Annotated in this window: 52 protein-coding genes and 3 pseudogenes (1 of these 55 running past the window's edge); 37 read left to right on the top strand and 18 right to left on the bottom strand. The window is 70.8% G+C overall.

Features of this window, described 5'->3' with window-relative positions:
* From ACNPQM_RS13225 to ACNPQM_RS13215, 3 genes are all read right to left on the bottom strand, one after another.
* Positions 1-201, bottom strand: partial view of a DsbA family protein gene (locus tag ACNPQM_RS13225; RefSeq protein WP_418084126.1) — the 5' portion only. The gene continues 615 nt to the left of window position 1, outside the view; the window shows 201 of its 816 coding nt (coding positions 1-201); the start codon lies at positions 199-201; the stop codon falls past the left edge of the window.
* Between the two features lie 45 nt (positions 202-246).
* Entirely contained in the window at positions 247-978 is a 732-nt protein-coding gene (locus tag ACNPQM_RS13220) for a hypothetical protein (protein ID WP_358858012.1), read from the bottom strand.
* Positions 979-1042: 64 nt separating this feature from the next.
* Entirely contained in the window at positions 1043-2368 is a 1326-nt protein-coding gene (locus ACNPQM_RS13215; RefSeq protein WP_418084125.1) for a DUF2252 domain-containing protein, read from the bottom strand.
* 169 nt (positions 2369-2537) lie between these two features.
* Here ACNPQM_RS13215 and dnaE point away from each other — a divergent pair, with 169 nt between their 5' ends.
* A complete protein-coding gene (gene dnaE, locus ACNPQM_RS13210) occupies positions 2538-6074 on the top strand; it encodes a DNA polymerase III subunit alpha (protein WP_418084123.1) in 3537 nt (1178 codons plus the stop codon).
* An 85-nt stretch (positions 6075-6159) separates the two neighbouring features.
* Here dnaE and ACNPQM_RS13205 read toward each other — a convergent pair whose 3' ends face one another.
* Positions 6160-6339, bottom strand: a complete 180-nt coding sequence (locus ACNPQM_RS13205; protein ID WP_358858009.1) for a hypothetical protein — start codon at positions 6337-6339, stop codon at positions 6160-6162.
* A 223-nt stretch (positions 6340-6562) separates the two neighbouring features.
* On the opposite strand from ACNPQM_RS13205, the gene ACNPQM_RS13200 reads away from it, so the two are divergent.
* The 4 genes from ACNPQM_RS13200 (at position 6563) to ACNPQM_RS13185 (ending at position 10585) form a co-directional block, all read left to right on the top strand.
* Positions 6563-7828 (top strand): NYN domain-containing protein, encoded by a 1266-nt coding sequence (locus tag ACNPQM_RS13200; protein WP_358858008.1) that lies wholly within the window; start codon positions 6563-6565, stop codon positions 7826-7828.
* Positions 7829-7922: 94 nt separating this feature from the next.
* Positions 7923-8897: an ABC transporter ATP-binding protein gene (locus ACNPQM_RS13195; RefSeq protein ID WP_366137630.1), complete on the top strand. Its 975-nt coding sequence runs from the start codon at positions 7923-7925 to the stop codon at positions 8895-8897.
* A gap of 166 nt (positions 8898-9063) precedes the next feature.
* On the top strand, positions 9064-9810 hold the full coding sequence (locus ACNPQM_RS13190) for an ABC transporter permease (RefSeq protein WP_418084150.1): 747 nt from the start codon (positions 9064-9066) through the stop codon (positions 9808-9810).
* Between the two features lie 34 nt (positions 9811-9844).
* Positions 9845-10585: an ABC transporter permease gene (locus ACNPQM_RS13185; protein ID WP_418084122.1), complete on the top strand. Its 741-nt coding sequence runs from the start codon at positions 9845-9847 to the stop codon at positions 10583-10585.
* Positions 10586-10895: 310 nt separating this feature from the next.
* Here the strand turns inward: ACNPQM_RS13185 and ybaK are convergent, their stop codons facing one another.
* The 4 genes from ybaK to ACNPQM_RS13165 all read right to left on the bottom strand — a co-directional run bounded on the left by ybaK (position 10896) and on the right by ACNPQM_RS13165 (position 15046).
* Entirely contained in the window at positions 10896-11402 is a 507-nt protein-coding gene (gene ybaK, locus ACNPQM_RS13180; RefSeq protein WP_418084121.1) for a Cys-tRNA(Pro) deacylase, read from the bottom strand.
* 17 nt (positions 11403-11419) lie between these two features.
* Positions 11420-12169: an LON peptidase substrate-binding domain-containing protein gene (locus ACNPQM_RS13175; RefSeq protein WP_358858004.1), complete on the bottom strand. Its 750-nt coding sequence runs from the start codon at positions 12167-12169 to the stop codon at positions 11420-11422.
* Between the two features lie 5 nt (positions 12170-12174).
* Positions 12175-13212 (bottom strand): hypothetical protein, encoded by a 1038-nt coding sequence (locus ACNPQM_RS13170; RefSeq protein WP_418084119.1) that lies wholly within the window; start codon positions 13210-13212, stop codon positions 12175-12177.
* Between the two features lie 232 nt (positions 13213-13444).
* Positions 13445-15046: an oxidoreductase gene (locus ACNPQM_RS13165; RefSeq protein WP_358858002.1), complete on the bottom strand. Its 1602-nt coding sequence runs from the start codon at positions 15044-15046 to the stop codon at positions 13445-13447.
* Between the two features lie 158 nt (positions 15047-15204).
* Here ACNPQM_RS13165 and hisD point away from each other — a divergent pair, with 158 nt between their 5' ends.
* From hisD to ACNPQM_RS13115, 10 genes are all read left to right on the top strand, one after another.
* Complete coding sequence (hisD, locus tag ACNPQM_RS13160; RefSeq protein WP_358858001.1) at positions 15205-16554, top strand: histidinol dehydrogenase; 1350 nt, start codon at positions 15205-15207, stop codon at positions 16552-16554.
* Complete coding sequence (locus ACNPQM_RS13155) at positions 16551-17672, top strand: histidinol-phosphate transaminase (RefSeq protein ID WP_418084118.1); 1122 nt, start codon at positions 16551-16553, stop codon at positions 17670-17672. Before hisD ends, ACNPQM_RS13155 begins: the two co-directional genes overlap by 4 nt.
* A complete protein-coding gene (gene hisB / locus ACNPQM_RS13150; protein ID WP_358857999.1) occupies positions 17669-18265 on the top strand; it encodes an imidazoleglycerol-phosphate dehydratase HisB in 597 nt (198 codons plus the stop codon). The genes ACNPQM_RS13155 and hisB overlap by 4 nt, the downstream gene beginning before the upstream one ends.
* Positions 18262-18429, top strand: coding sequence for a hypothetical protein (locus tag ACNPQM_RS13145; protein WP_358857998.1), 168 nt, complete (start codon positions 18262-18264; stop codon positions 18427-18429). Before hisB ends, ACNPQM_RS13145 begins: the two co-directional genes overlap by 4 nt.
* An 11-nt stretch (positions 18430-18440) precedes the next feature.
* On the top strand, positions 18441-19082 hold the full coding sequence (gene hisH / locus ACNPQM_RS13140; RefSeq protein ID WP_358857997.1) for an imidazole glycerol phosphate synthase subunit HisH: 642 nt from the start codon (positions 18441-18443) through the stop codon (positions 19080-19082).
* Complete coding sequence (priA, locus tag ACNPQM_RS13135) at positions 19082-19810, top strand: bifunctional 1-(5-phosphoribosyl)-5-((5-phosphoribosylamino)methylideneamino)imidazole-4-carboxamide isomerase/phosphoribosylanthranilate isomerase PriA (protein ID WP_037699035.1); 729 nt, start codon at positions 19082-19084, stop codon at positions 19808-19810. Before hisH ends, priA begins: the two co-directional genes overlap by 1 nt.
* On the top strand, positions 19807-20205 hold the full coding sequence (locus ACNPQM_RS13130; RefSeq protein ID WP_358857995.1) for a RidA family protein: 399 nt from the start codon (positions 19807-19809) through the stop codon (positions 20203-20205). Before priA ends, ACNPQM_RS13130 begins: the two co-directional genes overlap by 4 nt.
* The gene (hisF, locus tag ACNPQM_RS13125) at positions 20202-20957 is read left to right on the top strand and encodes an imidazole glycerol phosphate synthase subunit HisF (protein ID WP_358857994.1); all 756 of its coding nucleotides are present in this window, start codon (positions 20202-20204) and stop codon (positions 20955-20957) included. Before ACNPQM_RS13130 ends, hisF begins: the two co-directional genes overlap by 4 nt.
* A gap of 162 nt (positions 20958-21119) precedes the next feature.
* A complete protein-coding gene (locus tag ACNPQM_RS13120; RefSeq protein ID WP_358857993.1) occupies positions 21120-21707 on the top strand; it encodes an ArsR/SmtB family transcription factor in 588 nt (195 codons plus the stop codon).
* A gap of 26 nt (positions 21708-21733) precedes the next feature.
* Positions 21734-22984, top strand: a complete 1251-nt coding sequence (locus ACNPQM_RS13115) for an MFS transporter (RefSeq protein WP_418084117.1) — start codon at positions 21734-21736, stop codon at positions 22982-22984.
* Positions 22985-22999: 15 nt separating this feature from the next.
* On the opposite strand, the gene ACNPQM_RS13110 is transcribed toward ACNPQM_RS13115, so the two are convergent.
* The gene (locus ACNPQM_RS13110) at positions 23000-23632 is read right to left on the bottom strand and encodes a TIGR03085 family metal-binding protein (RefSeq protein ID WP_358857991.1); all 633 of its coding nucleotides are present in this window, start codon (positions 23630-23632) and stop codon (positions 23000-23002) included.
* Positions 23633-23716: 84 nt separating this feature from the next.
* Between ACNPQM_RS13110 and hisI the strand changes: the two genes are divergently transcribed.
* The 11 genes from hisI to lgt all read left to right on the top strand — a co-directional run bounded on the left by hisI (position 23717) and on the right by lgt (position 32744).
* Positions 23717-24100: a phosphoribosyl-AMP cyclohydrolase gene (gene hisI / locus ACNPQM_RS13105; protein WP_418084115.1), complete on the top strand. Its 384-nt coding sequence runs from the start codon at positions 23717-23719 to the stop codon at positions 24098-24100.
* Positions 24101-24111: 11 nt separating this feature from the next.
* Positions 24112-25599: an anthranilate synthase component I gene (locus ACNPQM_RS13100; protein ID WP_358857989.1), complete on the top strand. Its 1488-nt coding sequence runs from the start codon at positions 24112-24114 to the stop codon at positions 25597-25599.
* Positions 25600-25669: 70 nt separating this feature from the next.
* Positions 25670-26323, top strand: coding sequence for a TIGR02234 family membrane protein (locus ACNPQM_RS13095; RefSeq protein WP_418084114.1), 654 nt, complete (start codon positions 25670-25672; stop codon positions 26321-26323).
* Positions 26324-26501: 178 nt separating this feature from the next.
* The gene (locus tag ACNPQM_RS13090) at positions 26502-26753 is read left to right on the top strand and encodes an HGxxPAAW family protein (RefSeq protein ID WP_358857987.1); all 252 of its coding nucleotides are present in this window, start codon (positions 26502-26504) and stop codon (positions 26751-26753) included.
* A 75-nt stretch (positions 26754-26828) separates the two neighbouring features.
* On the top strand, positions 26829-27344 hold the full coding sequence (locus tag ACNPQM_RS13085; RefSeq protein ID WP_418084113.1) for a DUF2752 domain-containing protein: 516 nt from the start codon (positions 26829-26831) through the stop codon (positions 27342-27344).
* A 115-nt stretch (positions 27345-27459) separates the two neighbouring features.
* A complete protein-coding gene (gene trpC, locus ACNPQM_RS13080) occupies positions 27460-28269 on the top strand; it encodes an indole-3-glycerol phosphate synthase TrpC (RefSeq protein ID WP_358857986.1) in 810 nt (269 codons plus the stop codon).
* 8 nt (positions 28270-28277) lie between these two features.
* Positions 28278-28496: a tryptophan biosynthesis modulator TrpM gene (gene trpM, locus ACNPQM_RS13075; RefSeq protein ID WP_358857985.1), complete on the top strand. Its 219-nt coding sequence runs from the start codon at positions 28278-28280 to the stop codon at positions 28494-28496.
* A gap of 134 nt (positions 28497-28630) precedes the next feature.
* Positions 28631-29917, top strand: a complete 1287-nt coding sequence (gene trpB, locus ACNPQM_RS13070; RefSeq protein ID WP_358857984.1) for a tryptophan synthase subunit beta — start codon at positions 28631-28633, stop codon at positions 29915-29917.
* Positions 29914-30726: a tryptophan synthase subunit alpha gene (gene trpA, locus ACNPQM_RS13065; RefSeq protein ID WP_358857983.1), complete on the top strand. Its 813-nt coding sequence runs from the start codon at positions 29914-29916 to the stop codon at positions 30724-30726. The genes trpB and trpA overlap by 4 nt, the downstream gene beginning before the upstream one ends.
* Positions 30727-30802: 76 nt before the next feature.
* Positions 30803-31630 carry a thioredoxin domain-containing protein gene (locus tag ACNPQM_RS13060; protein ID WP_418084112.1) on the top strand — a complete coding sequence of 276 codons (828 nt, stop codon included), beginning with the start codon at positions 30803-30805 and terminating at the stop codon, positions 31628-31630.
* Between the two features lie 121 nt (positions 31631-31751).
* The gene (gene lgt, locus ACNPQM_RS13055; protein WP_418084111.1) at positions 31752-32744 is read left to right on the top strand and encodes a prolipoprotein diacylglyceryl transferase; all 993 of its coding nucleotides are present in this window, start codon (positions 31752-31754) and stop codon (positions 32742-32744) included.
* Between the two features lie 125 nt (positions 32745-32869).
* Here lgt and ACNPQM_RS13050 read toward each other — a convergent pair whose 3' ends face one another.
* The 7 genes from ACNPQM_RS13050 to ACNPQM_RS13020 are packed head-to-tail and all read right to left on the bottom strand — an operon-like array spanning position 32870 to position 40749.
* Positions 32870-33676 (bottom strand): HpcH/HpaI aldolase/citrate lyase family protein, encoded by an 807-nt coding sequence (locus ACNPQM_RS13050; protein WP_358858068.1) that lies wholly within the window; start codon positions 33674-33676, stop codon positions 32870-32872.
* Positions 33677-33687: 11 nt separating this feature from the next.
* Positions 33688-34887, bottom strand: a complete 1200-nt coding sequence (locus tag ACNPQM_RS13045; RefSeq protein WP_358857980.1) for a CaiB/BaiF CoA transferase family protein — start codon at positions 34885-34887, stop codon at positions 33688-33690.
* Positions 34884-35768 carry a ribokinase gene (gene rbsK, locus ACNPQM_RS13040; protein WP_418084109.1) on the bottom strand — a complete coding sequence of 295 codons (885 nt, stop codon included), beginning with the start codon at positions 35766-35768 and terminating at the stop codon, positions 34884-34886. The genes ACNPQM_RS13045 and rbsK overlap by 4 nt, the downstream gene beginning before the upstream one ends.
* A complete protein-coding gene (locus ACNPQM_RS13035) occupies positions 35765-37141 on the bottom strand; it encodes an ADP-ribosylglycohydrolase family protein (protein ID WP_418084108.1) in 1377 nt (458 codons plus the stop codon). The genes rbsK and ACNPQM_RS13035 overlap by 4 nt, the downstream gene beginning before the upstream one ends.
* Positions 37138-38331, bottom strand: a complete 1194-nt coding sequence (locus ACNPQM_RS13030; RefSeq protein ID WP_418084107.1) for an ADP-ribosylglycohydrolase family protein — start codon at positions 38329-38331, stop codon at positions 37138-37140. The genes ACNPQM_RS13035 and ACNPQM_RS13030 overlap by 4 nt, the downstream gene beginning before the upstream one ends.
* Positions 38267-39532, bottom strand: coding sequence for an ADP-ribosylglycohydrolase family protein (locus ACNPQM_RS13025; protein WP_418084106.1), 1266 nt, complete (start codon positions 39530-39532; stop codon positions 38267-38269). Before ACNPQM_RS13025 ends, ACNPQM_RS13030 begins: the two co-directional genes overlap by 65 nt.
* On the bottom strand, positions 39529-40749 hold the full coding sequence (locus ACNPQM_RS13020) for an ADP-ribosylglycohydrolase family protein (RefSeq protein ID WP_418084148.1): 1221 nt from the start codon (positions 40747-40749) through the stop codon (positions 39529-39531). The genes ACNPQM_RS13025 and ACNPQM_RS13020 overlap by 4 nt, the downstream gene beginning before the upstream one ends.
* A gap of 261 nt (positions 40750-41010) precedes the next feature.
* Between ACNPQM_RS13020 and ACNPQM_RS13015 the strand changes: the two genes are divergently transcribed.
* From ACNPQM_RS13015 to ACNPQM_RS13005, 3 genes are all read left to right on the top strand, one after another.
* Positions 41011-41745, top strand: a complete 735-nt coding sequence (locus ACNPQM_RS13015; RefSeq protein WP_358857975.1) for a VIT1/CCC1 transporter family protein — start codon at positions 41011-41013, stop codon at positions 41743-41745.
* 709 nt (positions 41746-42454) lie between these two features.
* Positions 42455-47041 carry a glutamate synthase large subunit gene (gene gltB, locus ACNPQM_RS13010; RefSeq protein WP_418084105.1) on the top strand — a complete coding sequence of 1529 codons (4587 nt, stop codon included), beginning with the start codon at positions 42455-42457 and terminating at the stop codon, positions 47039-47041.
* Positions 47034-48494, top strand: a complete 1461-nt coding sequence (locus tag ACNPQM_RS13005) for a glutamate synthase subunit beta (RefSeq protein WP_418084103.1) — start codon at positions 47034-47036, stop codon at positions 48492-48494. The genes gltB and ACNPQM_RS13005 overlap by 8 nt, the downstream gene beginning before the upstream one ends.
* Positions 48495-48650: 156 nt before the next feature.
* Here the strand turns inward: ACNPQM_RS13005 and ACNPQM_RS13000 are convergent, their stop codons facing one another.
* Entirely contained in the window at positions 48651-49586 is a 936-nt protein-coding gene (locus ACNPQM_RS13000) for a rhomboid family intramembrane serine protease (protein WP_358857972.1), read from the bottom strand.
* 192 nt (positions 49587-49778) lie between these two features.
* Between ACNPQM_RS13000 and ACNPQM_RS12995 the strand changes: the two genes are divergently transcribed.
* From ACNPQM_RS12995 to ACNPQM_RS12985, 3 genes and pseudogenes are all read left to right on the top strand, one after another.
* Positions 49779-50498: a vWA domain-containing protein gene (locus tag ACNPQM_RS12995; protein ID WP_418084102.1), complete on the top strand. Its 720-nt coding sequence runs from the start codon at positions 49779-49781 to the stop codon at positions 50496-50498.
* Positions 50495-51055, top strand: a pseudogene (locus ACNPQM_RS12990) (HutD family protein); the annotation flags it as partial. The gene ACNPQM_RS12995 and the pseudogene ACNPQM_RS12990, both read left to right, overlap by 4 nt.
* A gap of 128 nt (positions 51056-51183) precedes the next feature.
* Positions 51184-51687 (top strand): pyridoxamine 5'-phosphate oxidase family protein, encoded by a 504-nt coding sequence (locus ACNPQM_RS12985; RefSeq protein WP_418084101.1) that lies wholly within the window; start codon positions 51184-51186, stop codon positions 51685-51687.
* Between the two features lie 208 nt (positions 51688-51895).
* Here ACNPQM_RS12985 and ACNPQM_RS12980 read toward each other — a convergent pair.
* Positions 51896-52063, bottom strand: a pseudogene (locus ACNPQM_RS12980) (acyl-CoA dehydrogenase family protein); the annotation flags it as partial.
* A gap of 91 nt (positions 52064-52154) precedes the next feature.
* Here ACNPQM_RS12980 and ACNPQM_RS12975 point away from each other — a divergent pair.
* The 5 genes and pseudogenes from ACNPQM_RS12975 to ACNPQM_RS12955 all read left to right on the top strand — a co-directional run.
* Positions 52155-52346 (top strand): annotated as a pseudogene (locus ACNPQM_RS12975) (SDR family oxidoreductase); the annotation flags it as partial.
* Between the two features lie 54 nt (positions 52347-52400).
* Positions 52401-53012: a TetR/AcrR family transcriptional regulator gene (locus ACNPQM_RS12970; protein WP_418084099.1), complete on the top strand. Its 612-nt coding sequence runs from the start codon at positions 52401-52403 to the stop codon at positions 53010-53012.
* 34 nt (positions 53013-53046) lie between these two features.
* Entirely contained in the window at positions 53047-54204 is a 1158-nt protein-coding gene (locus ACNPQM_RS12965; RefSeq protein ID WP_418084098.1) for an acetyl-CoA C-acetyltransferase, read from the top strand.
* Between the two features lie 249 nt (positions 54205-54453).
* On the top strand, positions 54454-54657 hold the full coding sequence (locus ACNPQM_RS12960; protein WP_003969786.1) for a cold-shock protein: 204 nt from the start codon (positions 54454-54456) through the stop codon (positions 54655-54657).
* A 217-nt stretch (positions 54658-54874) separates the two neighbouring features.
* Positions 54875-56521 (top strand): DEAD/DEAH box helicase, encoded by a 1647-nt coding sequence (locus ACNPQM_RS12955; RefSeq protein WP_418084095.1) that lies wholly within the window; start codon positions 54875-54877, stop codon positions 56519-56521.
* Positions 56522-56665: the final 144 nt, after the last annotated feature.

Raw genomic sequence — 56665 nt, 5'->3', positions numbered from 1 at the left:
CTTGGCCGCTTCCCAGTGACTGGGCTTGTTCATCTGCATCACGGCGTAGCTGACGCCGCCGGCGATCGCCAGCACGGCGACCACCGAGACGCCGACGATCACCTGCTTGCGAATCTTGTCCTTCTTGGCCTGGCGCTCGCGCTCCGCGCGCAGCCGCTCACGGGCGGCTGCCTTGTTGGCCTGGCTGTTGCGCTTGCTCATGGCTGTTTCTCCGTGGTGTGTGGGGTTGTCGGGAACTGTCCGGGCTCAGGCGATGGCGCAGGCCGAGCGCGGCGGTCCCCTTCGTCCCACGGAGTGGACGAGGAGTCGGGCGTGCGCGAGCAGGTGCGAGCGGTACGGGGCGGGCCGGGCGGCACGCCGTACGGAGCGGCGGACCGTACCCGCCACGGCGACCGCGATCAGCAGCGGCCGGAATGCAGTGGCGGCGACCGCCCGCAGCAGACCGGCGAGCGCGGACTCGCCGCGCCGCAGCCACGCCGCGGCCAGCAGACCGACCGACACATGGGCGGCCAGCAGCAGCCACGGCACAGCGGGACCGGGAGAGGCCAGCAGGGCGGCGACGCCATGTCCGGCATCGGTCACGGAGGCGAGCGGGGTGCCGGCCGCGCCGACCCCGCCGAGCTGCGCCCCACCGGCGCCTATCTCGCCGCCACCGCACAGGACATCGACACCGACCGAACGCAGCGGACCCGCGATCGGGCCGCCCGCCGCTCCGTAACAGAGGTGCTGGCCGGTGGTGAAGACCGTGTCCGCGGCCAGCTCCAGCGGCACCAGCAGCCCGGCGATCGCGCCGAAACCGCGCTCCCGCCCTGCCAGCGCGTACGCCACGGCGAAGACCAGACCGGCCAGCCCGCCGACCACGGTCAGCGGCAGTGGGACCTGGGAGAGCAGCACATGGGACGCAGTGGAGAGCGTCACGACGAGCGCTGTGAATAGCGCCGCGCGTACGACTCTGAGCTGCGTCCCGGAAATGTCCATCGCCCGAGAGTGTGCCATGTGAACCTGTCAGCGCCGCCTAAAGGGGGTGTGGCACCGCGGAGACCTACAGCCCCGGGATGCGGCCGTTGCGGAAGAGGTCCACGAAGATCTGGTGGTCGGCCCGCGCCCGAGCCCCGTAGCTGTGCGCGAAGTCCACCAGCAGTCCGGCGAAGCCCTCCTCGTCCGCCGCGATCGCCGCGTCGATTGCCCGCTCCGTGGAGAACGGCACCAGCGAGTGGCCGCTCTCGTCGTCCGCGGCGGAGTGCATCGTCGCCGTCGCCCGGCCGAGGTCGGCGACGACCGCCGCGATCTCGTCGGGCTCATCGATGTCGGACCAGTCCAGGTCCACCGCGTACGGCGAGACCTCGGCGACCAGCTGACCGGCACCGTCCAGCTCGGTCCATCCCAGCCACGGGTCGGCGTGCGCCTGCAGGGCGCGCTGGGAGATGACCGTGCGGTGCCCCTCGTGCTGGAAGTAGTCGCGCACGGCCGCGTCGGTGATGTGCCGGGAGACCGCCGGGGTCTGCGCCTGCTTGAGATAGATCACCACATCGTTCTCCAGGGCGTCGCTGTTGCCCTCCAGAAGGATGTTGTACGAGGGCAGCCCGGCCGAGCCGATACCGATGCCGCGTCGGCCGACGACGTCCTTCACCCGGTACGAGTCGGGGCGGGTCAGGCTCGACTCGGGCAGCGTCTCCAGATAGCCGTCGAACGCGGCCAGCACCTTGTAGCGCGTCGCCGCGTCCAGATCGATCGCGCCGCCGCCGTCCGCGAACCGGCGCTCGAAGTCCCGGATCTCCGTCATCGAGTCGAGCAGCGAGAACCGGGTCAGCGACCGGGCGTCGTGCAGCGCGGCCAGCAGCGGGCCCTCGGCGGTGTCCAGCGTGAACGGGGGCACCTCGTCGTTCTTCGCGCCGGTTGCGAGCGCCTGGATCCGCTCGCGGTAGGCCGCCGCGTAGACCCGGACGAGCTCACTGATCTGGTCGTCGCTCAGCGCCTTCGCGTACCCGATCAGGGCGACGGAGGCGGCGAACCGCTTGAGGTCCCAGGTGAACGGGCCGATGTACGCCTCATCGAAGTCGTTCACATTGAAGATCAGCCGGCCGTTCGCATCCATGTACGTGCCGAAGTTCTCCGCGTGCAGGTCGCCGTGGATCCACACCCGGCCGGTCCGGTCGTCCAGGTACGGCCCGCCGTGCCGCTCCCGCGCCAGGTCGTTGTAGAACAGGCACGCGGTGCCCCGGTAGAAGGCGAACGCCGAGCCTGCCATCTTGCGGAACTTGACCCGGAAGGCAGCCGGATCTGCGGCCAGGAGCTCGCCGAAGGCGGTGTCGAAAACCTCGAGAATCTGCTCCCCGCGCTGCGCTGCGCCGGTCTGCGTCTCCGACATTTCTGGGTGCCTCCTGGTACCTGGCGTGCATGACAAAAGGGACGGGCGTCTCCGTCCCCTCAACGCGCGACGCTACCCGGGAGTGCCCCTCGGTTGTCGGACCGGAGACGTAGACTTCCACGCTGTCCCCCCAGTCCGTCATTGCTTGTTTCCCCGGAGGCCCGACGCCGTGACCAAGCCGCCTTTTACGCACCTTCACGTCCACACCCAGTACTCACTGCTGGACGGTGCCGCGCGGCTCAAGGACATGTTCGCTGCCTGCAATGAAATGGGCATGTCGCACATCGCGATGACGGACCACGGCAACCTGCACGGGGCGTACGACTTCTTCCACCAGGCGAAGAAGGCCGAGGTGACGCCGATTATCGGCATCGAGGCCTACGTCGCCCCGGAGTCGCGCAAGCACAAGCGGAAGATCCAGTGGGGCCAGCCTCACCAGAAGCGCGACGACGTCTCGGGTTCGGGTGGCTACACCCACAAGACGATCTGGGCGGCGAACAATACCGGTCTGCACAACCTCTTCCGGCTCTCCTCGGACGCGTACGCCGAGGGCTGGCTGCAGAAGTGGCCGCGCATGGACAAGGAGACCATCGCCCAGTGGTCCGAGGGGCTGATCGCGTCCACCGGCTGTCCGTCCGGTGAGGTGCAGACGCGGCTGCGGCTCGGCCAGTTCGACGAGGCGGTCCAGGCGGCCTCCGACTACAAGGACATCTTCGGCGAAGGCAAGTACTTCCTGGAGTTGATGGACCACGGCATCGAGATCGAGCGCCGGGTCCGTGACGGACTCCTCGAAATCGGCAGGAAGCTCGGCATCCCGCCGCTCGTGACGAACGACTCGCACTACACGTACGCCGGCGAGGCCGCCGCGCACGACGCGCTGCTCTGCATCCAGACCGGCAAGAACCTCTCCGACCCCGACCGTTTCCGGTTCGACGGCACGGGCTACTACCTCAAGACGACGGACGAGATGTACGCCGTCGACTCCTCCGACGCCTGGCAGCAGGGGTGCGCCAACACCCTGCTGGTCGCCGAGCAGATCGACACCAGCGGGATGTTCGAGAAGCGCGACCTGATGCCGAAGTTCGAGATCCCGGACGGCTTCACCGAGGTCACCTGGTTCCAGGAGGAGGTCCGGACCGGCATGAACCGGCGCTTCCCCGGCGGCGTCCCCGAGGACCGGCAGAAGCAGGCCGAGTACGAGATGGACGTCATCATCCAGATGGGGTTCCCGGGGTACTTCCTCGTTGTCGCCGACTTCATCATGTGGGCCAAGAACAACGGCATCGCGGTGGGCCCCGGGCGTGGCTCCGCGGCCGGTTCGATCGTCGCGTACGCGATGGGCATCACCGACCTCGACCCGATCGAGCACGGACTGATCTTCGAGCGGTTCCTCAACCCCGAGCGTGTCTCCATGCCCGATGTCGACATCGACTTCGACGAGCGTCGGCGCGTCGAAGTGATCAGGTACGTGACGGAGAAGTACGGCGCCGACAAGGTCGCCATGATCGGTACGTACGGCAAGATCAAGGCCAAGAACGCGATCAAGGACTCCGCCCGCGTCCTCGGCTATCCGTACGCGATGGGCGACCGGCTCACCAAGGCCATGCCCGCCGACGTCCTCGGCAAGGGCATCGACCTCTCCGGAATCACCGATCCCAAGCACCCGCGGTACAGCGAGGCGGGCGAGATCCGGGGGATGTACGAGAACGAGCCGGACGTCAAGAAGGTCATCGACACTGCCAAGGGTGTCGAGGGGCTGGTCCGGCAGATGGGTGTGCACGCCGCCGGTGTGATCATGTCCAGTGAGCCCATCGTCGACCACGCCCCGGTCTGGGTGCGGCACACCGACGGCGTCACCATCACGCAGTGGGACTACCCGCAGTGCGAGTCGCTCGGCCTGCTGAAGATGGACTTCCTCGGCCTGCGCAACCTCACGATCATGGACGACGCCATCAAGATGGTGAAGGCCAACAAGGGCATCGACCTGGAGATGCTCGCCCTTCCGCTGGACGACCCCAAGACCTACGAGCTGCTCTGCCGCGGTGACACGCTCGGCGTCTTCCAGTTCGACGGCGGTCCGATGCGTTCGCTGCTGCGCCAGATGCAGCCCGACAACTTCGAGGACATTTCCGCCGTCTCGGCCCTGTACCGGCCGGGCCCGATGGGCATGAACTCGCACACGAACTACGCCGAGCGCAAGAACGGCCGCCAGGAGATCACCCCGATCCACCCGGAGCTGGAGGAGCCGCTCAAGGAGACGCTCGGCCTGACCTACGGCCTGATCGTCTACCAGGAGCAGGTGCAGAAGGCCGCCCAGATCATCGCCGGGTACTCGCTCGGCGAGGCCGACATCCTGCGCCGCGTGATGGGCAAGAAGAAGCCCGACGAACTGGCCAAGAACTTCGTGCTCTTCCAGGCGGGCGCCAAGAAGAACGGCTTCTCCGACGCGGCGATCCAGGCACTGTGGGACGTACTGGTCCCGTTCGCCGGGTACGCGTTCAACAAGGCGCACTCCTCCGCGTACGGACTGGTCACGTACTGGACCGCGTACCTCAAGGCGAACTACCCCGCCGAGTACATGGCGGCGCTGCTGACCTCGGTCAAGGACGACAAGGACAAGTCCGCGGTCTACCTCAACGAGTGCCGCCGCATGGGCATCAAGGTGCTCCCGCCGAACGTCAACGAGTCCGAGTCGAACTTCGCCGCCCAGGGCGACGACGTCATTCTCTTCGGGCTGACTGCCATCCGTAACGTCGGACAGAACGTCGTCGACTCGATCATCCGGTGCCGCAAGGCGAAGGGAAAGTACAGCAGCTTCCCCGACTTCCTCGACAAGGTCGAGGCGGTGGTCTGCAACAAGCGGACCGTCGAATCACTGATCAAGGCCGGCGCCTTCGACGAGATGGGCCACACCCGCAAGGGCCTCGTCGCCCACCACGAGCCGATGATCGACAACGTGGTGCAGGTCAAGCGCAAGGAGGCCGAGGGGCAGTTCGACCTCTTCGGCGGCGGCGAGGAGGACAGCGGCGAGCCGGGCTTCGGGCTCGACGTCGAGTTCTCCGACATCGAGTGGGAGAAGTCGTACCTGCTGGCCCAGGAGCGCGAAATGCTCGGGCTGTACGTCTCCGACCACCCGCTCTTCGGTATCGAGCACGTGCTGACCGACAAGTCCGACGCGGCGATCTCCCAGCTCACGGGCGGTGAACACGCCGACGGGGCGATCGTCACCATCGGCGGCATCATCTCCGGACTCCAGCGGAAGATGACCAAGCAGGGCAACGCCTGGGCCATCGCCACCGTCGAGGACCTGGCCGGTTCCATCGAGTGCATGTTCTTCCCGGCCACGTACCAGCTGGTCTCCACCCAGCTCGTCGAGGACACCGTCGTCTTCGTCAAGGGACGGCTCGACAAGCGCGAGGACGTTCCGCGGCTGGTCGCCATGGAGATGCAGGTCCCCGACCTCTCCTCGACCGGGACCAACGCACCGGTGGTGCTCACCATCCCGACGGTCAGGGTCACCCCGCCGATGGTCGCCCGCCTCGGCGAGGTGCTCAGCAACCACCGTGGCAACACCGAGGTACGGATCAAGCTCCAGGGCCCCCGCAAGACCACCGTCCTCCGGCTCGACCGGCACCGGGTCCAGCCCGACCCGGCGCTCTTCGGTGACCTGAAGGTACTGCTCGGCCCGTCCTGCCTGGCCGGCTGAGCGGCTGCCGGCACGAGAGAGGCGCCCCGCGATGCGGGAGCGCCTCTCTCGGCTACCGGCCTGTGGCCGGGCCGGAGTTGGCCCGTCAGTTATGGCCGAAGCGCCGCTGGTGCTTACGGGCAACAGCAGCAGGGCTGCCCTGGGCCTGCGACTGGGACTGAGTCTGCGACTCGTATGCCGTCGACTTCGTCTCCTCCGCGCCGCGCTCCGGTATGGACGCGCGGTTCTGCTGGCTGCCCTGCTTGCGGTTCTTGTTCTTGGCCATGGTGTTCCTCCTGTGCGGATTCTCGGGGCCAGGACCGCTGTCAGATTCACATACCGGCATATACAGCGCATGTTGGATCATTACCGTGCGTAATGAAGGGGTATCGTGCGCCGTTTTCCGCTTCCGCCACGCCGATGATCGAGTTCCGGCCGTCAACCCTCGCGCCGTCGGGCAGACTTCGAGGAAACCCTGAGCAGAACCCATTCCCGAATTCCGGAAGAGGGTGGAACGCGTGGACCGTTGCGTCGTCCTGGTGGACGCCGGCTACTTGCTGGGTGCAGCCGCGAGTCTGCTGGCGGGAGAGCCCGCCCGTTCCCGCATCACCGTCGACCATGCGGCACTGATTCAGGGCCTGCGCGAGCGAGCCGAAGCCGATACGGAACAGCCGCTGCTGCGGATCTACTGGTTCGACGGCGCCCCCGACCGCGTACCGCAGCCCGAACACCGCAGACTGCGCGTCATGTCCAGGGTGACCGTAAGGCTGGGCGCTCTCACACGCAGTGACGGGCGCTGGGCGCAGAAGGGCGTCGACGCCGCCATGCACGCCGAACTCACCGAACTGGCCAGGAACCGCGCCTGCTCCGATGTCGTCCTGGTGACCGGCGACGGCGATCTGCTGCCCGGACTGATGTCCGCGAAGGAACACGGCGTGGCTGTCCATCTCTGGGCCGTGCAGGCCGCCGACGGCGACTACAACCAGTCCGAGGACCTGGTTGCCGAGGCTGACGAACGCCGGGTGCTCGACCGGGCCTGGATCACCCAGGCCGTGCGGGCCAAGGACAACGGCGGCAGCTGCGCCCCGCCCCCCGCACCCCGCCCCGAGATCGCCGCGATCCTCTCCGCGCCGCTGCCCGAGGCCGCGCTCGCCGCCTCTGCCGAACGCGCCTCGGAGGCCCAGGCGGCCGCCGCCCGCAACGGCGCGGCGCCCGCCACCGGCGAGGACACCGCGCAGGCTCCGGCCGCGCACGGCGGCAAGGGCGTCCCCACCCCCAAGGATCTGGCGGGCACCCTGCGCGGCCCCGGCACCCCGATCGCCGCCGCGCAGTCCGTGGCGCAGCCCCCGGCGACCGCGACCCTGCGCTGGTCCTCCGACAAGGGCTGGATGGAGCGCGGCGGACCGCTCGGCGAACCCGCCGAGACCGCCTCGCTGCCCACTCTCGCCCAGCTCACCTCTGCCGAGCAGCGCTGGGCGGACCGTGAGGAGGACATCACCACGGTCGGCGGTGACCCGTTCGAGGTGGGTCAGGTCTTCGCCCGGCGCTGGATGGAACGGCTGCCGGACACCGTCCATCTGCAGAAGCTGTCGACCATGTACCCGCGGATCCCGCACCGCATCGACGGCGAGCTGCTGCGGTACGCGGCGCGGTTCGGCCTGCTCGCCCACAAGGACGACCAGATCGACGAACACGACCGATACGCGATCCGGGCGGGTTTCTGGCGCGAGATCGACGTACGCGCGGCGGCCGAACACACCCCCGCGGTGGAGTAGTCCGGCAGCCCGGGCGCAATAAGGGGCATCCGACCCCGTACCCTCGTACCTCGTGAGTACGGGCACAGCACAGGCGCAGACGGCGACCGGGACCGTGTGCGCGGTGCGTGATCTGGTCAAGACCTATCCCGCCGCCCGCGGCCGCCGCGGCACACCCGCGACGCCCGAGGTCCGCGCGACCGACGGGATCAGCCTCGACGTCCGACGCGGTGAGATCTTCGGACTTCTCGGGCCCAACGGTGCGGGCAAGTCCACCCTCGTACGCCAGCTCACCGGGCTGATGCGGCCCGACTCCGGCAGCGTCGAGATGCTCGGGCACGACCTCGTGCGCCACCCCGAGCGGGCCTCCCGGCTGATCGGCTACCTCGGGCAGGAGTCCACGGCCCTCGACGAGCTGACCGTTTCGCTCGCCGCCGAGACCACCGGGCGGCTGCGCGGGCTCGCGGTACCGGAGGCCCGCGCCGGGCGCGACGCCGTACTGGAAGAACTCGGCCTCACCGACATCGCGGCGCGCCCCCTGAAGAAACTCTCCGGCGGGCAGCGGCGGCTCGCCTGCTTCGCCGCCACCCTGGTCGGGGAGCGGCCGGTCCTCATCCTGGACGAGCCGACGACCGGGATGGACCCCGTCGCCCGGCGCGCCGTCTGGGCCGCCGTCGACCGGCGCCGTGCCGAGCACGGTACGACGGTGCTGCTGGTCACCCACAACGTCATCGAGGCCGAGACCGTCCTCGACCGGGTCGCCGTCCTCGAGCGCGGCAAGGTCATCGCCTGCGACACGCCCACCGGCCTCAAGGAGCGAGTGGCGGGCGAGGTCCGGGTCGAGCTGGTGTGGCGCGACCGCGCGCCGCTGGACGTTCCCGAGGTGGCCGCGCTGCGGGAGTCCGCGCAGGAGTCGGGGCGCCGCTGGGTGCTGCGGCTCGGGCCGGACGAGGCACGGGCGGCGGTCGCCACGGTGACCGGCGGGGCCGCGTTCGCCGCACTTGACGACTTCACTCTGGCGACACCGAGTCTGGAGGACGTCTACCTGGCGCTCGGCGGGGACGCCACGCAGGGACTGGTGAAGGCATGACCGCGGCGATCGGGTATGGATGTACGGCCGGGCAGGGACCGAACGGGAGCAGCACCAGGTGACGAGCATTGTTCCTGCGGACGCGGCCGGTGCTCGAACCACGGCCGGAAGCGGTTCTCCCGCCGAGGCCGGGACCGAGGACCGCCTCGATGGCGCTCCCGCGCCGCTGGCGCCGCGGGCCCGGCTGATTCCCTCGCTCGCGGCCGTTTACCGCGCTCAGCTGTCCCGGGCCAGAGTCGCCCGGATCCCGCTGCTCTTCGTGGCGACCTTCCAGTCCGTCGGGATCATGATCCTGATGCGCGGGGTCGTCGACGGCGGCTCCGAGGCGCGGGCCGTCGTCGCCGGATCCAGCGTTCTCGTCGTCGCCTTCGTCGCGCTCAATCTGCTCGCCCAGTACTTCGGGCAGCTACGGGCCGGCGGCGGGCTCGACCACTACGCAACCCTGCCGGTACCGCCCGCCGCGGTGGTGCTCGGTGCGGCGGGGGCGTACGCCTCCTTCACGGTGCCCGGCACGATCGTCACCGCGGTCACCGGGAGCGTGCTCTTCCACCTGCCGATGGCCCACCTGTGGGTGCTCGTCGCCGTCATTCCGCTCGCCGGGGCAGCGCTGTCCGGGCTGGGCGCCGCGCTCGGACTGCTCGCGCCCCGGCAGGAGCTCGCCACACTGCTGGGACAGCTCGGCATGTCGGCGGCGCTGCTGCTGGGGGTGCTGCCGGCCGCCCGGATGCCCGCGCCGATCGGCTGGGCGCGCGATCTGTTGCCCTCGACGTACGGGGTCGAGGCCCTGTCGCGGTCGTTCGACGCGCACCCCGACTGGGCGGTCGTCGCCCTCGATCTTGCCGTCTGCGCCGTCGTGGGTGTCCTCTCACTGGCCGTGGCGACCTGGGCATACCGCAGGGCGGCGGTCCGGTGAGGCGCGGCGCGGGGGCGCCTGGCACGATGGCACGGTGACCGCACCTCTGACACCGCCCGACCCGCCTTCGCCCAATAACCCCTGGCAGACGCCGCCGAAGGGCGGTGGCTCCGGTCCCGGGACTCTCCTGGGGTCTCAGGAGGAGCACGATCCGCGGGCGGATCTGCGGCGGGCGGCCGTCGTCGCCGTCCTGCTGACGGTGGCCGGCCTGGGGCTCGGACTGCTGTGGCTGTGGCTCTCGCCGCGGGTCCCGCTGATCTCCGACAGTCATGCGGTCTTCCTCAAGGACAGCGAGGGCGAGGAGGCGATCGGGAGCGACGGGACGTTCGTGCTGCTCGCGCTCGCGTTCGGGGCGGTGTCCGCCGTGCTGGCCTTCTGGTTCCACCGACGTGGCGGGATCGCGCTGGTCGCGGGGATCGCCCTGGGCGGGCTGCTCGGGTCGCTGGTGGCCTGGGGGGTGGGCGTCTGGTTCGGACCGGAGCGTGATGTGGTCGCCCATGCGCGGGAGGTCGGCAAGGGCGTGGTGTTCGATGCGCCGCTCGACCTGCATGCGAAGGGTGCGTTGCTGGCCTGGTCGGTGGCGGCGATGGTCGTTCACCTGGCGCTGACCGCGGCGTTCGGGCCGCGGGATCCGGAGCCGGAGTGGGGAGTCTGGGAGGTGCCGGGGGCTGGGCCGGGGGGTGCGGGTCCGGCGGGGCCGTCGTTTCCGTCTTCGTCTTCGCCTTCGTCTTCGCCTTCGTCTTCGCCTTCGTCCTCGCCTCCGACGGAGCCGTAGGGAGCGGGGCGGTTGAGGCTACGGGGGTAGGGCCGCTGCGGGGGGCCTCACCCCGCCCCTTCCCGCGGCCGGGGCTCTGCCCCGGACTCCGGTCCTCGATCGACGGATGGGCTGGAGGAGACGCCGGGGCTGGATGCGACGCCGTGCTGGGAGTGCCCCGGGGCCGGATGTGACCCTGAGCTGGAAGTGCCCCCGGGGCCGGCAGTGACGTCGGGCCGGAAGCGACCTGGGGTAGCGAACGCCCCTGGGACGGGAAGCGACCCCGGGCCGCGTATGCCCCTGGACCGAGAGAGTCCCGGGGCCGCGTGGGCTACGCCCGGCCGATGGCCGCGAACACCGCCCCGGTCAGCGAAGCCAGATCCGCCGGGGCCAGTTCCACCTCCAGGCCGCGGCGGCCCGCCGATACGCAGATCGTCTCGTGGGACTGCGCCGACTCGTCCAGCACCGTCGGCAGCCGCTTCCGCTGGCCCAGGGGGGAGATGCCGCCCCGTACATAGCCCGTCGTGCGTTCCGCCGCCGCCGGGTCCGCCATCGCGGCCCGCTTGCCGCCGACCGCCGCTGCCAGGGCCTTCAGGTCCAGGGAGCCGGCCACCGGGACGACCGCCACGGTCAGGGTGCCGTCCACGTCGGCCACCAGGGTTTTGAAGACCCGGTCGGGGGAGACGCCCAGCGCCTCCGCCGCCTCCTCACCGTACGAAGGGGAGGCCGGGTCGTGCTCGTAGGCGTGGGTCGTGAAGGGGGTGCCCGCCGCGGTCAGGGCGACCGTCGCCGGAGTGCCGCCGGAGCCGGACTGGTGCTTCTTCGGCTTCTTTGCCACGGGGCAGGGTCCTCGCATCAGTTGGGGTGGGTCGGAGCCCTGGTCAGGTCGACTGCGGGCAGGGACGGCAGGTGCCGGATGACGGCCGTCTCGGAGCGCAGGAGCGTCAGTTCCTCGCGCAGGCGCGTCGCCGTGTCCGGTGCCTGCAGCAGTCGCTGCTTCGACGGGATGTCGAGTACCGCGGCGGCGGCCACCAGGTACGAGACGACCGACGGGTCGTCCGGCAGTTCCGCGCCCGTCGTCAGGGAACGCTCGCTCGCTCCGGCCAGTCGCTTCTGGTAGCTGCGGAATGCCCGCAGTACGCCCTCGGCGAGCGCGCCCGCTTCGTCGCCGGCGTCCTCTTCGATCTCCTCGATCTCGGCCGTCAGGTAGGGGCCGTCCGCGTCGACCGCGAGCAGCTTGACCCGGGTGGTGCCGGTCGCCAGGACCTCGAAGCTGCCGTCCGCGCGTTCCCGGATCTTTGCCGCGTCGGCGATACAGCCGACCCGGTGGAACGTCTGGATCGGGTCGGGGCCGAAGCCGTCCGCGGGACCGCGCCCGGTGACGGAGGGCACCGTGGTGGCGTCCGGCATGCCGGCGGCGGTGGGAGCGATTTCGCGGCCGTCGCGGATCGCGACGACGACGAAGCGGCGCGGTTCGTCCTCATCGGTCTTCAGCAGCTCGCGCATCAGGGCGCGATAGCGCTCCTCGAAGACGTTGAGCGGCAGCACGAGGCCGGGGAACAGCACCGCGTTCAGCGGGAAGAGGGGCAGACGAGCGGTGGTCACAACGGTCAAGCGTAATGGCCCCGCGACCCGCCGTGGTCGGCCCGGTACCGCAAAGACATCCCGGACGCCACCTGGAGGCGCACCCCGTCCCGCGCGTCCAGGAACTGGCCGAGCGGATCGTCGGAGACCTGCGACCACGGGAACGACGTCGCATAGGGTCCGATCAGCCGGAACTGTTCCAGCGCCTCGTCCCAGCGTCCCCGCACGATCAGTACGTACGCCAGCAGATTGCGGACCTCGGCCGGCCACGGATCCCCCGGCTCGTACGTGGCGGACAGCGCGATCGCCAGATCCGCGGCCCTGTCGATCCGCTCCTCCAGCATCGATGTGGTCCGCGCCTCGGGGCCGGCGCTCAGCAGCGCGAACGCGGCCCGCACCGGCAGCGCCTGCACCAGCGAGCTGGGCAGCGAGTCCTCGGCGGCCTGTTCGGCGAAGTCGAAGCACTCGCGGTGCGAGCCGAACCAGGCGGCGGAGAGGTACTGCAGCGCCGCGACATGGCATCCGTAGTGGTGCGAGGAGCGCCGGACGGCCTGCTCCCACAGCGCCTCGAAGACGGTGTGCGGAGCATGTGTGCCGCGGGCGTGGTCGAGCGCGAGCCGCCAGGGCACCGGGTCGCGAGGATCGCTCTCTGCCGCCGCGGTGATCTGTGGTGCCACGTCGCGCAGCTGCTCGGCGCGGGCCGGCGACTCCCAGGCCCGCCGGACCGCCAGTTCGGCCTTGACGAGCAGTGCGTCCGGGTCGTGCGGGGCGGCGGCGAGCCAGTCGGTCAGCCAGCTGTCGCGGTGGCGGGCGAAGGTGACGAGCCGGCCGAGGTAACGGTCGCGGTTCTCCCATTCGGCGGCGTCCCGGGTGGTGGCGAGGAGCTTGGCGGCCGGCTCGTACTCCCCGAGGGCGGCGGCGACGAGCGCGGGGGAGAGCCGCTCGTCGGGGGCGTCGAGCAGCACCTCGTCGTCCGCGGGCAGTCCGGCGGACAGCTGTGGCGCGTGCCTGATCATGCGCGCGGTACGGAGCAGGGCGCGAAGGAATGACATGGTGCAGATCATTGAAAAGTGCTGGTCGAGGCGGCGCCAGAGGGGCACTGTGAAGCTTTGGTGCCGAGTGCCTGGGTTGCCCTGGGCAGGGTCAATAAAAAGTAAAGGATGGGGTGGAATCTGGCTTGATCATTCTGCTCCGGTGGTTGGCGTCCGTGCCGGTCGGCCGGGGGAGACCGGTCGTCGGAGTGTCCGCCGGGCCGTTGTGCGCGGGCCGAGGGCCGCCCGTCCCGGCCGTGCCCGGTCAGCCGCGCCGCAGCAGCCGGGACGCGCCCGCCGCCACCGTCGTGGCCAATATCCACCCCAGCAGCACCAGCGCGGCCGCCGCCCACTGCCAGCCGCCCTCCATCCGCCAGTACCCGTCCTGCCCGAGGTTGATCACGGGCACCAGCAGATCCAGCGCGTACAGCGCCGCGTTCCACTTCGGGTGCTCGTCCCGCTTGATCGCCGCCGGCTCGTACTGCGAGAAGGCCACCGTCCCGGCCGCCCACAGCACCGCCATCCACACCGCGGCCCGCCCGGGCCGGTAGCCGTACGCCACCGTCCAGTCCTGCAGGATCCCCCACAGCTTCGCGGCGGGCGGCAGCGTCTCGCGCCGGCGCCGCTGCTTGGCGAGCAGCACCTCGCGGGCGTCCGCGTCCTCCCCGCAGTTGCGCAGCACCGTCGCCAGCCGTTCGTACGGCTCCGGTACGTACTCGGGCGTCGCCGCCGCCAGCCAGTCCAGGCGGCGGGAGAGCGGGAAGTGCCCGTACGGGACGAGGTTCTCGTAGACGAAACCGCCCATCGCGAGCCCGCCCGGCCCCGGCCAGCTGGTCGACACGTCGATCAGCGTGACGACCTTCGCGCCGTTGAGCACGACCCGGCCCTCCTCCGGGCGCTCCGCGTTGAACCGCAGCTCCGGGGTGACGATCCGGCGCAGCGACAGTTCCTCGGGGGGCGCCAGCACGAACCTGGCCTTGTGCAGGTCGACCGCGTCACCGAACCGCCCGTCGTCCAGCCGTACCCCGCCGCGGCACTCGAAGACCTGCGCTCGGGTGCCGTGCGCCGGGGCCTGGGTTGTGAGGATGCCGTACGGGGGAGTGGTGCCCAGGTTCCCCGTGTCGACGCTGACCCACGCCTCGGTCATGTACAGCGTCCGCTCCACCGTCAGCTGCGGGGCGTTCAGTGCGCGCCGGCCACGCCCCGCCCGCAGCCGGCTGCCGCGCAGACTCAGCGAACCGCCGACCTTCGCACCACGCAGACTCAGCTCGCCACGTGTCTCGACCATCTCCGCCTGCAGGTCCTGCGCGACCGTCAGACCGTCCCCGGCGAGCGCCCGGCCCTGCCGGTCGGCCCCGAGCTCGATCTGGTTCAGCAGCAGGTCGGTGCCGATATGGGCGTCGGTGAGCCGGATCCCGCGCTCGATCCGGCAGCGTGGCAGATGCAGATCGCCCTCGGTGCGCAGCCGCGCTGCCTCCAGCCGCGGCATCGCGCAGCCGACCATCCGCAACGTCGTGAAGTGACACTCCGGCAACACCACCTCCTCCTCGAAGCGGCAGCCCGTCAGCTCCACGTACGGAGCGACACGTCCGCCCGCGAGATCGAGGGTCCCGGTGATCCGTATGCCCCGGAGCTTCAGCGCGGCGACCCGTCCCGGCCGGGCGGGCGGCCCGCTCAGCAGCAGCCGGGCGACCACACGGGCATCCACACTGCGCTCGGCGCCCCAGGCCGTCGGCGCGAACGGGTCGTCCCGCATCGGGTCGCGGGCGCGCAGATCGTAGGTGCTGCCGCTCCGGAACGCCCGCCACATGCCCAGTTCCGCCACGCCGAGGCTGTCGGGGATCTCGCTGTCCTGCGGTTCGGTCACCAGGGCCCCTTCCGCTTGCAGCTGTTATTCCCTCTGTGTGACGGTGTGAACGCCGATGGTCAGGAGTGGCCGGGAGTAGTCGGCCGTGACGGCCGGGGCATGTATCAGCCAGTGATACGGGCGAACTGCCGTCGGAGGCGGTCTGAGAGAATTGGGGTGTGATCTCTCGAATCGATCTGCGCGGCAATGCCCTCCCCGAGGGCGGCGACCTGCGCGACCTGCTGCCCCGAGCCGAGTTCGACGTGGAAGCCGCACTGGAGACGGTGCGCCCCATCTGCGAGGACGTACGCCATCGTGGCTCAGCGGCAGTGATCGAGTGGGGAGAGAAATTCGACGGCGTACGGGTCGAATCGACCCGGGTCCCGGCCGCGGCCCTCTCCGAGGCGCTGGACCGGCTCGACCCCGCTGTACGGGCTGCCCTGGAGGAGTCGATCCGCCGCGCCCGCCTCGTCCACCACGAGCAGCGCCGCACCACACACACCACGCAGGTCGTCCCCGGCGGTACCGTCACCGAGAAGTGGGTGCCCGTCGAGCGCGTCGGGCTGTATGTGCCGGGCGGGCGCTCCGTCTACCCGTCCTCCGTGGTCATGAACGTCGTACCGGCGCAGGAGGCGGGTGTCGATGGCATCGCCGTCGCCTCCCCGCCTCAGAAGGAGTTCGGCGGCCTGCCGCACCCCACCATCCTCGCCGCCTGCGCCCTGCTCGGCGTCGACGAGGTGTACGCCGCCGGTGGCGCCCAGGCCGTCGCGATGTTTGCGTACGGAACGGCCGAGTGTCTCCCGGTGAACCTCGTCACCGGTCCCGGCAACATCTATGTCGCCGCCGCCAAGCGCCTCCTCAAGGGCCGCATCGGCATCGACGCCGAGGCCGGACCCACCGAGATCGCGATCCTCGCCGACTCCACCGCCGACCCGGTGCACGTCGCCGCCGACCTGATCAGTCAGGCCGAGCACGACCCGATGGCCGCCGCCGTCCTCGTCACCGACTCCGAGGAACTGGCCGCCGCCACCGAGGCCGAGCTGAAGCCGCAGATCGCCGCGACCAAGCACATCACCGACCGGATCGAGCCCGCACTGGCCGGCCGCCAGTCCGCGATCGTCCTGGTCAACGATCTGGAGGACGGCCTCAAGGTCGTCGACGCGTACGCCGCCGAGCACCTGGAGATCCAGACCGCCGACGCGGCCGCCGTCGCCGACCGGGTCCGCAACGCCGGAGCGATCTTCGTCGGCCCGTGGTCCCCGGTCTCGCTCGGCGACTACTGCGCCGGCTCCAACCACGTTCTGCCCACCGGTGGCTGCGCCTGCCACTCCTCGGGCCTGTCCGTGCAGTCCTTCCTGCGCGGTATCCACATCGTCGACTACACGCGCGACGCGCTCGCCGAGGTCACCCACCATGTCGTGACCCTCGCCGAGGCGGAGGACCTCCCCGCCCACGGCGCCGCTCTCAAGGCCCGTTTCGCCGAAGGCGAACTGGACGAGCTCAGTGGCTGGAAGGTTCCGCAGCAGTGACGAACAGCAACACCACCCGTATCGACGACCTGCCGATCCGGGACGAGCTCCGCGGTCAGTTCCCGTACGGCGCGCCCCAGCTCGACGTGGCCGTACGGCTGAACACCAACGAGAATCCGTACCCGCTCCCCGAGGCGCTCGTCGACCGCATCGCGGAGCGCGTTCGCGAGGCCGCCCGCGACCTCAACCGCTACCCCGACCGGGACGCCGTCGAACTCCGTACCGAACTGGCCCGCTACCTCACCCGCACCGCCGGGCACGAGGTCGGTCTCGCCAACGTCTGGGCGGCCAACGGCTCCAACGAGGTGCTGCAGCAGCTGCTGCAGACCTTCGGCGGACCCGGACGCACCGCGATCGGCTTCGAGCCCTCGTACTCGATGCACGCCCTCATCGCGCGCGGCACCGGCACCGGCTGGATCTCCGGACCGCGCAAGGACGACTTCACGATCGATGTCGACGCGGCCTGCGAGGCCATCACCGAGCAGCGGCCGGACGTCGTCTTCATCACCTCGCCCAACAACCCCACGGGCACCGCCGTCGACGCCGACACCGTCCTCGCGCTGTACGACGCCGCCCAGGCCGCCAGGCCCTCGATGGTCGTCGTCGACGAGGCGTACGGCGAATTCAGCCACCACCCCTCGCTGCTCCCGCTGATCGAGGGCCGGCCCAACCTGGTGCTCTCGCGCACCATGTCGAAGGCGTTCGGCGCCGCCGGTCTGCGGCTCGGCTACCTCGCCGCCGACCCGGCCGTCGTGGACGCCGTCCAGCTGGTGCGGCTGCCGTACCACCTGTCCTCCGTCACCCAGGCCACCGCGCTCGCCGCCCTGGAGCACACCGACACGCTCCTCGGATACGTCGCGCAGCTCAAGAGCGAGCGCGACCGGATCGTCACCGAACTGCGCGCCCTCGGCTTCGACGTGACGGACTCGGACGCCAACTTCGTCCAGTTCGGCCGCTTCGCCGACAGCCACACCGCCTGGCAGCAGATCCTCGACCGGGGCGTCCTGGTCCGGGACAACGGCGTACCGGGATGGCTGCGGGTCTCCGCAGGAACCCCGGCAGAGAACGACGCGTTCCTCGATGCGGTACGCGAACTCAAGAAGGAGCACGACGGATGAGCCCCCGCGTAGGCCGCGTGGAACGCACCACCAAGGAAACGTCCGTGCTCGTCGAGGTCAACCTCGACGGCACCGGAAAGGTCGACGTGTCGACCGGGGTCGGCTTCTACGACCACATGCTCGACCAGCTCGGCCGCCACGGCCTCTTCGACCTCACGGTCAAGACCGACGGCGACCTGCACATCGACACGCACCACACGATCGAGGACACCGCCCTCGCCCTCGGCGCCGCCTTCAGGCAGGCGCTCGGCGACAAGGTCGGCATCTACCGCTTCGGCAACTGCACCGTCCCGCTGGACGAGTCGCTCGCCCAGGTCACTGTCGACCTCTCCGGCCGCCCCTACCTGGTGCACACCGAGCCGGAGAACATCGCGCCGATGATCGGCTCGTACGACACCACGATGACCCGGCACATCCTGGAGTCGTTCGTCGCCCAGGCGCAGATCGCCCTGCACGTCCACGTCCCGTACGGCCGTAACGCCCACCACATCGTGGAGTGCCAGTTCAAGGCGCTCGCCCGCGCCCTGCGGTATGCCTGTGAGCACGATCCGCGTGCTGCCGGAATTCTTCCTTCCACGAAGGGCGCGCTGTGACCGGCCTCAACACCATTCTGATCGTCCTCGGCCTCTTCCTGGCCGGTGGCGTCTACTCCTTCTCGAAGCAGAAGATGCCCAAGGGCGTCATCGTTCTGCTCGGGATCGCATCCGTGATGAGCCTGGCCGCAGGTGTCATGCGGATCCAGGGACTCTGGGACTGAAGGAGCGGCGTGTGAGTGAGAAGAAGAAGGTCGTCGTCTTCGACTACGGCTTCGGCAACGTCCGTTCCGCCGAGCGCGCCCTCGCCCACGTCGGCGCGGACGTCGAGATCACCCGTGACTTCGACCGGGCGATGAACGCCGACGGGCTGCTGGTGCCCGGCGTCGGCGCGTTCTCCGCCTGTATGGAGGGGCTGAAGAAGGCCCGCGGTGAATGGATCATCGGCCGCAGGCTCTCCGGCGGCCGCCCCGTGATGGGCATCTGCGTCGGCATGCAGATCCTCTTCGAGCGCGGCATCGAGCATGGCGTGGAGACGGAGGGCCTCGACGAGTGGCCCGGCACCGTCGCCCCGCTGAAGGCCCCGGTCGTCCCGCACATGGGCTGGAACACCGTGCGGTCCCCCGAGGACTCCGAGCTCTTCGCCGGTCTCGACGCCGAGGCCCGGTTCTACTTCGTGCACTCGTACGCGGTGCACGACTGGAGCCTCGAAGTCACGAACGCCAGGATCCGCGCCCCCCGGGTCACCTGGGCCACCCACGGCGAGCCGTTCGTCGCCGCCGTGGAGAACGGCGCCCTGTGGGCCACCCAGTTCCACCCCGAGAAGTCCGGCGATGCCGGCGCCCAGCTGCTGACCAACTGGATCGGAACACTCTGATGTCCACCACGCTTGAGCTTCTCCCCGCCGTCGACGTCCGCGACGGCCAGGCCGTCCGGCTCGTGCACGGCGAGTCCGGCTCCGAGACCTCGTACGGAGACCCCCTGCAGGCCGCCCTCGCCTGGCAGAGGGCGGGCGCCGAGTGGCTGCATCTCGTCGACCTGGACGCCGCGTTCGGCACCGGTGACAACCGGGCGCAGATCGCCGAGGTCGCCCGCTCCATGGACATCAAGGTCGAGCTGTCCGGCGGCATCCGTGACGACGCCTCGCTCGCCGCCGCTCTCGCCACCGGCTGCACCCGGGTCAACCTCGGCACCGCCGCGCTGGAGACCCCCGAGTGGGTCGCCAAGGTCATCGCCGAGCACGGTGACAAGATCGCCGTCGGCCTCGACGTCCGCGGTACGACGCTCCGCGGCCGCGGCTGGACCCGCGACGGCGGCGACCTCTACGAGACCCTCGCCCGCCTCGACTCCGAGGGCTGTGCCCGCTACGTCGTCACCGACATCGCCAAGGACGGCACGCTCCAGGGCCCCAATCTGGAGCTCCTGAAGAACGTCTGCGCCGCCACCGACAAGCCCGTCGTCGCCTCCGGCGGCGTCTCCTCGCTGGACGACCTGCGGGCGATCGCCTCGCTCGTGCCGGACGGCGTCGAGGGCGCGATCGTCGGCAAGGCGCTGTATGCGAAGGCGTTCACCCTCGAAGAGGCGCTGCAGGTGGTCTCCGGATGACCGACTCCGTCAACCGCATCTCCTCCGGCGCCCCCTGGGAGGACAAGTTCGGCTACTCCCGCGCGGTGCAGCTGCCGAACGGGCTGGTCCTGGTCGCCGGCTGCACGTCGATCGTCAACGGACAGATCTCCGCGGGCGGCCCGTACGAGCAGGCCGTCGCCTCCTTCAAGGTCGCCTTCGACGCGCTGAAGCAGGTGGGGCTGGGCCGCGAGGACGTCGTCCGTACCCGGATGTACCTCACGCATGCCCGGGACGTGGACGAGGTCGGCCGCGCCCACAAGGAGCTGTTCGATGACGTCCGCCCCGCCGCTTCCATGATCATCGTCTCCGGTTTCGTCGACCCCAGCCTGGTCGTCGAAGTCGAGATCGAGGCCTACCGGGAAGGTGCGCAATGAGTCTCGCGGTACGAGTCATCCCGTGCCTGGACGTCGACAACGGCCGGGTCGTCAAGGGTGTCAACTTCCAGAACCTGCGCGACGCGGGTGACCCCGTGGAGATGGCCAAGCTGTACGACGCCGAGGGCGCCGACGAGCTGACCTTCCTCGACATCACCGCGTCCAGCGGCGACCGGGAGACGACCTACGACGTGGTGCGCCGCACCGCGGAGCAGGTCTTCATCCCGCTCACCGTCGGCGGCGGTGTCCGTACGGCCGACGACGTCGACAAACTGCTGCGGGCCGGCGCCGACAAGGTTGGTGTCAACACCGCGGCGATCGCCCGCCCGGACCTCATCCGGGAGATCGCCGAGCGGTTCGGCCGGCAGGTCCTCGTCCTGTCCGTCGACGCCCGGCGTACTCCCGCGGGCACCTTCGAGGTCACCACGCACGGCGGCCGCAAGGGCACCGGCATCGACGCCGTCGAGTGGGCGCACCGGGCCGCCGAGCTGGGCGCGGGCGAGATCCTGCTCAACTCGATGGACGCCGACGGCACGAAGGACGGCTACGACACCGAGATGATCGCGGCGGTCCGCGCACACGTCACCGTCCCCGTCATCGCCTCCGGCGGCGCGGGCCGGCTCGCGGACTTCGCGCCGGCCATCGCGGCGGGCGCCGACGCGGTGCTCGCCGCGTCCGTCTTCCACTTCGGTGACCTGCGGATCTCCGAGGTCAAGGGCGCTCTCAGGGAGGCCGGACACCCGGTCCGCTGACCGCAGTACTCCATCGATCGCCGGACGAGCCGTTGTGGCCCGTCCGGCGATCGGCGTTTTGCGGGCCGTCCCCTCACGGCATCAGGGCGGTATCCGAGGTTCCACAAATTTTATTGCACAATAAAGATTGCGCAGTTTTCCTTTCCTGTCTACGGTGAGGGCATGGCAAGCAACGAATCTCGCCGGATCTCGGACCTGGAGACCCTGAAGGCTTTCGGGCACCCCCTGCGGATGAAGCTCTACCGGGCGCTCTACATCTCCCGTAAGGCCACCGCCTCCCAGCTCGCCGAGCAGGTCGACGAGGCGGTCTCGCTGGTCAGTTACCACCTGCGCAAGCTCGCCGACCACGGCCTGATCGAGGAGGCCGAGCAGCAGGGCAAGGACGGCCGCGAGCGCTGGTGGCAGCCGGCCTCGAAGGGGCTGAACGTCCATGCCGAGGATTTCAGTGACGCGCCCGAGAAGGTCGCCACCCATACCGCCATCGGCCGGCTCTCGTTCGACCAGCACGTCGAGCTGTACCGCAACTACATCGACTCCGCCCAGAGCTGGCCACTGGAGTGGCGCAGCGCCGCCTCCGGCTCCGAGTACCTGGCCCGGCTCACCGCCGACGAACTCGCCGCGCTCGGCCGTGAGGTGCACGAACTCATCGACCGGTACGAACAACTCGGCCGCGTCCGCGATGAGGCCGGAGACACGGAAGGCCGCGAGAACGTCGCCATACACCTGTACGCATTCCCGTTCCGCACCTGAGCCGCCGCCCCGGGAGGACGACCCTCATGACCGTCACCGTCACCGTCACGGCCACGAAAGCACCCGAACGCCCAGCCCACCGCGACGGCAACGTCCTGCGCTGGCTCGGCGCCTACGCCGCGTCGATGATCGGCGACAGCGTCTACTACATGGCGCTCGCCTGGTCCGCCGCCCGCGCCGGCAGCGCCACCCAGGCCGGGCTCGTCCTCGCCGTCGGCTCCATACCCCGGGCCCTGCTGATGCTCGGCGGGGGAGTGCTCGCCGACCGGCTCGGCCCGCGCCGCGTCGTCATCGGCAGCGACGCCGCCCGCTGTCTGGTCGTGCTGGGCCTGGCGGGTGCGCTGCTGTTCACCTCACCCGCGGTGTGGATGCTGGTCGCCGTCGCGCTCGTCTTCGGCGTGGTCGACGCCCTCTTCCTGCCCGCGGTCGGTGCCCTGCCGCCCCGGATCGCCGCCGCCGGACAACTGGCCCGCGTCCAGGGACTTCGCGGACTCGCCTCCCGTGCCGCCAATGTCGTCGGAGCCCCGCTCGGTGGCGCCGCAGTGGCTTTCGGCGGCCCGACCCTCGCGTTCGCCGCGGCCGGGGTGCTCTTCGCTGTGTCGCTGCCGTTGCTCCTTGCCCTGCGGATCAGCCCGCTGCCCGCAGCGGAAGCCGGTGAACCGTCCGGAACCGCCTGGCACGACCTGACCGACGGGCTGCGCCACATCCGCCGCCACCCGGTGCTCGGACCGCTCATGCTCGCCGTGGCCCTCAGCGAGCTGGGCTTCGCCGGGCCCCTCAACCTCGGCCTGGTCCTGCTCGCCGGACAGCGCGGCTGGGGGGCGTCCGGCATGGGCTGGATCGTCGCCGCGTTCGGGATCGGAGCCGGTGCGTCGGCGCTGCTGCTCGCGGTGCGCGGCCGCGTGCCGCGGGCCGGTCTCGTCATGTGCCTGACGGTACTGGTCGGTGCACTCGCCACAGCCGTCCTGGCCTTTGCCCCCTCGGTGGGCCTCGCCACCGCCATCGCCGCCTGCGTCGGGCTCTTCGCCGGACTCGGCGGCGCCCTGTGCGGCGCCCTGATCCAGACCGTCACCGACCCCGCCTACCTGGGCCGGGTCACCTCGGTCTCGACGCTCTTCACCCACGCGATCGCCCCGCTCAGCTTCCCGGTCACAGGAGCCGCCGTCGCCGCCTGGGGGACGGGCCCGGTCTTCGTCACCAGCGCAGTGGTGTGCGCGTCCGGGGCGGTGGCCGGTCTGGCCTTCACCCGGCTGCGCCGCGCGGAACTGCCGCGCTGACCGGACCCGTACGCGCTACATCCCCAGCTCCGCGGTGTGCAGCCGGGCCACCGCCTCCTTGTCGCCCTCGAGTTCCACCGTCGCCGCGCTCTGCCTGCCGAACGCGAAGAGCAACAGCTCGCCCGGCTCGCCGGTGACCGTCACCACCGGGGTGCCCTTGTGCGCCACCGCCGTCTGGCCGTCCGGGCGGCGCAGCACCAGCCCCACCGGGGACTTGCGGCCCAGCATCCGGGCCGTCCTCTCGGCGCGCGACCACAGCACATCGGCGAAGACCGGGTCCAGCTCCCGCCGCGACCAGTCCGGCTGGGCCCGGCGCACATCCTCCGCGTGGACGTAGAACTCCACGGTGTTGGCGGCTTCGTCGATCTGCTTCAGGCCGAACGGGGACATCCGCGGCGGCCCGGTACGGATCAGCTGGATCAGCTCCTCGTACGGCTTGGCCGCGTACTCCGCCTGCACGCGTTCGAGGCGGTTCTTCAGCACGTCCAGCAGCACACCGCCCGCCGCGTCCGGCCGGCGCTCGCGGACCACCACATGGGCGGCCAGATCCCGGGTCGTCCAGCCCTGGCACAGGGTCGGGGCTTCCGGTCCCGCCGCCTCCAACAGGTCGGCGAGCAGAAGTCGTTCGCGCTTCGCATGGGTCGACATGCTGGCCAGCGTACGGCCGCCGCACGCGGTCCGCCCAGTGGACGCCGAAGGAAGCCGCCCCCGCGGCCACGGCACAATGGGCGCATGACCAGCGCGCCCACGCCCAGCACTCCGCCGCCGTCCGGGAACCTCGACCCCGCCGTCGCCGCCCGCCTCAAGCGCGGCGCCTACGGCCTCGTCCCGGCCATCGCCCAGCAGTACGACACCGGTGAGGTGCTCATGCTCGGCTGGATGGACGACGAGGCCCTGCACCGCACCCTGACCACCGGCCGCTGCACCTACTGGTCGCGCAGCCGCCAGGAGTACTGGGTCAAGGGCGACACCTCGGGCCACATCCAGGTGGTCAAGTCCGTCGCCCTCGACTGCGACGCGGACACCATCCTCGTCAAGGTCGACCAGACGGGTGCCGCCTGTCACACCGGTGACCGGACCTGCTTCGACGCAGACGTACTCCCGCTGGGGCAGTAGGGTCAGCCGCCATGGATCTCGAGACCTTCCGCAAGCTGGCCGCCGACCGGCGTGTCATCCCCGTCAGCCGCCGACTTCTCGCGGACGGCGACACCCCGGTCGCGCTGTACCGCAAGCTCGCGGGCGAGCGCACCGGCACGTTCCTCCTCGAATCCGCGGAGAACGGCCGCACCTGGTCCCGCTACTCCTTCATCGGCGTCCGCAGCGCCGCCACCCTCACCGTCCGCGACGGGCAGGCGCACTGGCTCGGCACCCCGCCCGTCGGCGTCCCCGTCGACGGGGATCCGCTGGACGCCCTGCGCGCCACTGTCGAGGCCCTGCACACCCCGCGCGACCTGCACTCCGGCATGCCGCCGTTCACCGGCGGCATGGTCGGCTATCTCGGTTACGACATCGTGCGCCGACTGGAGCGGATCGGTGAGCACGGAGGCGACGACCTGCAGCTTCCCGAGCTGACCATGCTCCTCACCTCGGACCTCGCCGTCCTCGACCACTGGGACGGCAGCGTCCTGCTGATCGCCAACGCGATCAACCACAACGACCTGGAGACCGGGGTCGACGAGGCGTATGCCGACGCCGTCGCCCGGCTCGACGCCATGGAGGCGGACCTCTCCCGCCCGGTCGAGAGCACCCCCGCGGCCCTTCCGCCGTCCGAGCTCCCGCAGTACACCGCGCTCTGGGGCGGCCAGGCCTTCCAGGACGCCGTCGTCGACGTGAAGGAGCGCATCAGGGCCGGCGAGGCGTTCCAGGTCGTCCCGTCGCAGCGCTTCGAAACCCCCTGCACGGCAAGCGCGTTGGACGTCTACCGGGTGCTGCGCGCGACCAACCCGTCGCCGTACATGTACCTCTTCCGGTTCGACGGCTTCGATGTCGCGGGCTCCAGCCCCGAAGCCCTCGTCAAGGTCGAGGACGGGCGGGCGATGGTCCACCCGATCGCCGGGACCCGGCCCCGCGGCGCCACCCCGCAGGAGGACCAGGCGCTCGCCGACGAGCTCCTCGCCGACCCGAAGGAACGCGCCGAGCACCTGATGCTCGTCGACCTCGGCCGCAACGACCTGGGACGGGTCTGTGTGCCCGGCAGTGTCGAAGTCGTCGATTTCATGTCGATCGAGCGGTACTCGCACGTGATGCACATCGTCTCCACGGTCACCGGCCGCGTCGCCGAAGGCCGTACCGCCTTCGACGTCCTGACCGCATGCTTCCCGGCCGGGACGCTCTCCGGCGCCCCCAAGCCGCGGGCCATGCAGATCATCGAGGAGCTCGAACCCACCCGCCGCGGACTCTACGGAGGCTGCGTCGGCTACCTCGACTTCGCCGGGGACTCCGACACCGCGATCGCGATCCGTACGGCGCTGCTGCGCGACGGCACCGCGTACGTCCAGGCCGGTGCGGGAATCGTCGCCGACTCCGACCCGGTCGCCGAGGACACCGAATGCCGCAACAAGGCCGCCGCGGTCCTGCGTGCCGTGCATACGGCGAACCGCCTCAACGAACGGTGAAGCCCGAGCTGCACATGGGGGCGGCGTCGCCCACCCCCATGTGCAGCTCGGGCTGAACCCGTAAGGGATAGTGGGGTACGTGAGCGCTGTCCCCGTACCCCAGCCCCGTGCCCAGGCCGCCACCGCGCCCGACGCCACGGGAAGCCGCCGCAGCCTGGCCGCCGGCCTGTTTCTCGGGGCGGTCGGTGCCACCGTCGTCCTTCTCGCCTCCGGCCAGACCTGGGCCGAGGGCAAGGCCGCCGTCGGCGGCGGCACCCTGCCTCTGACCGCCGACGGCCAGGACGTCACCGGACTCCCGGCGGCACTCGCCATCGTCGGCCTGGCCGCCCTCGTCGCAGTCTTCGCCGTCCGCAGCGTCGGCCGGCTGCTCGTCGCCGGGCTGCTCGCCCTCAGCGGCCTCGGTGCCGGGCTGAGTGCCTACCTCGGCGCCTCCGACAGCGCGGCCCTGGACGAGAAGGCAGCGCAGACCACCGGCGACACCTCCGCCACCATCGACGCCCTCAGCCACACCGCCTGGCCGTACGTCACCGCCGCCGGCGGACTGCTGATCCTCATCGCAGGGCTGCTCGCCCTGCGGTACGGGAAGCTCTGGCCGACCATGTCGGGCCGGTACGAACGCGACGGCACTCCGCGCCCCCGCAAGGCCCCCCGCACCGCCCCGGACCCGGACCGGCCCGAGGACCTGTGGAAGGCCCTGGACCGCGGCGAGGACCCGACGCACTGAAGGACCTCCCGGCGCGAGCGGGGGTGTGACCGGGGGACGCACACCCGGGTGCGACCCCCAGCACACGCAGTACCCGTGCGTACGGGACAATGGTTCTGAGCTTTTCTGCACAGCAGCACAGCGGCACCAGCTTTGCGTACAGCGATACCCACAGCGCAACACCAACGAGGAGCAACTCATGGCGGGCAGCAGCCACGGACACACCCCGGCCGCCTGGACCGGTGTCATCATCTCGTTCATCGGCTTCTGCGTCGCAGGCGTCTTCATGGTCGCGGCCAACCCGCTCGGCTTCTGGGCCGGTTTCGCGGTCATCCTCATCGGCGCAATCGTCGGTTTCGCGATGAAGGCCGCCGGCCTCGGCGCGCCGAAGGAGTCGCCCGAGATGGCCGCCGCCCGGGCGCGAGCCGGGCAGGCCCAGGTGTCTTCCTGACGCCGGTCGGAACATCGTGAAAGGCGCAGCCCGGGCCGGGCTGCGCCTTTCCGCGTGAGCGGGGACAATCACCGGGTGGACGCCTCGCCTTCTCCCGCAGCCGCACCGGGCCCGTCCGGTCGACAGCCCGCGCCGGACTTCGTGCCGGCGCCCGGTCAGCCGGCGCCGGTCTTTCCGCCGCCGCCCGTGCCCGCATCACCCTTCCGACGGATCGCCACCCCGGTGGCGGTCATGGGCGCCGTCATCGCGGCCTTCGGCTATGTCGGCGCCGTCGACCCCAACCAGCCGGGCCACTACCCGGTGTGCCCGATGCTGCAGGTCACCGGCCTGTTCTGCCCCGGCTGCGGCGGGCTGCGCAGCGCCCACGCCGTTGCCCACGGCGATATCGCCGCGGCCTTCGGCTCCAATGCCCTCGCTGTTGTCGGCTACGCGATCTTCGCCGCCGTCTGGGTGGTCTGGATCGTCCGCGCGAGCAGAGGAATGCCCGTACGGATCAACCTTGCACCGGCCTACTGGTGGGGGATCGGCGCCGTGCTGCTGATCTTCACCGTTGTTCGGAATCTGCCGTTCGGATCAGTACTGGCGCCGTGAATGCCCAGCCAGTGGGACATTTGGCGGCCGGATGCGGGCCCTCGGCCCTCCTGCGGATACCATCGAGATGGCTGATCCTGTTCCCTCATCACCGTCCCGGAAGGGGGCCGCTCGCGTGAGTGTGCTCGACGAGATCATCGACGGCGTCCGCGCCGACCTCGCAGAGCGGCAGGCGCGTGTCAGCCTCGACGAGCTCAAGGAGCGCGCGGCGCGCGCTCCGGCGGCCAAGGACGGAGTCGCCGCCCTGCGCGGCGAGGGCGTGACCGTCATCTGCGAGGTCAAGCGCTCCAGCCCCTCCAAGGGAGCTCTCGCGGCGATCGCCGACCCGGCCGCACTGGCCGCGGACTACGAGGCCGGTGGCGCGTCCGTCATCTCCGTCCTCACCGAGGAGCGCCGCTTCGGCGGTTCGCTCGCCGACCTGGAGGCCGTCCGCGCCAAGGTCGACATCCCGATCCTGCGCAAGGACTTCATCGTCACCTCCTACCAGCTCTGGGAGGCCCGCGCCTACGGCGCCGACCTCGCCCTGCTGATCGTCGCCGCCCTCGACCAGGAGGCCCTCGTCTCCCTGATCGAGCGCGCCGAGTCCATCGGCCTCACGCCGCTGGTCGAGGCGCACGACGAGGAGGAGGCGGAGCGCGCCGTCGACGCCGGAGCGAAGATCATCGGTGTCAACGCGCGCAATCTGAAGGACCTCAAGGTTGACCGCTCCACCTTCGAGCGTGTCGCCCCCGAGATCCCGGCGGGCATCGTCAAGGTCGCCGAGTCCGGTGTCCGCGGCCCGCACGACCTCATCGCCTACGCCAACGCCGGTGCCGACGCCGTACTCGTCGGCGAGTCCCTGGTCACCGGCCGCGACCCGCGGACCGCAGTCGCCGACCTGGTCGCCGCTGGCGCCCACCCGGCCCTGCGGCACGGACGGGGCTGACCCGCACCATGTCCGCCGACCGCCCCCTGCCCCGCACCCGGCCGCGCCTGCGCCTGGCCGTGGTGACGGCTGCCAGGGACCCGCACGCGCCGCTGGCACGCGGTTGCCGCCCCCGCGGCTGCCGCGCCCCCGCGCGCCGTGTGCACGGACGGCGGGTGCGGTACGTGATCGGCGACGAGCCCGGCCAGGTCAACGGCATGCGATGGCGCACAGGAACCGCGCTGTAGCGAGCCCCGGCCGACGTACTCCCACCACCCTGTCGTACGTACGACCGAACCGTCCGACCGTTCCGGTCGCGGCGGCGCTCTGCCGACGGCGCATACGGTGAACCCACCCGTTGCCATGACGAGGAGCACGTCGGATGTCATCTGACTTCTTCATTCCAGACCCCGAGGGTCTGATCCCCAGCGCCGAGGGCTACTTCGGTGCGTTCGGCGGCAAGTTCATCCCGGAGGCGCTCGTCGCCGCCGTGGACGAGGTCGCCGTCGAGTACGACAAGGCCAAGGCCGACCCGGCCTTCGCCGCCGAGCTCAATGAGCTCATGGTCAACTACACCGGCCGGCCCAGTGCGCTGACCGAGGTGCCGCGCTTCGCCGAGCACGCGGGCGGCGCCCGGATCTTCCTCAAGCGCGAGGACCTGAACCACACCGGCTCGCACAAGATCAACAATGTGCTTGGCCAGGCGCTGCTCACCAAGCGCATGGGCAAGACCCGGGTCATCGCCGAGACCGGCGCGGGCCAGCACGGCGTCGCCACCGCGACTGCGTGCGCCCTCTTCGGCCTCGAATGCACCATCTACATGGGCGAGATCGACACCGAGCGGCAGGCGCTGAACGTGGCACGGATGCGGATGCTCGGCGCTGAGGTCGTCGCCGTGAAATCCGGCTCCCGCACGCTCAAGGACGCCATCAACGAGGCGTTCCGCGACTGGGTCGCCAATGTGGACCGCACCCACTACCTCTTCGGGACGGTCGCGGGCCCGCACCCCTTCCCGGCAATGGTCCGCGACTTCCACCGCGTCATCGGCGTCGAGGCCCGACGGCAGGTACTGGAACGGACCGGCCGGCTGCCGGACGCCGCGATCGCCTGTGTCGGCGGCGGCTCCAACGCCATCGGCCTGTTCCACGCCTTCATCCCGGACGCGCACGTCCGGCTGATCGGCTGCGAGCCCGCCGGACACGGCGTGGAGACCGGCGAGCACGCGGCGACCCTGACCGCGGGCGAGCCCGGCATCCTGCACGGGTCGCGCAGTTACGTCCTCCAGAATGACGAGGGCCAGATCACCGAGCCGTACTCCATCTCGGCCGGTCTGGACTACCCGGGCATCGGCCCCGAGCACGCGTACCTCAAGGACATCGGCCGCGGCGAGTACCGCGCGGTCACGGACGACGCCGCCATGCAGGCGCTGCTGCTGCTCTCCCGCACCGAAGGGATCATCCCGGCCATCGAGAGCGCCCACGCGCTGGCCGGAGCCCTGGAGGTCGGCAAGGAGTTCGGCAAGGACGGGCTCCTCGTGGTCAACCTGTCCGGCCGCGGCGACAAGGACATGGACACGGCGGCCCGCTACTTCGGGCTGTACGACGCGGACGCGACCGTCGAGGCGGACGCGGGGAACGGCGACGCCGAGATCGAGGAGGACGCCAGGTGAATGGCAACATCAAGCTGCTGAGTGCCGCCCTCGCCGCCGCCAAGGCGGAGGACCGTGCCGCACTCATCGCCTACCTGCCGGCCGGGTTCCCGACGGTCGACGGCGGCATCGAGGCTGTCAAGGCCGTTGTCGCCGGTGGCGCCGACGTCGTCGAGGTGGGGCTGCCGCACAGCGACCCCGTGCTCGACGGGCCGGTCATCCAGACCGCCGACGACATCGCTCTGCGCGGCGGCGTGAAGATCGCCGACGTGATGCGTACGGTCCGCGAGGCGTACGAGGCGACCGGCGTCCCGATCCTTGTCATGACGTACTGGAACCCCATCGACCGGTACGGCATCGAGCGGTTCACCGCCGAGCTCGCCGAGGCGGGCGGCGCCGGGTGCATCCTGCCCGACCTGCCGGTCCAGGAGTCCTCGGCATGGCGCGAGCACGCCGACAAGCACGGTCTTGCGACCGTCTTCGTCGTCGCACCGAGCAGCAAGGACGAGCGCCTCACCGCCATCACCGCGGCCGGCTCCGGCTTCGTCTACGCGGCCTCGCTGATGGGGGTCACCGGCACCCGCGAATCGGTCGGCGAGCAGGCTCAGGACGTGGTCCGGCGCACCCGCGCCACGACCGAGCTCCCGGTCTGCGTCGGCCTCGGCGTCTCGAACGCCCAGCAGGCCGCCGAGGTCGCCGTCTTCGCCGACGGGGTGATCGTCGGCTCAGCCTTCGTCAAGCGGATCCTGGACGCCCCCGACGAGGCGTCCGGTCTCGCCGCGGTCCGCTCATTGGCGGGCGAATTGGCCGAAGGCGTTCGAAAGCGCTGACATCGGGTGTAATCCATACGGGTGGACCTGGGGCCGGGGAGGCACGCACGTGCCTCCCCGGTTCGTTGCTGCGGGTGTGAGCGAGAAGAACCAAGAGGGAAAAAGGACCGCGCGCGACCGGCTCGTCGAGCGGCGCGAGCAGGAGAAGGCGCGCGAGCGCCGCCGACGCGCGCTGATCGTCTCGGCCGCCGTGGTGGGTGTGCTGGCGCTGGCCGCGGTCATCGGCGTGATCGCCGCGAATTCGGGAGGCAAGGGCAACAAGGCGAGCGAGTCGGGGCCCGCGGTCGCACCGTCGGGGGCGACCGGCAAGGACAGCCTGGTCATCCAGGTGGGTGCGGACGACGCCCCGTCCACGCTCACGGTCTGGGAGGACTTCCGCTGCCCGGTCTGTGCCCAGTTCGAGAATGCGTTCCGGGACACGATCCACGAGCTGGAGAACACCGGACAGATCAAGGTCCAGTACCACCTGGTCACGCTCATCGACGGCAACCTCGGCGGCACCGGATCGCTGGACGCGGCCAATGCGGCCGCCTGCGCACAGGACGTCGGGAAGTTCTCCGCGTACCACGACGTCCTCTACCGCAATCAGCCGCCGGAGACCGACGACGCCTTCGGCAAGAGCAGCAAGCTGATCGACCTGGCGGGCAAGGTCCCGGGCCTCGACACGCCCGCCTTCCGCAGTTGCGTGGAGGACGGCACGCACAACACCTGGGTCCAGAAGTCCCACGCCGCGTTCCAGAGCGGTGGATTCGGGGGCACGCCGACAGCGCTCCTCAACGGTGAATCGATCTTCCCGAAGAAGGGGAACGAACCGATCACCGCGGCGAACCTGAAGAAGTGGGTCGCCGAGGCCAACAAGGGCAAGCGGCCGGCGAAGGTCACCCCGTCGCCGTCCGTTTCCTGAGGCACCCCGCGGATGCGGGCTCGGGGTCGGCCGGGTGGGGCATAGATGACCGGCTCGTTACCCAGAAGTTGTCGGGCGGGTTGCCGCACCTCCCGCCCGGCAAGGTAGCGTCGACCCTGCCATGGACCTTGCCTACATTCCCAGTCCGTCGACCGGCGTGATCAATCTCGGCCCGATCCCGCTTCGCGGCTACGCGTTCTGCATCATCATCGGTGTGTTTGTCGCCGTCTGGTTCGGCAACAAGCGCTGGATCGCCCGGGGCGGCAGAGCCGGCACGGTGGCCGACATCGCCGTCTGGGCCGTGCCCTTCGGTCTCGTCGGCGGCCGGCTCTACCACGTCATCACCGACTACCAGCTGTACTTCAGCGACGGTGAGAACTGGGTCGACGCCTTCAAGATCTGGCAGGGAGGCCTCGGTATCTGGGGGGCGATCGCGCTCGGGGCGGTCGGCGCCTGGATCGGCTGCCGCCGTCGAGGGATCCCGCTGCCCGCCTGGGCCGACGCGCTCGCCCCCTGCATCGCCATCGCCCAGGCGTTCGGCCGCTGGGGCAACTGGTTCAACCAGGAGCTGTACGGAAAGCCGACGGACCTGCCGTGGGCACTGAAGATCAGCGAAGGTCCCAACCGGGTCGCCGGAACGTACCACCCGACGTTCCTGTACGAGTCGCTGTGGTGCGTGGGCGTCGCCCTGCTGGTGATCTGGGCGGACCGCCGCTTCAAGCTCGGACACGGGCGGGCGTTCGCGCTGTACGTCGCGGCGTACTGCGCGGGTCGTGCCTGGATCGAGTACATGCGGGTCGACGAGGCGCACCACATCCTGGGCCTGCGCCTGAACGTGTGGACCGCTCTCATCATGTTCGTGCTGGCGGTGACGTACATGGTGGTCTCGGCGAAGGTACGGCCGGGGCGCGAGGAGATCGTCGAGCCGGGAGCGGTCGAGGACGCCGCGGGCGTCGAGGACGCGGCGCCCGCCGCGGATGCCGCCGGTGACGCAGACCGCGACGGCGGCGACGGCGATGCGGAAGCGCCCGGTGCCGAGGTGCCGGATGCGGAGGCGCCCGACACCGAGGAGCCGGAGAAGAACGGCACCGCAGAGGCAGCGAAGAAAGCCTGACGCCACCCATCTGTACGAAAGGCCCCGGTCCAAGAAGCGGCTCGGGGCCTTTTGCTGTTCCCCACCAGGGTCTGTGCGCCCGGACCCCCGCTCCTCGATCGCCGGAGGGGCTGGATTTTCCGCCGTCACCCCACCCGTTCCGCCAGCGCCAGCGTCCGGCGGGCCGAGGCCACCACCGCCGCGTCCACGAAGCGGCCGTCCGGCAGCGCCAGCGCACCCGCGTCCGTCAGTGCCGCGGCCACGATCTCCTGCGCCGCCTCGATCTCCTCCGCCGTCGGCCGGAACGCCCGTTCGATGACCGGCAGCTGCCGGGGGTGGATCGCCGCCCGGCCGACGAACCCCAGCGCCCTCCCGTGCACACAGGACTGCCACAGCCCGTCCAGGTCCAGGACGTCCGGGAACACCGACTGGGTCGGCGGGGCGAGCCCCGCCGCGCGGGCGGCAACGACCACCCGGCTGCGCGACCAGTCCAGGCCCATGTCGTCCCGTACGCCCAGATCGGCCCGGAGATCGATCTCGCCGATGGCGATGGAGCGGACCTGGGGGTGGGACGCCGCGATCGCGTACGCGTGCTCGATGCCGAGCGCCGACTCCAGCAGCGGACAGAGCGCGACGCCGGGCGCCAGAGCCGCGATGTGATGGACGGTCGCGGCATGCGTGATCTTGGGCAGCCGCAGTTCGGCCAGGCCGGGCAGTCCGGCCAGGGCCAGGATGTCGGTTTCGGTGTGGACCCGGACGTGCATCGGCACGCCGTCCGTGCCGGCGGGCGGTTCGGCGAGGAGTTCGGCAGTGGCGGACCGGGCATACGCCTTGCGGTCCGGCGCGACCGCGTCCTCCAGGTCGACGATCACCACGTCTGCGCCCGACTCGCGCGCCTTGCGCACCACGTCCGGCCGGTCCCCGGGGGCATACAGCCAGGTCAGAGGCACCATTGCCGTCGCGGTCACAGCACACTCCCCGCTCGCAGTGCGGCGATTTCCGGATCGGTCAGACCGAGCCCGGTGAGGATCTCGTCGGTGTCCGCGCCGTGCGGCCGGCCCGCCCAGCGGATCGCCCCGGGGGTCCTGGACAGCCGGAAGAGGACGTTCTGCATACGCAGCGGGCCCAGCTCCGGGTCGGGGACCTCGGTGATGGAGTCCAGGGCCCGGTACTGCGGGTCATCCATCACGTCCCGGATGTCATGGACCGGCGCGATGGCCGCCTCCGCCTTCTCGAACGCGGAGATCGCGTCGTCGCGGGTGTGCCGGGCGATCCAGGCGCCGACCGCCTCGTCGAGTTCGTCGGAGTGGTCGGCGCGGGTGGCGCCGGAGGCGAACCACGGCTCGTCGATCAGTTCCGCGCGGCCGACCAGATGCATCACCCGTTCGGCGATCGACTGGGCGGACGTGGACACGGCGACCCACTGACCGTCGGATGTGCGGTACGTATTGCGCGGGGCGTTGTTGCGCGAGCGGTTGCCGGTGCGTTCCTGGACGTATCCGAGCTGGTCGTACCAGATCGGCTGCGGGCCGAGCACGGTCAGGATCGGCTCGATGATCGCCATGTCGACGACCTGTCCCTTCCCGGTGCGGTCCCGCCCGGCCAGCGCCGCCATCACGGCGTACGCGGTGGCGAGTGCCGCGATCGAGTCGGCAAGCCCGAAGGGCGGAAGGGTCGGCGGCCCGTCCGGCTCCCCGGTGATCGCGGCGAACCCGCTCATGGCCTCGGCGAGGGTGCCGAAGCCGGCGCGGTGCGCGTACGGGCCGAACTGGCCGAAGCCGGTGACCCGGGTGAGCACCAGCCGCGGGTTGACGGCGTGCAGCTCCTCCCAGCCGATGCCCCACCGTTCCAGCGTCCCCGGCCGGAAGTTCTCGATGATCACATCGGTGGATGCGGCCAGCTGCAGCAGGACGTCGCGCCCGCCGGGAGCGGAGAGGTCGAGGGTCAGATTGCGTTTGTTGCGGCCGAGCAGCTTCCACCACAGACCGATGCCGTCCTTCGCGGGGCCGTGCCCGCGCGACGGATCGGGCCTGCGCGGATGTTCGACCTTGATCACCTCGGCGCCGAAGTCGCCGAGCATGGTGGCCGCGAGGGGGCCCGCGAAGAGCGTGGCGAGTTCGAGGACCCGCAGACCGGTGAGGGGTGCTGCCCCGGGCGCGGTCATGCGGCGTCGATCTCGCTGCGGTACGGCATGGAGGTCGAGGCACCCGGCCTCTGCACACACAGTGCGGCGGCCGACGACGCCCAGGCCAGTGCGTCCGGTACGGAACGCCCCTCGCCGAGCGCCACGGCGAGCGTGCCGACGAAGGTGTCCCCGGCGCCGGTGGTGTCCACGGCGGTGACCTCGGGCGCGGGGAAGTGGATCTTTTCGGTGCCCCGGGACGCGTACAGGCAGCCCCTCGCGCCGAGCGTGATGACCACCTCGGGGACCTGCCGGAGCAGGACGTCCGCAGCCGCGTGGGGTTCGGAGCGCCCGGAGAGCGCGGCGGCCTCGTGCTCATTGGGAATCAGGAGATCGATGGCGTCGAAGAGTTCGTCCGGCAGCGATTGCACGGGGGAGGGGGTGAGAATCGTCCGTACACCCTGCGCATGGGCGACCCGCGCCCCTTCCAGCACGGTGGGCAGCGGCAGTTCCAGCTGCAGGAGCAGCAGGTCGGCACCCGCGATGGCGGCCTTCTCGCCGGGGCCGAGGGAGGTGACGGTGCCGTTGGCGCCGGGGATCACCACGATCGAGTTGCCGCCCGCGTCGTCGACGACGATGTGCGCGGTGCCGCTGGGGCCCTCCGCGGTGTGCAGCAGGTCGGTGTCCACGCCCGCGTGCTCCAGTCCGGACCGCAGCCGCGCACCGTACGCGTCGTCACCGACCGCGCCGATCATCATCACGTCGCCGCCCGCGCGGGCGGCGGCGACGGCCTGGTTCGCGCCCTTGCCGCCGGGGACGGTGCAGAACTCCCGCCCGGTGACGGTCTCTCCGCGCTGCGGAGGCCGTGCGACGTAGGCGACAAGGTCCATATTGGTGCTGCCGAGCACCGCGATGCCGGTCATGGGCGGCGTGCCTCCTCGTGGATGAGCCGGTGGGTCATTTCGGCGAGTGCGTCGAAGCCGATGGAGTCGAATCCGGGGACGGACGTGGCGAGCCGGTTCCCCAGCGGGGTGGTCCATCGGCCGGGCAGCGCCTCGGGCCGGCCGGCCAGCAGACCGGTCAGTGAACCGGCGGTCGCACCGTTCGAGTCGGTGTCCCAACCACCCGCCACCGCGCGGCAGATGGAGCCGGAGAAGTCGCCGTCGGCGTGGGTGAGGGCGGCGGCGAGCAGTGCGGCGTTGGGCAGTTCATGGACCCAGTGGTACGCGCCGAACTCGGCGTGCAGCCGGTCGACCACCTCGTCGAAGTCCTCCTCACCGCGGGCCGCGTCGATCCCGGTGCGGACCGCGTGCGCAAACCGCGAGCGGGGCGGCACGACGCGCAGACCGGCCGCCAGGCAGCCGTGCACGTCCGCGTCTCCGCCGGCTGCCTCGGCGAGCGTCGCGGCGGTGAACATCGCCCCGTACACACCGTTGCCGGTGTGTGTGAGGACCGCGTCCCGGTGTGCCTGCTCGGCGGCGGCCGCCGGGTCGCCGGGGTGGGTCCAGCCGTGCACGTCGGCGCGGATCCGGGCGCCGATCCACTCCCGGAACGGGTTGCGGTGCCGGGCGGTGTCCGGCGGTTCGATGCCGTCGAGGAGATTGCGGTACGCGACCCGCTCGGCGGTGAACGTACGGCCGGCGGGGAGTTCGTCGAGCCAGAGCCGGGCGAGATCGGCGGTACCGAACGAAGGCCCGTGCCGCTGGATCAACAGCACGGTCAGGAGCGGGTGGTTGAGGTCGTCGTCCTCGGGCATCCCGTCGATGTTCTCGGCGAGCGAGGTGGGTGCGGAGCGACGGTTCCAGGGGTGGGCGGCTGCCAGTGCGGCGGGCAGGCCCTTCGCGGTGAACCAGGTGGTGAGCGGCCAGTTCCCGGTGGCCCGGGCCAGCGCACGGATCCCCACCAGGGGCAGCTTCTCGACGGGTTTGCCGAGCAGGCAGCCGGCCGCACGCCCCAGCCACGCCGCCTCCAGCGGGGCCGTACCGGCCGGTGGAGGCGGCGTGCGGGGCGCCGGCCAGTCCGGGCAGGCCGCCCGGATCGCGGCGAGGTCCGTCGGCTCGTCGACATGCAGCGGCGAGGTGAGCCCGGCGAGTTCGTCGAGCAGGCGCTCGGCGAGCGCGCGCAGGGCGGGTGGCGCGGGGGATTTCGATGCGCCCGCGCGCTCCGGGGCGGGTGCGCCACCCGCCGCGTACCACCGGCGCTCGATGTGCCGCGCGTCCCGGCCGTCCTCGGCTGCCTGGCGCAGCTCGTGCCCGATCAGGTCCTCGGGCTGCACCCAGGTGACCCGCACGGTCATGGCGTGCCTGCCAGTGCCGCGAACGCCGCCTCGTGCGCACGCCGCCGGGCGGTGTCCCGTACGAACACCTCGCGGGCGACGTCCGTCAGCGTCCGCGCCGGCGCGTGCAGATCGAGGCGGCTGGCCTCCGCCACCGTTTTCACCCAGGTGGCGGGGATCGCCGCTTCGCCGTGCAGCGCGCCCGCGAGCGCGCCGCTCATCGTGGCGATCGAGTCGCAGTCGCGGCCGTAGTTCACCGATCCGAGCACCGCGTGCCGGTAGTCGCCGTCCGCGACGAGCAGCATTCCCAGGGCGATCGGCAACTCCTCGATGGCGTGCAGCCGGGACGGTCGGCGGGCGCCGAGGGACGGGGCGCGGTAGTCGGGTCCGACGGTGTCGAAGGGGGCCACCGCGGCACGCAGCGGCGCCAGCGCCGTCTCGAAGTCCTGGTGCTGGACGGCCACTTCGCACACGGCCTCGATGGCGGCCCGGGTTCCGTCCTTGGAGAGCGACAGGCAGGTGTCGACGACGGTGGCGGGCGTCGCGTCCGGTGCGCAGGCGGCGGCTACGGCCGCAGCGAAGACCCCGGCCGCCTCCCTCCCGTACGACGACTGATGGGCGCCCGCGAGGTCCAGCGCCTCGGCGTACGCGGCCCGCGGATGCGCGGCGTTGACCAGTCCGACCGGCGCCATGTACATCGCCGCACCACAGTTCACGATGTTTCCGGAGCCCGCCTCGCGCGGATCGACATGGCCGTAGTGGAGCCGGGCGACGATCCACTTCTCGGCGAGGAAGACCCGTTGCAGCGGCAGCGCCTCGGCCTGCAGCTCCGGAATCCAGCGGGGGTTCGCGATCAGTTCCGGTACGAGGTGGTCGGCCACGGAGTACGCGTCGAGATGGTCCCGTACGGCGCCGTACACCCGTACCAGCGCATGGGTCATCAAGGTGTCGTCGGTGACGTGCCCGTCGCCCTTGTAGTACGGGGCGATGGGGCGGGCGGTGCGCCAGTCGTCGCCGTCCCACGGGCCGACGATACCGGTGACCCGGCCGCCGTGGCGTTCGGTGATCTGCTCGGCGGACCGGCCCTCGACCGGGCCGCCGAGCGCGTCGCCGACGGCGGCGCCGACGAGGGCGCCGCTGATTCGTTCATCGAGGGCGAGGGCGGTGGGTGGTCTGTTCCCTGGAGGCGTCATGAGCTTCATGGGCGTCATGCCCGAATTGTCCACCCGGAGGGGCTGGTTCCGTGTCTGTCAGCAGCCCGGCGAGTTCGATGAGATCCGTGCCCGCGAGTCGGGGCAGCGCGCACCCGGCGAGCGTGCGGCAGGCCTCGCGCCAGCCGTCCGGGACGGTGGCGATGCCGCCGAGCGCGCCGGTCAGCGCACCGGCCAGGGCGGGCGCCGAGTCCGCGACCCGCGACAGGCAGGCCGCCGCCGGAATGGCCTGGGCGATCTCGCCCCGGGCGGCGGTGGCGAGGGCGAGCGCGACCGGCACGGTCTCGGCGGCGGCGATCCCGTAGCTGTACACATGATCGACGATCTGATGCTCCAGCACCGGTACGAGCGCGAAGGCGCCCGCCGCCTCGCCGACGAAGTCCCGGGCGATCCGGACGGCGTGGGCGGCATTGCGGGCGATCTCGGTGCCGTCGGGGAGCTGGGCGAGTGCGGCGTTCACCACGGTGTCGACATCGGCCCCGCCCAGCGCCTCGGCGATCGCGGCGGCCATCGCACGGGCGCCGTGCACACCGTCGCCGTCCTGGGTGTATCGAGCATCGAACTCGGCGAGTTCAGCGGCGGGTCCGGGCTCGCCGGGGTGGACGACCGCCAGCACGGCGGCCCGGACACAGGCCGCGTCGTCGAAATAGTGCGGGTTGTCGTGGCCGGTGGCGGGCGGCCGCAGCCCTGCGGCGAGATTGCCGAGCCCCGCCCGGACCGAGATCCGGGCGCGCAGGGGGAGGACCGCCGACTCGACCTCCGGCGCCTGCGCGGCAGCCGCGGCGACCTCAGCGGCCAGTGCGTTCCAGGAGAGGTCGATGGCGGCCTGCATCCGGCGCTCGGGGGAGAGGTGCTGCAGCGACCCTGCCTCCGAGGCGAGCACGGTCCCGGCGGCGAACGCGGCCCATTCGGCATCGTCCGACGGCCCGAGCCGCAGCGGCTCGGGTGGCTGATTGAGGGCGATCGGCACGGGCAGGGTGGTGGTGGCGTTCTGTTCGGCGAAGGTGTCGAGCTCCCGGGTGAGGCGCCGGGTCCACTCCGGCATCCGGGCCGCCCGGTGGCGCGCGGCCGGCCACCCCGCGGCATCCCCCGAGGCGAGCCCGAGGAGCAGCCCCTCGATCCGGGCGCGGCGCCCCGGCAGGGGCTGGGCAGGGAGGGAGGCGGGGTCGCCGGTGCGGCGGGTGTCGCGTGCAATGGTCATGACACCACCGCCGCCGGTTCGCCTGCGCCGCCGGCTGCCCTGCCCGCCTTGCCGGACCCGCCCGTCGGGTCCGCCTCGTCCGTCTCGTCCGGCGTGAGCAGCTCCGCGATGTCCAGGACGTGGTAGCCCCGCATCGACGGCAGACAGCTGCCCCGGACCGGCCCGATCGCCTCGCCCCAGATCCGCGGGATCGCGGACACCCCGTGCAGTGCCCCGGCCAGCGCTCCCGCCACGGCCGCCGTCGTGTCCGCGTCGCGGCCCATGTTGACGGCGGTCAGCACCGCCGTACGGAAATCGCCGCGCGCCGCCGCGAACGCGCCGAACGCCAGGCCGACCGCCTCCGGAGCCAGATCCGTCCATGGATATCCGCCGACCACCACCGCGGAGCGCACAGCCCGCTCCGTGGTGAGGCGGTCGGGATACGTGCGCTGGGCGGCCGCCACCGCGCGGCGCAGCGAGCGCGCCGTCCAGGAGTCCATCGGTACGACGGACAGCGCGGCCGCGATCACGGATGCGACCCCCGCACCGACCATCGCGGCGGCCACTCCGGCCGCCACCGCCTGGCCGCCGTAGATGCCCTCGCCGTCGTGGCTGACCCGGCCGTCGACCGCGACCAGGCGCGCGGCCTCCGCGGGCCGGCCCGCCGCGAACACGCCGAACGGCGCCGCCCGCATCGCGAGCCCGTCGCTCCAGGCGTGCCGGTGCTGGGCGGAGATCGGGGCGGCGAGACCCCGGCGCAGGTTCTCCAGCGTGCCGCGCTCGCTGAACCCGGCGCCGCGGAACGGCCCCTCGTCCAGGTCTGCGATCCACAGGTGCCAGGCCCGCTCGACATGGGTGACGGTCAGCGCCGAACCGTGCCGGGCGAGCAGCAGCCCGGAGAAGATCGCGTACTCCGTGTCATCGGTGCCTGCCGGGTCGTCGCTGACGAAGCCCTCGATCCGGCCCCAGCGGCGGCGGATCTCGGACGGCCGCAGGTTCTCCGCCGGTGCGCCCAGGGCGTCACCCACGGCGAGCCCGAGGAGCGCGCCGCGGGCCCGGTCGGTCCGGCTGAGGCGCTCGGCATCGTCCGCACGGGCCGGTCGGCCCGTGCCGGGTGTGTCCGCGTCGTACCGTGCGGCCTCCGCTGCGCCGCCTGCGCCCGCCCTGCCCGCGTCCGTTCCGCCCGCGCTCGTACGGCCCGTCCACCGCCCTGCCGGATTACCCGCAATCGACTCCATCGCGTCGACCCTTCGCTCGTACCGAGCCAGTTCTCGTACCTGTCCGATCTGTGCCACGCGGAGGCCCGACAAAGGCCGATAAACGTGACAAAAGGTCCAGTCGGATGACGGGGTCCCTCTGCTGAGGCAGGCCGTACTTACCTGGTCAGAGGGCAGGTAAGTACGGCCTGGCTTGCTGGCGGGGGGCTCTTTTCGTGCGTACTTTCGATGGTGTTGAGGGGGCGGAGCGAGTGAATCCCGCTGCCGGAGAAGGGGAGAGCTGTGTCCATCATCGAGACCGACGCCGTCCTGCACGAGGCGCATCGTGACAACCACACCCACCGTGATGTGAACGGCGGCTGGCTGCGCCCGGCGGTCTTCGGTGCGATGGACGGGCTCGTCTCCAACCTGGCGCTGATGACCGGCGTCGCGGGCGGCTCGGTGTCCCAGCAGACGCTCGTGATCACCGGTCTGGCGGGCCTGGCCGCCGGCGCGTTCTCCATGGCGGCAGGCGAGTACACCTCCGTCGCTTCGCAACGAGAGCTCGTCGAGGCCGAACTCGATGTCGAGCGCCGCGAATTGCGCAAGCATCCGGTGGACGAGATGGAAGAGCTCGCCGCGCTGTACGAGTCCCGCGGCGTCGAGCCCGGACTCGCCCGCGAGGTCGCCCGGCAGCTGTCCCGCGATCCTGAGCAGGCCCTGGAAATACACGCCCGGGAGGAGCTCGGCATCGACCCGAGCGATCTGCCGTCTCCGCTCGTCGCCGCTGTGTCGTCGTTCGGCGCGTTCGCGCTGGGTGCGCTGCTGCCCGTACTGCCGTATCTGCTCGGAGCGCACGCCCTGTGGCCCGCGGTGCTGCTGGCGCTCATCGGGCTCTTCGGCTGCGGCGCGGTGGTGGCCAGGGTGACGGCGCGCAGCTGGTGGTTCAGCGGGCTGCGGCAGCTGGTGCTCGGCGGTACGGCTGCGGCGGTCACGTACGGGCTGGGCATGGTGTTCGGCGTGGCCGTCGGGAGCTGAGACCGACCGGCACATGGGGGACGCCGCCCCCATGTGCCGGTCGGTCCGAGGGCTGTCCGGTCCGGCAGGTATTACGGGACAGCCCTGGGGGTCGCTCGTTCGGATCACGCGGGGCTCGCGGGGTTCGGCACGCACCTATGCGGCGCTGCCGTCGGCCTTCCCCCAAGCTCCCGGCTTCGCTCGAGCAGGGGAGTCCCATTCGCTCCGCATGGGAGTGTGACCGGGCCTGCGTTCGCCGTTCTGTCCGCTATGTGCCCTCGCGAGCCGGACGGGACCGGTTGTGGCGCCCGTCCGGCATGGCGCATGGACGGTCCGGGGCGGGCGTGGAGATCATGCCCGTAACCCGGGCGCCGTCCGTGTGACGTACGTCTTGGCCGCCGCCTCTGGGCGGGGCCCCCTCCGCAGGCGTAAAATGAGTGCCTATACAAGGCTCCGTATAAGTAGCCGTTACTCGGCGGTTTCGATTCCTTTTCCGCCGGGCATGAGGCGTAGACACCGCAGGCAACGACGCCTGCTCTCTGCGGTCTCCCCGGGCGCCGATCCTCCGACTGCGACCCAAACCCCCGCCGCTCCGCGAGCGGTGTCCGCATATTGGAACGGACTTTCCGCTTCTTGAGAAGCGCCCCATTATGTAACCTGCATGAAATTTCGCAGAGGGCCAACGTCGTCCCTCGGCACTGCATATGCCACGACGACGACGGGAGAGCCGATGCGTTCCGACGCCTGGTCGCCCATGGACGGTCGCCCCGCCCAGCAGGGGATGTACGACCCCCGCAACGAGCACGACGCCTGTGGCGTCGGGTTCGTGGCCACTCTGACCGGTGTGGCCAGCCATGAGCTGGTCGAGCAGGCGCTTACCGTACTGCGCAACCTCGAACACCGCGGCGCCACCGGATCCGAGCCCGACTCGGGTGACGGCGCCGGAATCCTGCTCCAGGTGCCCGACGCCTTCCTCCGCGAAGAGGTCCCCTTCGACCTCCCGGAGGCTGGTGCCTACGCCGTCGGTATCGCCTTCCTGCCCGCGGACGACTCCACCGAGGCCGTCCAGAAGCTTGAGAAGATCGCCGCCGAGGAGGGCCTCAAGGTCCTCGGCTGGCGCGAGGTCCCGGTCACCCCCGATTTCCTCGGCAATGGCGCCCGCGCCACCATGCCCGAATTCCGGCAGCTCTTCGTTGCCGACGGTACGAGCGCCGGCATCGCGCTCGACCGCAAGGCCTTCGTGCTGCGCAAGCGCGCCGAGCGTGAGGCCGGGGTGTACTTCCCCTCACTCTCCGCCCGCACGATCGTCTACAAGGGCATGCTCACCACCGGGCAGCTGGAGCCGTTCTTCCCGGACCTCTCCGACCGCCGCTTCGCCACCGCGGTCGCGCTGGTCCACTCGCGTTTCTCCACGAACACCTTCCCGAGCTGGCCGCTCGCCCACCCGTACCGTTTCGTCGCGCACAACGGCGAGATCAACACGGTCAAGGGCAACCGCAACTGGATGAAGGCCCGCGAGTCTCAGCTGGCGTCGAGCCTCTTCGGCAGCGAGCAGCTCGACCGGATCTTCCCCGTCTGCACCCCGGACGCCTCCGACTCCGCCTCCTTCGACGAGGTCCTGGAGCTGCTCCACCTCGGCGGCCGCTCGCTGCCGCACTCGGTGCTGATGATGGTCCCCGAGGCGTGGGAGAACCATGACTCCATGGACCCGGCCCGCCGCGCCTTCTACCAGTACCACTCCACGATGATGGAGCCCTGGGACGGCCCGGCCTGCGTCACCTTCACCGACGGCACCCAGGTCGGCGCGGTCCTCGACCGCAACGGTCTGCGCCCGGGCCGTTACTGGGTCACCGACGACGGCCTCGTCGTCCTCTCCTCCGAGGTCGGGGTCCTGGACATCGACCCCGCGAAGGTGGTCCGCAAGGGCCGCCTGCAGCCCGGCAAGATGTTCCTCGTCGACACCGCCGAGGGCCGCATCATCGAGGACGACGAGATCAAGGCGGGCCTCGCCGCCGAGCAGCCGTACCGGGAGTGGCTGGAGACCGGCGAGATCGAGCTCGAGGATCTCCCCGAGCGCGAGCACATCGTGCACACGCACGCCTCCGTCACCCGCCGCCAGCAGACCTTCGGCTACACCGAGGAAGAGCTCCGCGTCATCCTCGCGCCGATGGCCCGCACCGCCGGCGAGCCGCTCGGCTCCATGGGTACGGACTCGCCGATCGCTGCCCTGTCCGAGCGCCCCAGGCTGCTCTTCGACTACTTCACCCAGCTGTTCGCGCAGGTCACCAACCCGCCGCTGGACGCCATCCGCGAGGAGCTCGTCACCTCGCTGCGCTCCACGCTCGGCCCGCAGGGCAATCTGCTGGAGCCGACCGCCGCGTCGTGCCGCAGCGTCACGCTGCCGTTCCCGGTGATCGACAACGATGAGCTGGCCAAGCTGATACACATCAATGCCGATGGCGACATGCCGGGCATGAAGGCCGCCACGCTCTCCGGTCTCTACCGGGTCAGCGGCAGCGGTGAGGCCCTCGCCGCGCGGATCGAGCAGATCTGTAGCGAGGTCGACGCCGCCATAGAGAACGGCGCCCGCCTGATCGTCCTGTCCGACCGGCACTCCGACGCCGAGCACGCGCCGATCCCGTCGCTGCTGCTCACCTCGGCCGTCCACCACCACCTCATCCGCACCAAGCAGCGCACCCAGGTGGGTCTGCTGGTGGAGGCCGGGGACGTCCGCGAGGTCCACCACGTCGCGCTGCTGATCGGTTACGGCGCCGCCGCGGTCAACCCGTACCTGGCGATGGAGTCCGTCGAGGACCTGGTCCGGGCCGGTACGTTCATCGAGGGCATCGAGCCCGGGAAGGCCATCCGAAACCTGATCTACGCGCTCGGCAAGGGCGTCCTGAAGGTCATGTCCAAGATGGGCATCTCCACCGTCGCCTCCTACCGCGGCGCCCAGGTCTTCGAGGCCGTCGGCCTGGACGAGGCCTTCGTCGCGAAGTACTTCAACGGCACCGCCACCAAGATCGGCGGCGCCGGACTCGACGTCGTCGCCAAGGAGGTCGCCGCCCGGCACGCCAAGGCGTACCCTGCCTCCGGCATCTCCGCCTCGCACCGCGCGCTGGAGATCGGCGGCGAGTACCAGTGGCGGCGGGAGGGCGAGCCGCACCTCTTCGACCCGGAGACGGTCTTCCGCCTGCAGCACGCCACGCGCAACAAGCGGTACGACATCTTCAAGAAGTACACGGACCGGGTGAACGAGCAGTCCGAGCGCCTCATGACGCTCCGCGGCCTGTTCGCCCTCAAGACGCATGAGAACGGCAAGTCGGACCGCGAGGCGATCTCCATCGACGAGGTCGAGTCCGTCTCCGACATCGTCAAGCGGTTCTCGACCGGCGCCATGTCCTACGGCTCGATCTCCCGCGAGGCGCACGAGACCCTCGCCATCGCCATGAACCAGCTGGGCGGCAAGTCCAACACCGGTGAGGGCGGCGAGGACGCCGACCGGCTGTACGACCCGGCGCGCCGCTCGTCCATCAAGCAGGTCGCCTCCGGCCGCTTCGGTGTGACCAGCGAGTACCTGGTCAACGCGGACGACATCCAGATCAAGATGGCGCAGGGCGCCAAGCCCGGCGAGGGCGGCCAGCTGCCCGGCCACAAGGTCTACCCGTGGGTCGCCAGGACCCGGCACTCCACCCCGGGTGTCGGTCTGATCTCCCCGCCACCGCACCACGACATCTACTCCATCGAGGACCTGGCTCAGCTGATCCACGACCTCAAGAACGCCAACCCGGCGGCCCGCATCCACGTGAAGCTGGTCTCCGAGGTCGGCGTCGGCACAGTCGCCGCGGGTGTCTCCAAGGCGCACGCGGACGTCGTCCTGATCTCCGGCCACGACGGTGGAACAGGCGCCTCCCCGCTCACCTCGCTGAAGCACGCGGGCGGCCCCTGGGAGCTCGGCCTCGCCGAGACGCAGCAGACCCTGCTGCTCAACGGCCTGCGCGACCGCATCGTCGTGCAGACCGACGGCCAGCTGAAGACCGGCCGCGACGTCATCATCGCCGCGCTGCTGGGCGCCGAGGAGTTCGGTTTCGCGACCGCGCCGCTCGTCGTCTCCGGCTGCGTCATGATGCGTGTCTGCCACCTCGACACCTGTCCGGTCGGCATCGCCACCCAGAACCCGGTCCTGCGCGACCGGTTCTCCGGCAAGGCCGAATACGTCGTCAACTTCTTCGAGTTCATCGCTCAGGAAGTCCGTGAGCTCCTCGCCGAGCTCGGCTTCCGCACGATCGAAGAGGCCGTCGGCCACGCCGAGCTGCTGGACACCGAGCGCGCGATCACGCACTGGAAGGCGCAGGGCCTCGACCTGGAGCCCCTGTTCTACGTCCCGGAGCTGCCGGAGGGTGCGGTCCGCCACCAGCTGATCGAGCAGGACCACGGTCTCGACAAGGCCCTCGACAACGAGCTGATCAAGCTCGCTGCCGACGCCCTGCACGCGGACAGTGCCGAGGCCGCCCAGCCGGTCCGGGCCCAGATCGCGATCCGGAACATCAACCGGACCGTCGGTACGATGCTCGGCCACGAGGTGACGAAGAAGTTCGGCGGCGCGGGTCTGCCGCAGGACACCATCGACATCACCTTCACCGGATCCGCCGGCCAGTCCTTCGGCGCGTTCGTGCCGAGCGGTGTGACGCTGCGACTGGAGGGCGACGCCAACGACTACGTGGGCAAGGGCCTCTCCGGCGGCCGAGTCATCGTCCGCCCGGACCGCGGCGCCGAGCACCTCGCCGAGTACTCCACCATCGCGGGCAACACCATCGCCTACGGCGCGACCGGCGGCGAGCTGTTCCTGCGCGGCCGCACCGGTGAGCGGTTCTGCGTCCGCAACTCCGGCGCGACGGTCGTCTCCGAAGGCGTGGGCGACCACGGCTGCGAGTACATGACCGGCGGTCACGCCGTCGTCCTCGGCGAGACCGGACGCAACTTCGCCGCCGGTATGTCGGGTGGTGTCGCGTACGTCATCGACCTGGACCGCGACAACGTCAACGTCGGTAACCTCGGCGCGATCGAGGCGCTCTCCGACGGCGACAAGCAGTGGCTGCACGACGTCGTGCGCCGTCACCGGGAGGAGACCGGGTCCACGGTCGCCGAGAAGCTGCTTGCCGAGTGGGACAGCGCCGACGGCGGTGTCTCCCGCTTCAGCAAGATCATCCCGTCCACCTACAAGGCAGTGCTCGCCGCCAAGGAAGCCGCTGAGCTCGCCGGTCTCTCCGAGCAGGAGACCACCGAGAAGATGATGGAGGCGGCGACCCATGGCTGACCCCAAGGGCTTCCTGACCACCGGGCGCGAGGTCGCCGAGACCCGCCCCGCGGGCGAGCGTGTCAAGGACTGGAACGAGGTCTACGTTCGGGGCTCGCTGCTCCCGATCATCAGCAAGCAGGCCGGCCGCTGCATGGACTGCGGCATCCCGTTCTGCCACAACGGCTGCCCGCTGGGGAACCTCATCCCCGAGTGGAACGACTACGCCTACCGCGAGGACTGGAGGGCCGCGTCCGAGCGCCTGCACGCCACGAACAACTTCCCGGAGTTCACCGGGCGGCTGTGCCCGGCTCCCTGTGAGTCGGCGTGCGTGCTGGGCATCAACCAGCCGGCCGTCACCATCAAGAACGTCGAAGTCTCGATCATCGACAAGGCGTGGGGCAGCGGCGACGTCGTCCCGCAGCCGCCCGAGCGCCTCTCGGGCAAGACGGTCGCGGTCATCGGCTCGGGTCCGGCGGGTCTCGCCGCCGCCCAGCAGCTGACCCGGGCCGGCCACACGGTCGCCGTCTACGAGCGCGCGGACCGCATCGGAGGTCTTCTCCGGTACGGCATCCCCGAGTTCAAGATGGAGAAGTCGCACATCAACCGCCGTATCGAGCAGATGCGCGCGGAAGGCACCAAGTTCCGTACGGAGGTGGAGATCGGCAAGGACATCGACGCCGCCAAGCTCCGGCGCCGCCACGACGCGGTCGTCATCGCCGCCGGTGCCACCGTCTCCCGTGATCTGCCCGTCCCGGGCCGTGAGCTGAACGGCGTGCACTTCGCGATGGAGTACCTGCCGCTCGCCAACAAGGTGCAGGAGGGCGACCTGACGGTCTCCCCGATCAGCGCCGAGGGCAAGCACGTCGTCGTGATCGGCGGCGGCGACACCGGCGCCGACTGCGTCGGCACCGCTCACCGGCAGGGCGCGGCCTCCGTCACGCAGCTGGAGATCATGCCGAAGCCGGGCGAGGAGCGGAACGCCAACCAGCCCTGGCCGACCTTCCCGATGCTGTACAAGGTCACCTCGGCGCACGAGGAGGGCGGCGAGCGGGTCTACTCCGTCTCCACCACCCACTTCGAGGGCGACGAGGACGGCAACGTCCAGGCACTGCACCTCGTCGAGGTGGAGTTCAAGGACGGCAAGCTGGAGCAGAAGCCCGGCACCGAGCGGCGGATCCCCGCGCAACTGGTCACCCTGGCCATGGGCTTCACCGGCACCGACCAGTCCAACGGTCTGGTCCAGCAGTTCGGTCTGGAGCTCGACGGGCGCGGCAACGTCGCGCGCGACGGCGACTACGCCACCAATGTCGACGGTGTGTTCGTCGCCGGTGACGCGGGGCGCGGCCAGTCCCTCATCGTGTGGGCCATCGCCGAGGGCCGCTCCGCGGCCCGTGGCGTGGACCGATTCCTGACCGGGGCCAGCGCACTGCCGGCCCCGATCCGCCCGACAGACCGTTCCCTGATGGTCTGAGCACCACCAGCAGTACGCATCACCACAACAGACGTCCCGTACAAAGGCGTACGGAACTGAACGCGGCGCCTGCCCGTCCCCGACCGGACGATCTCGGCAGGCGCCGTGGCGCGTCCGGGCCCGGGGCGCCGGCCAGGGCCCGGACAGGCGGAACGCTCACACCACGGCGCCGCCGGTCAGCTGCGAGGTCTTCAGAACGACCAGGGCGACCAGTACCACGAAGACCACCCCGCACGCGGCGATCTGCACGGCGGTACGGCGCTTCGCCGGGGCGTACGCGAGCGCGGCCATGACGATGCCGCCCGTCAGCAGCCCGCCCAGGTGCCCCTGCCACGAGGTGAACCACGCGGATATCAGCAGCCAGATCAGGAACTGGGCCATGAACCGGTTGACCGCCTTCATGTCACGGCCCAGCCGCCGGTTGATGACGTAGAACGCCGCCGCCAGACCGAAGACCGCTCCCGAGGCGCCCACCGTCAGGGTGTCCGGTGCGATCAGATACACCAGCACCGAGCCGCCCAGCGCCGAGAGCAGATACAGCGCGAGATACCGGCCCCGGCCCAGTTGCTCCTCGACGATCCGGCCCAGATTCCACAGCCCGTACATGTTGAAGAGGATGTGCAGCACCCCGAACGGCAGGGCACCGAAGGACGACTCGCCCGGCGGAAGGTGAAGGAACGCCCCGGTCAGCAGCCGGTACCACTCGCCGTCCACCACCCCGATTGCGTGGAACCCGTGGAAGTCCCCGCTCTCGTACATGTACTGGTCGCCGCGGGGCCCGACCAGAACCGCGCCGAGCATCCCGAACCGGTCGACGATCCCGGGGCGAACCAACTCGCCCAGATACGCCACTGCGTTCAGGCCCATCAGTACGTACGTCACCACGGGCACCGCCGTCCTCGACACCGCACCGCCGAAGACCGTGCGCGCCTGCCGGATCGACCGCTGCCCCTCCTTCACGCACTCCACGCAGTGGTGGCCGACTGCGGCCTCACGCATGCAGTCCGGGCAGATGTAGCGGTCGCAGCGGGTGCAGCGCACATACGTCTCGTACGACGGATGGCGGTAGCAGGTGGTGACAGCGGCCTCCATGGCCGGCTCCTTCACGGGGGGACGGTGGCGGGCGGCCGGTGGGGGTCGGCGGCGCTCAACATAGCGAACGAGGGCCGCGCGGACGCGGCCGGGTGCGGGCCAGGGGGGAAGGGCCGGGGCGTCCACAATGCCGCAGCCGGTCCACCACGGTGACGTAACCTCGTAACTCCCTTCTGAGGAACGGAGCCCCGTATGGCCGGCATCAGTCTCCGCAAGGTCGAGGAGACCGCGCCTGCGCTCGTCAGCTTCTACCGGAGCGCCGGGGTCTCGCTGCAGAAGCACCGGCTCAGTGGCGAGCGCGCGGCCGTCTATCTCGTGCTCGACTACTCCGGCTCCATGAAGGAGTACTACAAGGACGGCAGCGTCCAGGCCCTCGCCGACCGGGTGCTCGGCCTGTCGGCGCACCTCGACGACGACGGCAGCGTCCCCGTCGTCTTCTTCTCCACGGACATCGACGCCGTCACCGACATAGCCCTCGACAACCACGTCGGGCGCGTCGACCACATCGTCGCCGGACTCGGACACATGGGGAAGACCAGCTACCACCTGGCCATGGACGCGGTCATCGACCACTACCTCGACAGCGGCTCGACCGCGCCCGCGCTCGTCGTCTTCCAGACCGACGGCGGCCCGATCAACAAGCTCGCGGCGGAGCGCTATCTCTGCAAGGCGGCGAAGCTGCCGATGTTCTGGCAGTTCATCGGCTTCGGCAACAAGCGGAGCTCGCAGTTCAACTTCCTGCACAAGCTCGACGAACTGGCCGTGCCCGCCAAGCGCCCCGTCGACAACGCCGGCTTCTTCCACGCCGGACTCGATCCGCGGCAGGTTCCGGACTCCGAGCTGTACGACCGGCTCGTCGCTGAATTCCCCAGCTGGCTGACCGCGGCCCGGACGCAGGGGATCGTCAAGTGATGCCACGGGTGCTGAGGGCGGCCGACCGCACGGCCACGCCCTGGAAGAACGGCGGGGGAGTCACCCGGGAGATCGCTGCTTCCCCCGAGGGCGCACCGCTGGACGACTTCGACTGGCGGGTCAGCCTCGCCGATGTGACCGCGGACGGGCCGTTCTCCTCGTTTCCCGGGGTCGACCGCACGCTGACCGTGGTCGAGGGCGCCGGGATGGACCTCATGGTGGGCGGCGAGCACCACATCGTCGACGAGCAGTACTGGCCCCACGACTTCCCCGGGGACCTGGAGACGGACGGGCAGCTTCTCGGCGGCCCCGTCGTGAACCTCAATGTGATGTACCGCAGAGAACGTACGGCGGCGGAGGTCGCGATCGTGCGCGGCACCCTCCGGCTGCAGGCGCCGGAGGGCGGCACGGTGCTGGCCGTCGCCGTGGAGGACGGTGCGGTGCTCGACGGCCAGGACATCGAACTCGACTGCTACGACGCGGTGTTGATGGAAGGTGCGGCACCCCTGGTGCTCCGCACCCAGGGGTGGGCACTGGTGATCACCCTGTCACCGGCCGGCGGCTGGCACGATGACGGCCAAGGGCCTCGTACCGCACACCACGATCACGGCGGTACGGCATCCGCATCGGTGACGCCCTGGAAATCCGGACAGGAGGTGTCGGGATTCAAGGATTCGATGGAACCATGACATCGACTTCATGGGCAGCGTTCCAGGTGGCGGAGCCGGGCTTCGCCGAGACCGTTCAGGCCCGCTTCGAGCAGCACAAGCACCACATCCTGGCCACCCTCCGCAAGGACGGTTCACCACGTGTGACCGGACTGGAAGTGAACTTCTGCTTCGGTGAGCTGTGGCTCGGCATGATGCCGAACTCGCGCAAGGCGCTGGACCTGCGGCGCGATCCGCGATTCGCGATGCACGCGAATCCGGGACCGGACGACGCGATGGAGTACGCCGACGTCCGGGTCTGCGGCCACGCGGTGGAGGAGACCGACCCCGATGTGCTGGCCCGCTTCATCGGGGAGGTGAAGCCGCCGGAGCCGTTCCATCTCTTCCGTACGGAGCTGACGGAGGCCGTCAGCACGGGGGTGGAGAACGAGGATCTGGTCGTCCGGGTCTGGCGCCCGGGCGAGCCGCTGCGCACGATCCACCGCGGAGCGGACGACCGCAGCCCACGTGAGACCACCTGACGCCCGGACAGGTGCCTGCCGGGCCCGGCAGGCGCCTCCCCCCGGCCCGGTGGCCGAGGACGGAACGAACGCCGGACGCCCCGGCCCCTCAGAGCCTGTCGGGTGACCTCTGATCGGGCGGCCACGCCCTGGCACACGCTTCCGGCGCCTTGGAATCGCACGCATCATGCCACGTCCGCTCTCCGATCGAAGGTCACCCGACGGGCTCTCAGCCGCCCGCCACCACCCGCTCCCGGCACGCCCCCGGCGCTCCCCAGGCGTCCCGCAACGGCCTCGCCTTACGCAGCCACAGCGACAGGTCCAGTTCCTCCGTATACCCCACCGCCCCATGCAACTGCAGCGCCGCCCGCGCCGCCGCATGGGCCGCCTCGCCCGCCGGACCTCCCCACCCGGCTCAGCAGTACTGCCGCCGCCGCCGTCTCCACCACCGGCCCCGGCACCACGTGACGCCCCAACTCCACGAAGGCCCCAGCCTCGCCATGCACCCGCACCTGGTGAAGGTCAGCTCCGTCGAACTCCTCGACGAACTGACCCGCAAGGAGGCATTCGGCCGGTACGCCGAGCCCTGGGAGGTCGCCAATGTCATCGTCTTCCTGGCCAGCGGCTATTCCTCGTACATGACGGGCGAAGTCGTCCCGGTCAGCAGCCAGCATGCCTGACCGGACCCCCGCCGACGCGTCCGCGGGGGCATCGCACGGGCGGAGAATGGGCGGGTGCCTACCAAGAAGAAGCCCCAGGTGACCCCCTCGCCCGAGCGGCGCCGCGAACTCCTCGACACCGCCGCCGAGGTCTTTGCCGCGCAGGGATACAACGCCACCACCGTCCGCAAGATCGCGGACGAGGCAGGGATGCTCGCGGGCAGCCTCTACTACCACTTCGATTCCAAGGAATCGATGGTCGACGAGATCCTCTCCACCTTCCTCACGGAACTCTGGGAGGGGTACGACGCGGTGCTCGCCGCCGGACTCGGCCCCCGCGAGACCATCGAGGCGCTCGTCACCGAGTCCTTCCGGGAGATCGACCGGCACCGCGCCGCCGTCGCCATTTACCAGAAGGAGTCCAGACACCTCGCCACCCAGCCGCGCTTCGCCTATCTCACCGACTCCCAGCAGAAGTTCGAGAAGGCATGGCTCGGCACGCTGGAACGCGGCGTCGCCGCCGAGGTCTTCCGCGCCGACCTCGACATCCGGCTCACCTACCGGTTCGTCCGCGACACCGTCTGGGTGGCGGCCTCCTGGTACCGGCCGGGCGGACAGCACAGCCCCGAGGAAATCGCCCGCCAGTACCTCTCGATGGTGCTGGACGGCATCGCTCTGCGTACGTAACCCACACCCACGGACCTCTCAAGGAGCGGCAGTCATGGCCGAGGCCTACATCGTCGAAGCGGTACGCACCCCGGTCGGCCGGCGCGGGGGAGGCCTCGGGGCCGTCCACCCCGCCGACCTCGGCGCCCATGTGCTGAGGGCCCTCGTCGAGCGCACCGGCATCGATCCGGCGGCCGTCGAGGACGTCATCTTCGGCTGCCTCGACACCGTCGGACCGCAGGCCGGTGACATCGCCCGGACCTGCTGGCTGGCGGCGGGACTGCCCGAGGAGGTCCCCGGCGTCACCGTCGACCGGCAGTGCGGCTCCTCGCAGCAGGCCGTCCACTTCGCCGCCCAGGGCGTCCTCTCCGGCACCCAGGACCTGGTCGTCGCGGGCGGCACCCAGAACATGACGCAGATCCCGATCGCCTTCGCCTCCCGCCGGGCCGCCGAACCCCTCGGCCTCACCGAAGGCCCGTACGCGGGCAGCGAGGGCTGGCGCGCCCGGTACGGTGACCAGCCGGTCGACCAGTTCCACGGCGCCCAGCTGATCGCCGAGAGGTGGGGCATCAGCCGCCGGGACATGGAGGAGTTCGCGCTCCGCTCCCACCGGAGGGCGATCCGCGCCATCGACGAAGGCCGCTTCGCCCGCGAGACCGTCGCGTACGGGGACGTCACCGTCGACGAGGGGCCACGCCGCGACACCACCCTGGAGAAGATGGCCGCGCTCAAGCCGGTCGTGGACAGCGGCACGATCACCGCCGCCTGCTCCTCCCAGGTGTCCGACGGGGCCGCCGCGATGCTCATCGCCTCCGAACGCGCCGTCGCCGGACACGGCCTCACCCCGCGCGCCCGCATCCACCACATCTCGGTGCGCGGCGAGGACCCGATCCGGATGCTGTCGGCGCCCGTCCCGGCCACCGCGTACGCACTGAAGAAGGCCGGCATGACCATCGACGACATCGACCTGGTCGAGATCAACGAGGCGTTCGCGCCGGTCGTGCTGGCCTGGCTGAAGGAGACCGGTGCCGACCCGGACCGGGTCAACGTCAACGGCGGAGCGATCGCGCTCGGGCACCCGCTCGGCGCCACCGGCACCAGGCTGATGACGACGCTGCTGCACGAACTGGAACGCACGGGCGGCCGCTACGGCCTGCAGACCATGTGCGAGGGCGGCGGCCAGGCGAACGTGACGATCATCGAACGGCTGTGAACCGGTTGCCGCCAAGGCCTCCGCTCGAGTCCGCCGACCGGCGGCGTGGCAAGATCCACCGCTGGTCGGCAGAACGTGCTACGGTGGTCCGGTTGCAGTTTTGGTACCCATGAACTTTATGTGCGCCTGACGGGAATGCTTCCTCAGGCGCATTATTGTTTTCCGGCTTTCTCCGGATGGGGCTCAATGCGGCGACTTGGAATTCGTAAAGTGCGGATTTCCGGCACTGCACCTCTTTAGGAGAATGACATGGCTACTGGAACCGTGAAGTGGTTCAACTCGGAAAAGGGCTTCGGCTTCATCGAGCAGGACGGCGGCGGCGCCGACGTCTTCGCCCACTACTCCAACATCGCCACCTCGGGCTTCCGTGAGCTCCAGGAGGGCCAGAAGGTCTCCTTCGACGTCACGCAGGGCCAGAAGGGCCCGCAGGCGGAGAACATCGTCCCGGCCTAATTGCCGCGACGCGTACCTCGCAGCCGGGGCCCGCACCGTGAAGGTGCGGGCCCCGGCTTGTGCTGTCCCGGGGAAGTGCGCCGAGAGTCCCACGCGTACGCACAAACGACGTGAATTCTCGAACATTCACCGAGAATTCACGAGCCGGTACGCGTGCTCCGTAAAGTCCCCAGCAGTCCCCAGTAGTTCCCAGGAATCCCCAGGAGGGCAATTCCGTATGACCCGCTCCGAACGCCAGGACCGACCCGCCCGCACCCGCCCGTCGAGGGGGCGCGGCACGGCCCAGGCACAGGCAACCGCTAAGGGTTCCGGCAAGGGATCCGGCAAGGCGTCGCCCCGTCGCAGGGCCACGCCGCCGCAGGGCGAATTCGCCCTGCCCGAAACCATGACCCCCGCACTGCCCGCCGTCGAGGCGTTCGCCGAGCTGGACATGCCCGCCGCCCTGCTGAAAACCCTTGCCGCGCAGGGCGTCACCGATCCGTTCCCGATCCAGGGCGCCACCCTGCCGAACTCGCTCGCAGGCCGGGACATCCTCGGCCGCGGCCGCACCGGCTCCGGCAAGACCCTGGCCTTCGGCCTCGCGCTGCTCGCCCGCACGGCCGGACGCCGCTCCGAGCCGCGCGCCCCGCTGGCACTCGTCCTCGTCCCGACCCGTGAACTCGCCCAGCAGGTCACCGACGCGCTCACGCCGTACGCGACATCCGTGAACCTGCGGCTCGCCACCGTCGTCGGCGGCATGTCGATCAGCAAGCAGGCCGGCACGCTGCGCCGCGGCGCCGAGGTGCTCGTCGCCACGCCGGGCCGGCTGAAGGACCTCATCGAGCGCGGCGATGCCCGACTCGACCAGGTGTCCATCACCGTTCTCGACGAGGCCGACCAGATGGCCGACATGGGCTTCATGCCCCAGGTCGTCGGACTGCTCAAGCAGGTCCAGCCGGACGGTCAGCGGATGCTGTTCTCCGCGACCCTGGACAAGAACATCGACCGGCTCGTCAAGATGTTCCTGACCGACCCGGTCGTGCACTCGGTCGACCCCTCCGCGGGCGCCGTCACCACCATGGAGCACCACGTGCTGCATGTGGCCGACGAGACCGACAAGAAGGTGATCGCCACCAGGATCGCGGCCCGCGACGGCCGCGTGATCATGTTCGTGGACACCAAGCGTGCCGCCGACCGCTTCGCCAAGCGGCTGCTGGCCAGTGGTGTCCGGGCTGCCGCACTGCACGGCGGGCGCTCCCAGCCGCAGCGCAACCGGACGCTCGACCAGTTCAAGAACGGTCAGGTCACCGCACTCGTCGCGACGAACGTGGCCGCCCGCGGCATCCACGTCGACGACCTCGACCTGGTCGTGAACGTGGACCCGCCGACGGACCACAAGGACTACCTCCACCGCGGCGGTCGCACGGCGCGCGCCGGGGAGTCGGGCAGCGTCGTCACCCTGGTGCTGCCGGAGGAGAAGCGGGAGATGACCCGGCTGATGGCCGACGCGGGCATCGCGCCGCGAACCACCCGGATCAAGTCCAGCGACGAGGAACTCAGCCGGATCACCGGGGCGCGCGAGCCGTCCGGCATCGCGGTCGTCATCGAGGTCCCCCAGCCGACCCAGCCGAAGCCGCGCACACGGTCGGGCGGGGCCGGTGGAACCGGAGGCGGTGCGCCGTTCCGTTCCGGCACCCGCGGGCGGGGCCGACGCGGTGGGTCCGGCGCCGGAAGCGGAGCCGGGGCCGAGGCCACGCAGGGTGGCGGCGCGGCGCGGGCCGGCGGCGCGGGCCGTGGCAACGGTTCGGGCGCGGCTCCGGGGCGCGCGGGAGGCTCCGGGCGAAGCAACGGCAGCGCGGCCGCGCGAGGTCGCAGGGCTGCATAGCAGCGTACGAGGTGCGGTGACCGGTCGACCCCGGCCCCCCACCCGGGCTCTTCCCCCGGCCCCCGGCCGGGGCCGCCGGCCACGGGGGATGCAACCGCCCCGCCGGCTTTTTAGTTACGCACCGTGGGGGCGACGGGGGGGCCG

Origin of the sequence: Streptomyces sp. NPDC056231 (assembly GCF_048270745.1) — a bacterium.
Lineage (GTDB): Bacteria > Actinomycetota > Actinomycetes > Streptomycetales > Streptomycetaceae > Streptomyces.
This window is presented reverse-complemented; position numbering and strand designations above follow the sequence as displayed.

Coding starts and splice junctions, on each gene's coding strand:
- ACNPQM_RS13220 (WP_358858012.1), bottom strand. CDS start 978: ATGGACATTTCCGGGACGCAGCTCAGAGTCGTACGCGCGGCGCTATTC.
- ACNPQM_RS13215 (WP_418084125.1), bottom strand. CDS start 2,368: ATGTCGGAGACGCAGACCGGCGCAGCGCAGCGCGGGGAGCAGATTCTC.
- ACNPQM_RS13205 (WP_358858009.1), bottom strand. CDS start 6,339: ATGGCCAAGAACAAGAACCGCAAGCAGGGCAGCCAGCAGAACCGCGCG.
- ACNPQM_RS13170 (WP_418084119.1), bottom strand. CDS start 13,212: ATGATCTGCACCATGTCATTCCTTCGCGCCCTGCTCCGTACCGCGCGC.
- hisB (WP_358857999.1), top strand. CDS start 17,669: ATGAGCCCCCGCGTAGGCCGCGTGGAACGCACCACCAAGGAAACGTCC.
- priA (WP_037699035.1), top strand. CDS start 19,082: ATGTCCACCACGCTTGAGCTTCTCCCCGCCGTCGACGTCCGCGACGGC.
- ACNPQM_RS13130 (WP_358857995.1), top strand. CDS start 19,807: ATGACCGACTCCGTCAACCGCATCTCCTCCGGCGCCCCCTGGGAGGAC.
- hisF (WP_358857994.1), top strand. CDS start 20,202: ATGAGTCTCGCGGTACGAGTCATCCCGTGCCTGGACGTCGACAACGGC.
- ACNPQM_RS13120 (WP_358857993.1), top strand. CDS start 21,120: ATGGCAAGCAACGAATCTCGCCGGATCTCGGACCTGGAGACCCTGAAG.
- ACNPQM_RS13115 (WP_418084117.1), top strand. CDS start 21,734: ATGACCGTCACCGTCACCGTCACGGCCACGAAAGCACCCGAACGCCCA.
- ACNPQM_RS13110 (WP_358857991.1), bottom strand. CDS start 23,632: ATGTCGACCCATGCGAAGCGCGAACGACTTCTGCTCGCCGACCTGTTG.
- hisI (WP_418084115.1), top strand. CDS start 23,717: ATGACCAGCGCGCCCACGCCCAGCACTCCGCCGCCGTCCGGGAACCTC.
- ACNPQM_RS13100 (WP_358857989.1), top strand. CDS start 24,112: ATGGATCTCGAGACCTTCCGCAAGCTGGCCGCCGACCGGCGTGTCATC.
- ACNPQM_RS13090 (WP_358857987.1), top strand. CDS start 26,502: ATGGCGGGCAGCAGCCACGGACACACCCCGGCCGCCTGGACCGGTGTC.
- trpM (WP_358857985.1), top strand. CDS start 28,278: ATGTCCGCCGACCGCCCCCTGCCCCGCACCCGGCCGCGCCTGCGCCTG.
- trpB (WP_358857984.1), top strand. CDS start 28,631: ATGTCATCTGACTTCTTCATTCCAGACCCCGAGGGTCTGATCCCCAGC.
- lgt (WP_418084111.1), top strand. CDS start 31,752: ATGGACCTTGCCTACATTCCCAGTCCGTCGACCGGCGTGATCAATCTC.
- ACNPQM_RS13050 (WP_358858068.1), bottom strand. CDS start 33,676: ATGGTGCCTCTGACCTGGCTGTATGCCCCCGGGGACCGGCCGGACGTG.
- ACNPQM_RS13045 (WP_358857980.1), bottom strand. CDS start 34,887: ATGACCGCGCCCGGGGCAGCACCCCTCACCGGTCTGCGGGTCCTCGAA.
- rbsK (WP_418084109.1), bottom strand. CDS start 35,768: ATGACCGGCATCGCGGTGCTCGGCAGCACCAATATGGACCTTGTCGCC.
- ACNPQM_RS13035 (WP_418084108.1), bottom strand. CDS start 37,141: ATGACCGTGCGGGTCACCTGGGTGCAGCCCGAGGACCTGATCGGGCAC.
- ACNPQM_RS13030 (WP_418084107.1), bottom strand. CDS start 38,331: ATGACGCCCATGAAGCTCATGACGCCTCCAGGGAACAGACCACCCACC.
- ACNPQM_RS13025 (WP_418084106.1), bottom strand. CDS start 39,532: ATGACCATTGCACGCGACACCCGCCGCACCGGCGACCCCGCCTCCCTC.
- ACNPQM_RS13020 (WP_418084148.1), bottom strand. CDS start 40,749: ATGGAGTCGATTGCGGGTAATCCGGCAGGGCGGTGGACGGGCCGTACG.
- gltB (WP_418084105.1), top strand. CDS start 42,455: ATGCGTTCCGACGCCTGGTCGCCCATGGACGGTCGCCCCGCCCAGCAG.
- ACNPQM_RS13005 (WP_418084103.1), top strand. CDS start 47,034: ATGGCTGACCCCAAGGGCTTCCTGACCACCGGGCGCGAGGTCGCCGAG.
- ACNPQM_RS13000 (WP_358857972.1), bottom strand. CDS start 49,586: ATGGAGGCCGCTGTCACCACCTGCTACCGCCATCCGTCGTACGAGACG.
- ACNPQM_RS12995 (WP_418084102.1), top strand. CDS start 49,779: ATGGCCGGCATCAGTCTCCGCAAGGTCGAGGAGACCGCGCCTGCGCTC.
- ACNPQM_RS12985 (WP_418084101.1), top strand. CDS start 51,184: ATGACATCGACTTCATGGGCAGCGTTCCAGGTGGCGGAGCCGGGCTTC.
- ACNPQM_RS12965 (WP_418084098.1), top strand. CDS start 53,047: ATGGCCGAGGCCTACATCGTCGAAGCGGTACGCACCCCGGTCGGCCGG.
- ACNPQM_RS12960 (WP_003969786.1), top strand. CDS start 54,454: ATGGCTACTGGAACCGTGAAGTGGTTCAACTCGGAAAAGGGCTTCGGC.
- ACNPQM_RS12955 (WP_418084095.1), top strand. CDS start 54,875: ATGACCCGCTCCGAACGCCAGGACCGACCCGCCCGCACCCGCCCGTCG.